Source organism: Gemmatimonas sp. (assembly GCF_027531815.1).
In the GTDB taxonomy this organism is placed as follows: domain Bacteria; phylum Gemmatimonadota; class Gemmatimonadetes; order Gemmatimonadales; family Gemmatimonadaceae; genus Gemmatimonas.
Window position 1 is genome coordinate 115,343 of sequence record NZ_JAPZSK010000014.1, and the last position, 57,671, is coordinate 173,013.

Annotated in this window: 50 protein-coding genes (2 of these 50 running past the window's edge); 21 read left to right on the forward strand and 29 right to left on the reverse strand. The window is 68.6% G+C overall.

Annotated features, from left to right (window positions below; genetic code table 11):
* The 11 genes from O9271_RS16010 to O9271_RS16060 form a co-directional block, all read right to left on the reverse strand.
* Nucleotides 1–1,258 carry the start of an efflux RND transporter permease subunit gene (locus O9271_RS16010; RefSeq protein WP_298271877.1) on the reverse strand. It extends 1,853 nt beyond the left edge of the window, so 1,258 of the gene's 3,111 nt are visible here — the first part of the coding sequence; the start codon lies at nt 1,256–1,258; its stop codon lies beyond the left edge, outside the window.
* Nucleotides 1,255–2,403, reverse strand: coding sequence for an efflux RND transporter periplasmic adaptor subunit (locus O9271_RS16015; protein ID WP_298271879.1), 1,149 nt, complete (start codon nt 2,401–2,403; stop codon nt 1,255–1,257). The genes O9271_RS16010 and O9271_RS16015 overlap by 4 nt, the downstream gene beginning before the upstream one ends.
* 49 nt (nt 2,404–2,452) lie before the next feature.
* Complete coding sequence (locus tag O9271_RS16020) at nt 2,453–3,805, reverse strand: TolC family protein (RefSeq protein WP_298271882.1); 1,353 nt, start codon at nt 3,803–3,805, stop codon at nt 2,453–2,455.
* Between the two features lie 132 nt (nt 3,806–3,937).
* Nucleotides 3,938–4,591: a TetR/AcrR family transcriptional regulator gene (locus tag O9271_RS16025; RefSeq protein WP_298271885.1), complete on the reverse strand. Its 654-nt coding sequence runs from the start codon at nt 4,589–4,591 to the stop codon at nt 3,938–3,940.
* A gap of 88 nt (nt 4,592–4,679) precedes the next feature.
* A complete protein-coding gene (locus O9271_RS16030; RefSeq protein ID WP_298271888.1) occupies nt 4,680–5,942 on the reverse strand; it encodes an MFS transporter in 1,263 nt (420 codons plus the stop codon).
* Nucleotides 5,943–6,992, reverse strand: a complete 1,050-nt coding sequence (locus O9271_RS16035) for an NAD-dependent epimerase/dehydratase family protein (RefSeq protein WP_298271890.1) — start codon at nt 6,990–6,992, stop codon at nt 5,943–5,945.
* A gap of 2 nt (nt 6,993–6,994) precedes the next feature.
* The gene (locus O9271_RS16040; RefSeq protein WP_298271892.1) at nt 6,995–8,167 is read right to left on the reverse strand and encodes a twin-arginine translocation signal domain-containing protein; all 1,173 of its coding nucleotides are present in this window, start codon (nt 8,165–8,167) and stop codon (nt 6,995–6,997) included.
* A 10-nt stretch (nt 8,168–8,177) separates the two neighbouring features.
* Nucleotides 8,178–9,557, reverse strand: a complete 1,380-nt coding sequence (locus tag O9271_RS16045; protein ID WP_298271895.1) for a dipeptidase — start codon at nt 9,555–9,557, stop codon at nt 8,178–8,180.
* Nucleotides 9,558–9,616: 59 nt separating this feature from the next.
* A complete protein-coding gene (locus tag O9271_RS16050; protein ID WP_298271897.1) occupies nt 9,617–10,381 on the reverse strand; it encodes an alpha/beta hydrolase-fold protein in 765 nt (254 codons plus the stop codon).
* An 84-nt stretch (nt 10,382–10,465) separates the two neighbouring features.
* The gene (locus O9271_RS16055; protein ID WP_298271899.1) at nt 10,466–11,002 is read right to left on the reverse strand and encodes a GNAT family N-acetyltransferase; all 537 of its coding nucleotides are present in this window, start codon (nt 11,000–11,002) and stop codon (nt 10,466–10,468) included.
* Nucleotides 11,003–11,010: 8 nt separating this feature from the next.
* Nucleotides 11,011–11,511, reverse strand: a complete 501-nt coding sequence (locus O9271_RS16060; protein WP_298271901.1) for a DUF411 domain-containing protein — start codon at nt 11,509–11,511, stop codon at nt 11,011–11,013.
* Nucleotides 11,512–11,751: 240 nt separating this feature from the next.
* Here O9271_RS16060 and ccoN point away from each other — a divergent pair, with 240 nt between their 5' ends.
* The 9 genes from ccoN (at nt 11,752) to O9271_RS16105 (ending at nt 20,412) form a co-directional block, all read left to right on the forward strand.
* Nucleotides 11,752–14,016 carry a cytochrome-c oxidase, cbb3-type subunit I gene (gene ccoN, locus O9271_RS16065; protein ID WP_298271904.1) on the forward strand — a complete coding sequence of 755 codons (2,265 nt, stop codon included), beginning with the start codon at nt 11,752–11,754 and terminating at the stop codon, nt 14,014–14,016.
* On the forward strand, nt 14,016–14,210 hold the full coding sequence (locus O9271_RS16070; protein WP_291263557.1) for a cbb3-type cytochrome c oxidase subunit 3: 195 nt from the start codon (nt 14,016–14,018) through the stop codon (nt 14,208–14,210). The genes ccoN and O9271_RS16070 overlap by 1 nt, the downstream gene beginning before the upstream one ends.
* A 3-nt stretch (nt 14,211–14,213) precedes the next feature.
* Nucleotides 14,214–14,789, forward strand: a complete 576-nt coding sequence (locus tag O9271_RS16075) for a cbb3-type cytochrome c oxidase N-terminal domain-containing protein (protein WP_298271906.1) — start codon at nt 14,214–14,216, stop codon at nt 14,787–14,789.
* Nucleotides 14,790–14,796: 7 nt separating this feature from the next.
* Nucleotides 14,797–16,236 (forward strand): cytochrome c oxidase accessory protein CcoG, encoded by a 1,440-nt coding sequence (gene ccoG, locus O9271_RS16080; RefSeq protein ID WP_298271908.1) that lies wholly within the window; start codon nt 14,797–14,799, stop codon nt 16,234–16,236.
* Nucleotides 16,233–16,742 (forward strand): FixH family protein, encoded by a 510-nt coding sequence (locus tag O9271_RS16085; protein ID WP_298271910.1) that lies wholly within the window; start codon nt 16,233–16,235, stop codon nt 16,740–16,742. Before ccoG ends, O9271_RS16085 begins: the two co-directional genes overlap by 4 nt.
* Entirely contained in the window at nt 16,739–17,470 is a 732-nt protein-coding gene (locus tag O9271_RS16090; protein WP_298271913.1) for a sulfite exporter TauE/SafE family protein, read from the forward strand. Before O9271_RS16085 ends, O9271_RS16090 begins: the two co-directional genes overlap by 4 nt.
* A complete protein-coding gene (locus O9271_RS16095; protein ID WP_298271916.1) occupies nt 17,460–19,955 on the forward strand; it encodes a heavy metal translocating P-type ATPase in 2,496 nt (831 codons plus the stop codon). The genes O9271_RS16090 and O9271_RS16095 overlap by 11 nt, the downstream gene beginning before the upstream one ends.
* On the forward strand, nt 19,952–20,095 hold the full coding sequence (gene ccoS / locus O9271_RS16100) for a cbb3-type cytochrome oxidase assembly protein CcoS (protein WP_298271918.1): 144 nt from the start codon (nt 19,952–19,954) through the stop codon (nt 20,093–20,095). The genes O9271_RS16095 and ccoS overlap by 4 nt, the downstream gene beginning before the upstream one ends.
* Before the next feature lie 83 nt (nt 20,096–20,178).
* The gene (locus O9271_RS16105) at nt 20,179–20,412 is read left to right on the forward strand and encodes a hypothetical protein (RefSeq protein WP_298271920.1); all 234 of its coding nucleotides are present in this window, start codon (nt 20,179–20,181) and stop codon (nt 20,410–20,412) included.
* 47 nt (nt 20,413–20,459) lie between these two features.
* Here O9271_RS16105 and O9271_RS16110 read toward each other — a convergent pair whose 3' ends face one another.
* On the reverse strand, nt 20,460–21,023 hold the full coding sequence (locus O9271_RS16110; RefSeq protein WP_298271923.1) for a Uma2 family endonuclease: 564 nt from the start codon (nt 21,021–21,023) through the stop codon (nt 20,460–20,462).
* 244 nt (nt 21,024–21,267) lie between these two features.
* Between O9271_RS16110 and O9271_RS16115 the strand changes: the two genes are divergently transcribed.
* On the forward strand, nt 21,268–22,419 hold the full coding sequence (locus O9271_RS16115; protein WP_298271925.1) for an alpha/beta hydrolase: 1,152 nt from the start codon (nt 21,268–21,270) through the stop codon (nt 22,417–22,419).
* The gene (locus O9271_RS16120) at nt 22,416–25,472 is read left to right on the forward strand and encodes a hypothetical protein (RefSeq protein ID WP_298271927.1); all 3,057 of its coding nucleotides are present in this window, start codon (nt 22,416–22,418) and stop codon (nt 25,470–25,472) included. Before O9271_RS16115 ends, O9271_RS16120 begins: the two co-directional genes overlap by 4 nt.
* A 28-nt stretch (nt 25,473–25,500) precedes the next feature.
* Here the strand turns inward: O9271_RS16120 and O9271_RS16125 are convergent, their stop codons facing one another.
* Nucleotides 25,501–26,817 carry an amidohydrolase gene (locus O9271_RS16125; protein ID WP_298271929.1) on the reverse strand — a complete coding sequence of 439 codons (1,317 nt, stop codon included), beginning with the start codon at nt 26,815–26,817 and terminating at the stop codon, nt 25,501–25,503.
* Nucleotides 26,818–26,978: 161 nt separating this feature from the next.
* Here O9271_RS16125 and O9271_RS16130 point away from each other — a divergent pair, with 161 nt between their 5' ends.
* On the forward strand, nt 26,979–27,305 hold the full coding sequence (locus O9271_RS16130; RefSeq protein WP_298271931.1) for a YegP family protein: 327 nt from the start codon (nt 26,979–26,981) through the stop codon (nt 27,303–27,305).
* Nucleotides 27,306–27,337: 32 nt separating this feature from the next.
* On the opposite strand, the gene O9271_RS16135 is transcribed toward O9271_RS16130, so the two are convergent.
* The gene (locus O9271_RS16135; RefSeq protein WP_298271932.1) at nt 27,338–27,907 is read right to left on the reverse strand and encodes a Uma2 family endonuclease; all 570 of its coding nucleotides are present in this window, start codon (nt 27,905–27,907) and stop codon (nt 27,338–27,340) included.
* Nucleotides 27,908–28,103: 196 nt separating this feature from the next.
* Between O9271_RS16135 and O9271_RS16140 the strand changes: the two genes are divergently transcribed.
* On the forward strand, nt 28,104–29,396 hold the full coding sequence (locus O9271_RS16140; RefSeq protein ID WP_298271934.1) for a hypothetical protein: 1,293 nt from the start codon (nt 28,104–28,106) through the stop codon (nt 29,394–29,396).
* Between the two features lie 10 nt (nt 29,397–29,406).
* Here the strand turns inward: O9271_RS16140 and O9271_RS16145 are convergent, their stop codons facing one another.
* Nucleotides 29,407–31,275, reverse strand: a complete 1,869-nt coding sequence (locus tag O9271_RS16145; protein ID WP_298271936.1) for a cytochrome c peroxidase — start codon at nt 31,273–31,275, stop codon at nt 29,407–29,409.
* A gap of 66 nt (nt 31,276–31,341) precedes the next feature.
* On the reverse strand, nt 31,342–32,808 hold the full coding sequence (locus O9271_RS16150) for an alkaline phosphatase PhoX (protein WP_298271939.1): 1,467 nt from the start codon (nt 32,806–32,808) through the stop codon (nt 31,342–31,344).
* Nucleotides 32,809–33,207: 399 nt separating this feature from the next.
* Here O9271_RS16150 and O9271_RS16155 point away from each other — a divergent pair, with 399 nt between their 5' ends.
* The 4 genes from O9271_RS16155 to O9271_RS16170 all read left to right on the forward strand — a co-directional run bounded on the left by O9271_RS16155 (nt 33,208) and on the right by O9271_RS16170 (nt 36,346).
* On the forward strand, nt 33,208–33,519 hold the full coding sequence (locus O9271_RS16155) for a Rieske (2Fe-2S) protein (protein WP_298271941.1): 312 nt from the start codon (nt 33,208–33,210) through the stop codon (nt 33,517–33,519).
* 149 nt (nt 33,520–33,668) lie between these two features.
* Nucleotides 33,669–33,905 (forward strand): hypothetical protein, encoded by a 237-nt coding sequence (locus O9271_RS16160; protein ID WP_298271943.1) that lies wholly within the window; start codon nt 33,669–33,671, stop codon nt 33,903–33,905.
* Between the two features lie 45 nt (nt 33,906–33,950).
* A complete protein-coding gene (locus tag O9271_RS16165) occupies nt 33,951–34,706 on the forward strand; it encodes a hypothetical protein (protein ID WP_298271946.1) in 756 nt (251 codons plus the stop codon).
* Between the two features lie 203 nt (nt 34,707–34,909).
* Nucleotides 34,910–36,346: a hypothetical protein gene (locus O9271_RS16170; RefSeq protein ID WP_298271948.1), complete on the forward strand. Its 1,437-nt coding sequence runs from the start codon at nt 34,910–34,912 to the stop codon at nt 36,344–36,346.
* Between the two features lie 21 nt (nt 36,347–36,367).
* Here the strand turns inward: O9271_RS16170 and O9271_RS16175 are convergent, their stop codons facing one another.
* The 10 genes from O9271_RS16175 to O9271_RS16220 form a co-directional block, all read right to left on the reverse strand.
* Complete coding sequence (locus O9271_RS16175; protein ID WP_298271950.1) at nt 36,368–37,177, reverse strand: VC0807 family protein; 810 nt, start codon at nt 37,175–37,177, stop codon at nt 36,368–36,370.
* A 75-nt stretch (nt 37,178–37,252) separates the two neighbouring features.
* Complete coding sequence (locus tag O9271_RS16180; RefSeq protein ID WP_298271953.1) at nt 37,253–37,975, reverse strand: DUF2461 domain-containing protein; 723 nt, start codon at nt 37,973–37,975, stop codon at nt 37,253–37,255.
* Between the two features lie 32 nt (nt 37,976–38,007).
* Nucleotides 38,008–38,835 carry an alpha/beta hydrolase-fold protein gene (locus O9271_RS16185; protein ID WP_298271955.1) on the reverse strand — a complete coding sequence of 276 codons (828 nt, stop codon included), beginning with the start codon at nt 38,833–38,835 and terminating at the stop codon, nt 38,008–38,010.
* A gap of 60 nt (nt 38,836–38,895) precedes the next feature.
* Nucleotides 38,896–39,882, reverse strand: a complete 987-nt coding sequence (locus O9271_RS16190) for a D-glycerate dehydrogenase (RefSeq protein ID WP_298271957.1) — start codon at nt 39,880–39,882, stop codon at nt 38,896–38,898.
* Nucleotides 39,879–41,045 (reverse strand): aminotransferase class V-fold PLP-dependent enzyme, encoded by a 1,167-nt coding sequence (locus O9271_RS16195; protein WP_298271960.1) that lies wholly within the window; start codon nt 41,043–41,045, stop codon nt 39,879–39,881. Before O9271_RS16195 ends, O9271_RS16190 begins: the two co-directional genes overlap by 4 nt.
* A gap of 30 nt (nt 41,046–41,075) precedes the next feature.
* The gene (locus O9271_RS16200; protein ID WP_298271963.1) at nt 41,076–41,696 is read right to left on the reverse strand and encodes a MarR family transcriptional regulator; all 621 of its coding nucleotides are present in this window, start codon (nt 41,694–41,696) and stop codon (nt 41,076–41,078) included.
* A 43-nt stretch (nt 41,697–41,739) separates the two neighbouring features.
* The gene (locus O9271_RS16205) at nt 41,740–43,797 is read right to left on the reverse strand and encodes a GMC family oxidoreductase (RefSeq protein ID WP_298271967.1); all 2,058 of its coding nucleotides are present in this window, start codon (nt 43,795–43,797) and stop codon (nt 41,740–41,742) included.
* Between the two features lie 41 nt (nt 43,798–43,838).
* Nucleotides 43,839–44,201 carry a hypothetical protein gene (locus O9271_RS16210; RefSeq protein ID WP_298271969.1) on the reverse strand — a complete coding sequence of 121 codons (363 nt, stop codon included), beginning with the start codon at nt 44,199–44,201 and terminating at the stop codon, nt 43,839–43,841.
* A 55-nt stretch (nt 44,202–44,256) separates the two neighbouring features.
* Nucleotides 44,257–45,162 carry a drug/metabolite exporter YedA gene (gene yedA, locus O9271_RS16215; RefSeq protein WP_298271971.1) on the reverse strand — a complete coding sequence of 302 codons (906 nt, stop codon included), beginning with the start codon at nt 45,160–45,162 and terminating at the stop codon, nt 44,257–44,259.
* Between the two features lie 87 nt (nt 45,163–45,249).
* Nucleotides 45,250–46,263 (reverse strand): lysylphosphatidylglycerol synthase domain-containing protein, encoded by a 1,014-nt coding sequence (locus O9271_RS16220; RefSeq protein ID WP_298271972.1) that lies wholly within the window; start codon nt 46,261–46,263, stop codon nt 45,250–45,252.
* Between the two features lie 125 nt (nt 46,264–46,388).
* Between O9271_RS16220 and O9271_RS16225 the strand changes: the two genes are divergently transcribed.
* A complete protein-coding gene (locus O9271_RS16225) occupies nt 46,389–47,591 on the forward strand; it encodes a histidinol-phosphate transaminase (protein WP_298271974.1) in 1,203 nt (400 codons plus the stop codon).
* Here O9271_RS16225 and hrpB read toward each other — a convergent pair whose 3' ends face one another.
* Nucleotides 47,592–50,132, reverse strand: a complete 2,541-nt coding sequence (gene hrpB, locus O9271_RS16230; RefSeq protein ID WP_298271977.1) for an ATP-dependent helicase HrpB — start codon at nt 50,130–50,132, stop codon at nt 47,592–47,594.
* A 37-nt stretch (nt 50,133–50,169) separates the two neighbouring features.
* Complete coding sequence (locus tag O9271_RS16235) at nt 50,170–52,608, reverse strand: S41 family peptidase (protein WP_298271981.1); 2,439 nt, start codon at nt 52,606–52,608, stop codon at nt 50,170–50,172.
* Nucleotides 52,609–52,678: 70 nt separating this feature from the next.
* Between O9271_RS16235 and O9271_RS16240 the strand changes: the two genes are divergently transcribed.
* The 3 genes from O9271_RS16240 to tkt all read left to right on the forward strand — a co-directional run bounded on the left by O9271_RS16240 (nt 52,679) and on the right by tkt (nt 56,610).
* Complete coding sequence (locus O9271_RS16240; RefSeq protein WP_298271983.1) at nt 52,679–53,881, forward strand: alanine--tRNA ligase-related protein; 1,203 nt, start codon at nt 52,679–52,681, stop codon at nt 53,879–53,881.
* A 25-nt stretch (nt 53,882–53,906) separates the two neighbouring features.
* Nucleotides 53,907–54,455, forward strand: a complete 549-nt coding sequence (locus O9271_RS16245) for a DinB family protein (RefSeq protein ID WP_298272203.1) — start codon at nt 53,907–53,909, stop codon at nt 54,453–54,455.
* A 127-nt stretch (nt 54,456–54,582) separates the two neighbouring features.
* Entirely contained in the window at nt 54,583–56,610 is a 2,028-nt protein-coding gene (gene tkt, locus O9271_RS16250) for a transketolase (protein ID WP_298271985.1), read from the forward strand.
* A gap of 168 nt (nt 56,611–56,778) precedes the next feature.
* Here tkt and O9271_RS16255 read toward each other — a convergent pair whose 3' ends face one another.
* On the reverse strand, nt 56,779–57,671 hold the 3' portion of the coding sequence (locus O9271_RS16255; RefSeq protein ID WP_298271987.1) for a hypothetical protein. 709 nt of this gene lie beyond the right edge of the window; 893 of the gene's 1,602 nt are visible here — the last part of the coding sequence; its start codon lies beyond the right edge, outside the window; its stop codon occupies nt 56,779–56,781.

A 57,671-nucleotide genomic window follows, 5' to 3' on the forward strand; every position in this document is an offset into this window, starting at 1 on the left:
GCGAATACCCCTCGCGCAGGAACCGCGCGATGTTCTCGACGACCACGATGGAATCGTCCACAAGCAGACCGAGGGCGATCACGAAGCCTACGATCGACAGCTGGTTGATGGAATAGCCAGTCGCGTAGAGCAGCATCACCCCGATGGCGAGTGACGTGGGAATGGAGATCATCACGATGAGGCTGGCGCGAGTCCCCAGCGGCAGGAGCGTGAGCAGCACCAGGCCGATCGCGAGGGCGAAGTCCCAGCCGAGCCGCGACAGGCGGGCATTGACGTTCTCGGATTGATCGAAGCCGCGGGCGAGCGACATGCCGGGCGGGAGCGTGGGTTCGAAGGCGTCGAGTACCTCCCACGCGCGGTCGCGCACCTCGGCGATGTTGCGCCCTTTCTGTACCGCGGCCGTCACGAACAGCGCCCGTTGGCCATTGTAGCGGCCCATGTGCACGGCGTCCCCGTCGTTCCACTGCACGGTGGCTACATCCTGCACCCGCACCACGGCACCATCACTGCCGCCCACAACGGTGCGCCCGACCTCATCGGTGGTGCGATAACGGCCGAGCGTGGACACGTTGTAGCGCCGGGTTCCCACATCCACCGAGCCACCGGGGATCTGTGTATTGTCGCTCCCCAGCGCCTGCAGCACCTGCGCGGGCGTGAGTCGCAGCTGCGCCAGCCGGCCGAGGTCGAGGGTCACCTGCATCTCGCGTGGGGGTGCCGCCCAGCGCGCCGCCTGCTTGACCCCCGGTACGCGCTCGAGCGCATCCTCGAGACGCTTGGCCACGTCGTCCATGCGCGCATACGGCACCGACGGGGCCACGAGCGCGAGCTGCAGCACGGCAAGATCGCTGTTTTCGTTGCGCTGCACCTCGAGTCGCTGCAACGCCGCCGGCAGCGCGGGGCGCAGCGCATTGACCTCGCGGATGACCTGATCGTACTTGCGGTCCGCATCGACTTCGGATTCGAACTCCACGCGAATCACCGTCAGGCCATCAGAGCTGGTACTCTGGAGGTTCTTGAGATCCTCCAGCGTGCGGAGCTGCCGTTCGAGTGGCTCGGTAACCAGCTGCTCCATGTCTTCCGGGCTTGCGCCAGGATAGACGGCCACCGCCGTGAAGATGGGAATGGGGAAATCGGGATCCTCGGCGCGGGCAATGTTCATCCAGCTCACGGCGCCCAGGGCGGCGAACATGAGGAAGATGAGCACCGTGAACTGCCACCGCCGAACGGAGAACTCGGTGAGGGCGCTGAGCAGGTTCACGGAGTGCGCCTCCCGGTGGCTGCGGCAAGCAAGGCGGCGCGGGCCGTCGTCGAGGCCGTCACGCTGTCGAGGAACGGCGTGGTGATGATGCGCACCGGTGCCCCGGCGGTGACATACGTGGCGCCGCGGGTGATGACGCGTGCTTCGGGGGCGAGACCGTTGATGTGGACCTGATCACCGGAGAGCGCACCCACCGCGACTCGCTGCGGCGCGGCAACGGGCGCACCGGCACTGTCGACGCGAATGGTGTACACGGTGGCGGAGTCGCGATCGGCCTCAAGCAAGGCATCCACGGGGATGCGCATGGCCACCGGCTTCCCCTTCACGGCAATGCGGAGCTGGCCCACGAGGCCGCTCGGCAGGGCATCGGTGCCGGTGAGTGACACCTCCACCGCGTAGGTGCCGGTGCGGGGGTCGGCGGAGCGTCCCACCAAGATCACCTTGCCCTCGAAGCGGGCCTTCGGCATGGCATCGAAGTGCACGGTGGCGGCGTCGCCGACGCGGATGCGCAGCGCATCGCGGTCGGGCACACCGGCCCGGAGCACGCGACCGCGGCGCGTGCCGCCCATGGTCAGCACCGTGGTTCCGGGGCCGACGGTGCTGCCGGGAGCGACCTGACGTCGCAACACGATACCGGCCTCGGGTGCGGTGATGACGGCGTAATCCCGGTTCACGCGGGCCGCCGCCAGATCGGCGCGCGCGGCGTCGAGTGCCGAGGTGGCATCCTGCAGCTGGGCCAGCGTGGCGACGCTGTCGGCCGCCAGACGCTGCACCCGTGCCTGATCGCGCTGGGCCTTGTCGGTGGCCACCTCCGCCTTGGCCACGGCGGCGTCGATCTCACGCAAGTCGAGGGCGGCGAGGATCTGGCCACGCTGCACAGTGGCGCCTTCGTCCACGAGCACGCGGGTAATGACCCCACCGATCTTGAAGGCCAGCGGAATCTCGTCGCGCGATTCGAAGGTGCCGGTGGCGGTCACGACCGCCATGGAGTCTCCCGGGTCGAGCGTGGCAACGGTCACCGGCACGGGGGCGGCGCGCAGCGTCGGGGCGTCAGCGGCCGCCGTGTCGGTGCTGGTGCCACAAGCGGCGAGCAGGGGGGCGACGAGCAGGAGCGGGGTCCGGGGGAAGCGGGCGGGCGACGCCATGGCGGGGGTCCGGGGGGTCGGGGTTGAAGGGCGCATGGTCGGTATTGGTTCAGTTGGGAAGCGCACGCAGGGCGGCGGCGCGTTCGAGTTCCACCACCCGGGAGGCGTAGGCGAAGCGGCTGATGACGCGATTGAGCGCGGCGGCGGTGGCACTGGAGCGCGCGCCGAAGAACTCCACCTGCGTGGCCAGCCCTTCCGCGAAGCGACGCTGCACAAGGGCGAAGGCGCGTTCCGCCGAGGCGGCACGGTCATCGGCCGAAGCCAGCATGGCGCGGGCGGCGTGTACCGCGTCCACGGCATTGCGCACTTGCACGCTCACCGCGCGGACCGCTTCGCGCTGCCGGTATTGCGCCTCCACGCGCGTGGCCTGGGCCTGCTCCCGCCGTGCCGCGTCCTGGGTGCCGTTGAAGAGGTTCCACGAGAGCACGAGCGAGGCGATGCCCACGTCGTTATCGCGGTCGAACCGGTAGCGGTTGCCCTGCACGCCATAACTGGCGGCGAGGCCGACATTCGGCAGAAACGCCGCCGCCGCGGCGCGTTCCTGCGCACGGGCGATGGTGATGCCACTCGCACTTTGCGCAAGTTCCTCGCGGCGTTGGAGCGCCGCCGCCACGAGCACGTCCCCATCGGTGAGGCGGGCGGCGAGCATGGTGCTGTCGTCAACGAGGGCGATGGGCGCCTCGTCGGGCGCATTGCGCAGCAGGTTGAAACCACGTCGGGCGGCGTCACGCTGCCGCCGGGTGTCTTCCAGCTGCTGCTGCAGTTCGCTGCGCTCGGCGCGGGCGCGCAGGAGCACGTCGGGCGTGGCCTGTCCGTTGGCGATCAGGCGCTCGCTCACCCGCAGGTTCTCGTCGAGCACCGGCACGGTGGCCTCGAGCGTTTCGACGGCGCGGACGGCGGTCGCGTACCCCAGCCACGCCTGCTGCACATCGGCGGCGAGTTGCCGCATGGCGGCGCGCCGCGCACTCCCCACCAGATCCCGCTGGGCCCGCGCCGCGGCGCGGGCGGCGAAGAGCGCGTCGTTGAAGACCGGCAATTGCAGCTCGAGCCTGGTCTCCTGCCGAAACGGCAACGTCGCGGCGACATCGGTGGGGAAACGCTGCTGACCCAGCAGCTGATTGAGGGCGCCGTAGGCCGGATTGATGAAGTCGCCGATGTTCACGACGCCGCTGAACTCCGAGTAGCGGGCGTTCACCCCCAGCGACGGCAGCAGGCGGCCGTTGGCTTCGCGCATCCCGGCGTCGGCGCGGCGGAGCGCTTCCCGCTGCTGCGCCAGCGAAAGGTTCTCGCGGAGCGCCTCATTGACGTAGCCGTCGAGCAGTTCACGCGCGGTGCCCGGCTGCTGGGCGGCCACCGGCGTGGCGGCGAGCGCGGCCAACAGGGCGGCGGCGAGCAGCGCCACGACGGTTGCGGTAACCCACGGACGACAAGGCGTCGGTTTGGTGTTGAACATCGCTATTTGGACTAACAGTGTTAAGTAAACGGGCCGAAAGAAGGGCGCCTGAGCGCCCGGTGAGCAGCGAGCGCGGGGCGGTCAGCGCGGGTGGCGAATGGCGCCTCGAATGAGCGTATCGCACATGGTGCGCACGGTGAGCCGCGGGTCGTTGAGCACGATGTGCGGCACCTGACAGTGCGTGTACCAGAGCGCGATCACACCGTGGATGCCGCCCCAGAACATCTGGGCGAGCTCGACGGGGTCGGTGAGCTCCGGCCGGTACAGGCCTTTGGCGATGCCTTCCTGAACCGTCGCGTACAGGAACTGGTAGGCGTCTTCGTCGGGCGTCTTGAAGCCGTTGCCGTGGGCATCGATGCGCTCATGATCTAATGGTGTCATAAACATGAATCGATACTGGCTGGGATTTGCCATGGCGAAATCCGTATAGGCCAAGCCCATGGCCCGGAGCCGGTCTACCGGATTCTCGATGCGCCCGATGCTGAACATCGCCTGGCCGAGCGCCGAAAAGTCGGCCATGCACAGCTCGACGATGAGCGCGTCCTTGTCGCGGAAATGATGGTAGATGGCCGTGGGGGTGTAGCCGATCTTCGCCGCGATGGCCCGCATGGTGGTGGCTTCGACCCCCTCAGTAACGAACAGCTCGCGCGCCGCGTCCAGGATGGCCTGGCGCGTTTCGGCCTTCTGCCGTTCCCGGCGGGCCAGCGATGCGGTGCGGATGACGGAGGTGGTCACAACGGAAGGGTACGTCGTTCACCTAACGCTGTCAAGTCAATTGGATGGACGGCGGACTGCCGAGTGGCGGATGCACGGAACTCGCCGTTCAGCCCTTTTCCATCCGGACGTTTCGCCGCCCCAGCCAGTACGCCACGCCCAGCCAGAGGAAACTCATGGGCGCCGCCATCAGGGAGATCGTCCCCGCCGCCAGTCCAGCCGCCGACAGCCCCGCATACGACCACGCCCCGATCTGATCGCCGCCGCGGTACACGAACGTATCGATGAAGTTCTTGGCCTTGTAGCGGTCTTCCGGCGGCACCACGGTAAACAGCACCTCCCGCGCCGGTCGGCCGAAGGCGTACTCCCCGGCCCGCCGCAGCACCTGGAAGAGCACGAACACCGTGAGCGTGCCCCACGTCCCCAGGGCGGTGAAGCCCACCAGGCTGAGTACGGGCATGATCGCCAGCGTCGCCCCCACCCCCACCCACTTGATCACGCGCCCCGTAACGAACAGCTGCGCCAGGATGGTGAGGCTCTGCACCACCGTATCGATGGTGGCGAGAAAGGCCGTGCGGGCCTCGCGATCGGCGTAGCGCGCGCCCACGATCTCCGCCTGCTGGAAGTACAGCACCGTGGAGCCGATGGTGAACAGCAGCATGTACGCGCAGATGCCCAACAGATACGGGCTCGTGAGGACGTGCGTGATCCCTGCCAACGACGAGCCACCCACCGACTTGTCGGCCGCATCGCGGGCACGCGTGTCGTCGCGGAAGCTGGGCGGGAAGCGCTTCGCCGCCTGCACGGCACACTCGAGCAGCACCACACTCATGACCATGAGCACCGGCGTACCGACCACCTGTGCCAGACGCGAGGTGAGAAACGCACCGGCGAGTGCGCCCAGAGTACCGCCCACGCTGATGAAGCCGAACAGCCGCTTCCCCTGATCGGGGCGGAAACTGTCGGCCATGAACCCCCAGAACACCGAGGGGATGAACAGCGAGTAGATGCTGGTGAGGATCCAGAACGCCGGGCCCAGGTAGGGCTCCCACGCCGGCGGGCCGTACTTGATGATGGCCGCGAACCCCAACAGCAGCGCAATGAAGATGCGATAGACGACGGGGATGAAGCGCCGCACCGGCAGCCGCGCCACGATGGCCGAATACACGGGATTCATGGCCAGCGTGGTGAGCAGCGTGCCGGTGAACAGCCACGGCAGCTTGTCGGTCCCCGCCGCCACGCCGGCCGCATCGCGCACTGCCCGCAGAATGAAATAGCTGGCGAGCGCGAAGAAGAAGTACGTGGCGGCGAGCAGGGTGGACCGCTCTTCGCCCGGCTCGACCGTGCCGAGCCGAGAGAGAAGGCGCTTCACTCAGCGACCAGCTCTGGCGCGCCACTCCGCCAGCACCTGCTGCTCCTTCTCCGGGGCAAGGCCGGCCTTGAGCTGCGCCTGTCGTTCGGGGGACTGCTGGTGGAAGTAGGTCAGTGTGTCGCGCGCCGTGACCGCGAGCGGGCGGAAGGTGAGCCCCGCCTTCACCGCCTTGCTGATGTCCATGCGGGCCCAGCCAGCGCTGTTGCCGCGCGGCGGCATCCACACGGGCAGGTCGGCGTAGGGGCGCAGCTTGCGCTCGAGCAGGAAGTCGGCGTCCACCCAGGTGAAGCGGGTATCGCTGGTCGTGACCGCCTTGCAGCCGTACAGCATCTCGCTCATGGTGAGGCCGTACTGCGGGCCCACCACGTTGTAGGTCCCGGTGGCATCGGCTTCGCACAGCCGGATGATGAACTCGGTGAGGTCGCGCTGATCAATGAAGGCCACCGGATCATCGGGAGTGCCGGGCGCCAGCATCTCACCACCCTGCTCCACGCGAATGGGCCAGTACGAGAAGCGATCCGTGAGATCGCCCGGGCCCACGATGAGCCCCGGGCGCACGATGAGCGCCTTGCGCTCGCCGAAGGTGGCCTTCGCGTCCATCTCGCCGCGCACCTTCCGCTCGCCGTAGCTGGCATCCTTCTCGGTGGCATCGGGGGCGGCCGGCGGGTTGAGCTGGTCGACATCGGCTTCACTGATGCCGATCTTCGCCCGGTTCTTGTACGTGCTGAGGGTGCTCACGAACACGTACTTGCCCACGTTCGGCGCCAGAACGGCGCCGGCCTCACGCACCCAGCGCGGCACCTGCACCGGGTTGTCGATCACCACGTCCCAGGTGCGACCTTCCAGCGCCTTGTAGCCACCCGGCGCATTGCGATCGCCGATGAGCTTCTCGACGGTTGGGAACAGCCCCGGATTGGTACGGCCGCGATTGAACAGGGTGACCGTGTGGCCGCGCGCGAGCGCGTACTCCACCTGATGCGGCCCGATGAATCCGGTGCCGCCGAGAATGAGAATGCGCAGCGGCTTGATTGGCGTGTTGTGGGTAGCCATGGTCAGTTTCCCGTCTTCGCGTGCCACGCGGCCAGTACCGCCTTTTCCTTCTCGGGTGCGATGCCGGCCCGCGCCTTCTCCTGCTCCACCGCCGGACGGGTCTTGTACCAGTCGAGCGTGCTCCGGGCCGTATCCGCGAGCGGGCGGAAGGTGAGTCCCGCGGCGTAGGCCTTCTGGCAATTCACCTGCATGAAGCCGAGGGTGGGGCCCATGGCGGGTTGCCACACCGGCATCTCGCTCCAGGCGCGCACCTTCTGCTCGGCGAGGAACTCCGCCGGCACCCACGTGAATCGGGCGTCGCTCGTGGTGACGCTCTTGATACCGAGCAGCATCTCGGCGATGGTCGTCGGCCCCTTGGGGCCCGTGGCATTGAACGTACCCAGCGTGTGGTTCTCACCGGTCCGCACGATCCACTCGCTCAGGTCGTGCACGTCCACATACTGTACGGGATCGTTCGGCGTGCCGGGCGCGAGAATTTCCCCACCCTTGTCGATACGCACCGGCCAGTAGCTGAAGCGGTCGCTCAAGTCTCCGGGGCCCACGATGAGCCCCGGGCGCACGATCGTCAGCTTGTTCTCGCCAAACTGCGCCTTCGCTTCGAGTTCGCAGCGCACCTTGTTGGGACCGTAGGCAGCGCCGTCGTTGCTGGCCCAGATGGCTTCCGCGCCAGGTGTGTGCAGTGGGCCGTTCTCGTCCATCCCCGGCTTCGAATAGTCGCTGAACACCGAGATCGTCGACACGAACACGTACTGCCCCACCCGCCCCTTGAGCGCCACGCCCGCATCGCGCACCCACGCTGGATTGCGCGTGGGGTTGTCGATCACGACGTCCCAGGTACCCTGCTTGAGACCATCATGACCGCCGGCCACGTTGCGATCGCCGATGATGCGCGGGACCGTGGGGAAGAGCCCCGCGTTGGTCTTGCCGCGATTGAACAGCGTGAGCTTGTGCTGGCGCGCGAGCGCGTACTCCACCTGCTGCGGCCCAATGAAGCCGGTGCCACCCAGAATGAGAATGCGCAGCGGCTTGGGCTGTGCGTCGCCTGTTTCGGGGCGATACGCGAGTGGGCGCACCCCGTCGGCGGTGAAGGCCTCGGCCACGGCGGGGAGGCCGAGCCCCACCGCGCCACCGAGCACGGCGGACGTCTTGAGAAACTGCCGACGGTCGAGCGTCATGGGACTCCCTTCAGGGCGTGATCTTCCGGTCGAGCTGCTGGATGGTCTTCGTGGACGCCGGGCGCTCCTTGCGGAGGCGCGCGGATACTGCTTCAGCCCGGGCGAGGGCGCGCAACACATTCTCCCCGGCGAGGCCGCGGAGTTCCGCTTCGGTCCAGCCGCGCTTCACGAGCTCGGCCAGCAGGTACGGATACTTCGACACGTCCTCGAGCCCCTGCACCGTTTCGGTGATGCCATCGTAGTCGCCACCCATGCCCACGTGCGCGGCACCGGCGACCTGCTTGATGTGATCGAGATGGTCGGCGACATCGCTGATGGTGGCGATGGGCGTGGGGTTGCGTTCGCGCCAGGCGGCGGCCGCCTTGAACTGCGCGTCGTTGTCCCCCGGATACCGCTTCGCGATGGAGTCGCGCACAGCCGTGAGCGCCGCCCCGTGATTGGCCACCGTCTGCGATACGAAACCGGGCACGAAGGTCACCATCACCACGCCGCCATTTTTCGGCAGGCGCGCCAGAATGCTGTCGGGCACGTTGCGCGGCACGTTGGTAATGGCGCGTGCACTCGAGTGGGAGAAGATCACTGGCGCTTCGGTGGTGGTAAGCGCATCGCTCATCACGCCGGGCGACACGTGCGAGAGGTCCACGAGCATCCCCAGCCGGTTCATCTCGCGCACCACTTCGCGCCCGAAGTTGGTGAGGCCACCGTGCCGCTGGCGGTCGTTGGCCGCGTCAGCCCAGTCGAGGGTGACGTTGTGCGTGAGCGTCATGTAGCGCACGCCCAGATCGTAGTACGCGCGCAGCGCTCCGAGTGAATTCTCGATGGCGTGCCCCCCTTCCATGCCCAACAGCGACCCGATCTTCCCCTGGGCGTACGCCTTGCGCACCTCGGTGGCCGTGAGCGCGGGCGTGAACACATCGGGATAGCGGGCAATGACGCGACGGGCGATGTCGATCTGTTCGAGCTGCACGCGCGCGTAGCCGCTGTCGCGGATGTCGCCGGGGATGTACACCGACCAGAACTGCCCGCCCACCTGCCCCTGCCGCAGCCGGGCAATGTCGGTCATGCCTCTCGTCGTGCGGCGCAGGTTGTACGCCTCCACGTCGAGCGGCTTCTCCTTCTCCTCGCGCATGGCCCACGGCAGGTCATTGTGCCCATCCACGAGCGGCGAGAGGCGCAGCAGCCGGCGCACGTACGCCAGACGCACCTCGAGCGAGGCATTGCGGAGGTCCTGCGTGGCCTTGCTGGTGGCGGCGGGCTTGCGGGCGGGGGCCTGTGCCGCGAGCGGGGCGGTGGCGATCGCGGCCGAGAGCGCCAGGGTGACGGCGGTGAGCAGCGCAGTCGTGAGTTTGGGGTTTGTGTCATGGGTTACGGGTTTGCGCCCACGACCCATGCACGCGAACTCACACCCCGAAACGGATCGGTCCAAAGCCGGCTCGTTCGTGATCTCCGTCAGCATCCCAGTCGCTCCAGATAATGCGGGAGCATCTTGCGCCACCACGGCCAGTCGTGGTTCACGTCGTGCCCCCACAGGTCGAAGATGTGGCCGATTCCCTTGCGGTCGAGCAGATCATGGAAGTCGCGGGAGTAATCGGGACGCTCATAGGCGCCCTGACCACTCACGATGGCGATACGCGAATGGTGCCGCAGCTGATCGAGCGCCCACCCTTCCACATTCGCCACGAACCACATGGGATTGTTGAAGTAGCAGTTGTCGTCGGAGTAGCCGTGGAAGTAGCTGGGCGACAGGTCGAAGAACCCGCTCATGCCAATGGTGCCGCCAAACAGGTCAGGACGACGGAAGAACGCATTGGCGGCGTGGAAGCAGCCGAAGCTGGCCCCGGTGGTGAGGGCGCGGGCGCCACTGTCGCCGCAGATGTGGCGAATGAACGGCGCCACTTCCTCTTCCACGTAGTGTGAATAGAGTGCCTGACGCCGTGCGCGTTCCGGCACGGGCAAGCCACGATCCATCCACGCGAGGCGGTTGATGCTATCGATCGAGAAGACGCGGATCCGCCCCTGCTGCAGCAGCGGCTCGACGGCCTTGATGAGCCAGAACCGCTCGTTCTCGAGAAAGTCGGCGGCGGCGGTTGGGAAGAGCAACACCGGCTGACCGCGCCAGCCGTAGCTCACAATGGGCATCTCGAGACCGAGTGCCGGACTGCGCCACCGGTCGATGCGCCGGGGCAGATGCGGATCCACGAACTGAGGAGACATCCCGGTAAGCTCACCCCCGGGTGCTCCCCCGGCCAGTACTGGCGCGCGCCGGTCTTCGGGGGCTCCGCCGGCGTCAGTTGCCGATCAGAGGGCCTTGGTGAAGCAGAACTTGCGACCGATCGACAGCTCGGAGCGCGAGATCGACCGATACCGGGCGATCTTCTCCGGGTAGATCTCGATGCTGGTGAGCGTGTAGCCCATGCGGAGGAACAGCGCTTCGGCGAGGGAGATGGCGAAGATCTCCCGGTGCCCCCGCTCGCGGGCCAGATGCTCGGCGGCCGTGATCAGGCATTGCCCCAACCCCTGCCCCTGCTGGTCCGGCGCCACGGCCAGCGACACGATTTCGGCCAGCGACGGCGCATATTCGTCGAGCGCCACCTGTCCGCGGATGCGCCCGTCGGCGCCGCGAACGACCTGGTAGTCCTGCAGATGCGCCGTGACGAACGTCTCGCTGCGCATCAGCGTGAGGCCGTCGGGCGCGTACAGGTTGTTGAGGGCCACGATGGCCGGAATGTCCGCTTCGTCGGCGTGATGCACCACGACGTCGCCCACCCGGAACTCGGGAAGCGGCCGAGCCGGCACCGCCGGCTCCCGCTCCACCACCCCTGCGTCCGGCGACATGCCCCCGGTCACCGCGACGCGTAGACGCGCGTCTTGCCGGCCTTGTCGAACAGCAGCACGTCGTAGCGATCCTTGCGGCCGCCCTGCTCCATGCCGGGGGACCCCACCGGCATCCCCGGCACGGCCAGCCCACGGCCAGCCGGCTTCTCGGCCACCAGCTTCGTGATCAGGTCGGCCGGCACATGCCCCTCAATGGTATAGGGGCCGATGCGGGCGGTATGGCAGGACCCCAGCGCCTCGGGGACCCCCAGCGACGCCTTCACGGTGGCCATATCGGCGGTGTCGCGGACGGTCACGGTGAACCCGGCCTTCCGCACGTGCGCCACCCACTCCTCGCAGCAGCCGCAGTTGGGATCCTTGTAGACGACCATCGTGCGTTCCGGTGGCTGCGCCATGGCGAGCGCGGGGCGGGCGATGATCAGGCCGCCAACGGTAAAGGCGGCAGCGCGAAAGAAGTCGCGGCGGGAGTGCGGCACCACCGCTCCGGACGGCGAGAGAGGAGAGAGCATACCGCACAGTATAGCGTCCGGCCCAAGCCCGGCTCCTCTCTGCGCCTCGTCGCGTGCTGCGCCTCCCCGACCCGCCCGAACCGTAAGTCGCGCAAGCACTTGTACTGGGCGGTCCAAGTCCGACCTCCCTATCGGGTTTTCCCCGACGCATTCCCATCACCCTCCTGACGGAGTGGCGCCTGGCGAAGGCCTAGACTCTCCATCGCACTGCTCAAATCCCACACTCCCAGAGGGAATTCGATGACCCCCGCAACCAGCGTGGCCGCCGCAGGCGCCGCCCCACGCGTCTCCGGCGTCGCGCTCGACCGCTTCTCGTATGACGACGCGATCGTCCGGAAATTCCTGTTTGCCACGCTCATTTGGGGCGTGGTCGGCATGGTGGCCGGCCTGCTGATCGCGCTGCAGCTGGCCAACCCGATCTTCAACCTCGGCCTCGAATGGACGTCCTTCGGGCGCCTGCGGCCGCTGCACACGAACGCGGTGATCTTCGCGTTTGCGGGGAACGCCTTCTTCACGGGGTGCTACTACAGCACCCAGCGTCTGCTCAAGGCCCGCATGTTCTCCGATGGCCTGAGCAATTTTCACTTCTGGGGGTGGCAGGCGATCATCGTCTCCGCCGCCCTCACGCTCCCCTTCGGCTTCACGCAGGCCAAGGAGTACGCGGAGCTCGAGTGGCCCATCGACATCGCGATTGCGGTGGTGTGGGTGGCCTTCGCGGTGAACTTCTTCGGTACGTTGGTCAAGCGCCGTGAGCGCCACATCTACGTGGCCCTCTGGTTCTACATCGCGTCCATCGTCACGGTCGCCATTCTGCACATCTTCAACAACCTGTCCGTCCCGGCCGGGTTCCTGAAGAGCTACAGCATTTATGCCGGCGTGCAGGACGCCTTCATGCAGTGGTGGTACGGCCACAACGCCGTCGCGTTCTTCCTCACGACGCCGTTCCTCGGGCTCATGTACTACTTCATGCCCAAGGCCGCCGAGGGGCCGGTGTTCAGCTACAAGCTGTCCATCCTGCACTTCTGGTCGCTGGTGTTCATGTACATCTGGGCCGGCCCGCACCACCTGCACTACACGGCGCTCCCCGAGTGGGCGAGCACGGTGGGCATGCTCTTCTCGGTCATGCTCTGGGCGCCCAGCTGGGGCGGCATGATCAACGGCCTGCTCACCCTGCGCGGTGCGTGGCACAAGGTGGCGCAGGATCCCATCCTCAAGTTCTTCGTCGTGGGCGTGACCGCCTACGGCATGTCCACCTTCGAAGGGCCGATGCTCTCCATCAAGAGCGTCAATGCCCTCGCGCACTACACCGACTGGATCATCGCGCACGTGCACACGGGCGCGCTGGGCTGGAACGGCTTCATGACCTTCGGCATCGTGTACTGGCTGCTGCCGCGCGTCTTCCAGGCGCCGGTGTTCAGCAAGAAGGCCATGGAGCTGCACTTCTGGATCGCATCGGTCGGCATCGTGCTGTACGTGGTGGCGATCTACAGCGCCGGCGTCACGCAGGGGCTCATGTGGCGCGCGTTCGACGAAACGGGACGCCTGGCGTACCCCGACTTCGTCGAGACGGTGCTCAAGCTGATGCCCATGTACTGGATGCGCGTGGCGGGCGGCACGCTGTACATCGTCGGCATGGTGCTCTTCGGCTGGAACATCTTCAAGACGTGGGCGAACCGGCCGGCCACGTACGAGGTGCCGGTCATCGAGGCGGCGCCATTGGCCAAGAAGTACGTGGAGGAGCACCCGGTCGTGCCGGCGAACGGCCTCTGGGCGCGCTTCAATCAGGTGCAGTGGCACCGCGCGTGGGAACGGGCACCGATGCTCTTCACGGTGCTCACCACGTTGGCCGTCATCGTGGCCTCCCTGTTCGAGATCCTCCCCACGTTCCTCATCAAGTCGAACGTGCCCACGATTGCGAGCGTCAAGCCGTACACGCCGCTCGAACTCGCCGGCCGCGATCTCTACATCGCCGAAGGGTGCTTCAACTGCCACTCCCAGATGGTGCGGCCGTTCCGCTACGAAACCGAGCGCTTCGGCGACTACAGCAAGCCGGGGGAGTCGGTCTATGAGCACCCGTTCCTCTGGGGCTCGCGCCGCATCGGTCCCGACCTTGCGCGTCAGGGCGGCAAGTACCCCGACCTGTGGCATGTGCGGCACTTCGAGAACCCGCGGGCCGTCACGGCCAAGTCGATCATGCCGGCGTACGCCCACTTCCTCCGCAAGCCGCTCGACTTCGACGGCATCCAGAGCCGCGTGGACGCGATGGCCATGGTGGGTGTGCCCTACGGCGATGCCGTGAACAAGGCCCCCGGCATGGCGCGCGAGCAGGCGAAGCAGATCGCCGCCGCCATCAGGGAGCAGGGCGGACCCGATGGGCTCGAGGACAAGCAGATCGTGGCCATGGTGGCCTACATGCAGCGGCTCGGCCGTGACATCAAAGTGACCGCCACGGCAAGTGCCGCGCCCGCCCAGGCGCCCGCACGCGTGAATGGAGGGACCAACTGATGAAGCTCTCCGACATCATGTCGCACGCGCAGCTCTCCTTCTACACCGAAGTTGCCCTGGTCCTTTTCCTCGGCGTGTTCATCGCCGTCACCATCCGCACCTTCATGCCGTCGCGCCACCGGGAGATGGAGGTCGCCTCCCGGTTGCCGCTCGAAGACGATGTGGTGCTCACTCCCCGCACCGCGGAGCGCTGACCCATGGCCGGACCCACGAACGACGACATCCAGGACAAGCTCCTGGACCACACCTACGACGGCATTCAGGAGTACGACAATCCGATGCCGCGGTGGTGGCTGCTGACCTTCGCCGCGACCATCGTCTTCTCCGTCATTTACCTGTTCAACATCGGGCCGGTGGGGAGCGGCAAGGGGCGCATTGCCGACTACGAGGCCGACATGGCCGCGTATGCCAAGGCGCACCCGGCGCCCACGGGTGGCGACATGAGCAGCGACCAGCTGCTGGCGCTCGTGAAGGACGAGGAAGCCATGGAGGAGGGGAAGGAGACGTACACCGCCTACTGCGCCTCCTGTCATGCGCCCGATGGCGGTGGCCTCATTGGCCCCAATCTCGCGGATGCGTACTGGCTGCACGGTGGCACTATGGCCGACATCTACAAGACCGTCACCATCGGCGTGCTGGAGAAGGGCATGCCGCCCTGGGGGAAGACGCTCAAGCCCGAGCAGCTCTCCGCGGTGGTGGCGTACGTGAGCACCCTGCAGGGAACGACACCGGCCAACCCGAAGGCGCCGCAGGGAAACGCGGTCACACCGTGAGCCAGCCGTGAGCACCACCGCCGTACCACCGGGGCTGGGGAGGCGCGTCCTCCCCACCCTCAACGAGGATGGGACGCGTCGCTGGATCCGCCCCAAGCCGTCGCACGGCGCGTGGTGGCGCCGCCGTCAGGTCGTCGCGTACCTCCTCATGGCGATCTTCTTCGCCGCGCCCCATCTGCGCCTTTTCGGCAAGCCGGTCTTCCTCATGGACCTGCCGCGCCGCGAGTTCACGCTCATGGGCTACACATTCCTGCCCACCGACACGCTGCTGTTCATGTTCGCTCTGGGCAGCCTCGTCATTGGCATCTTCCTGGTGACGGCGTTGTGGGGGCGCGCGTGGTGCGGCTGGGCCTGCCCGCAAACCGTCTACCTCGAGTATCTCTTCCGCCCCATCGGCCGCTGGTTCGATGGCGGCTACACGCAGTCGCGTGCCCTCGACAAGCAGGGAGCCTGGTTCACGCCGCGGCGGCTGGGCAAGTACATCACCTTCTTCCTGCTGGCGCTCTTCGTGTCGCACACGATGCTCGCCTTCTTCGTGGGTACGCCGCAGTTGTACGAATGGATGCTGAACTCGCCGGCCGAGCATCCGAGCGCATTCTTCTTCGTGGTGCTCTTCACGGGCATCGTGTGGTTCAACTTCACGTATTTCCGCGAGCAGACCTGCCTCATCGTCTGCCCGTACGGCCGCTGGCAGTCGGCGCTCATCGATCGGCAGTCCAAGATCGTGGCGTACGACTACGTGCGCGGTGAACCGCGGGCACTGGGCGCGAAGCAACGCGATGCCAACGCCGGCGATTGCATCGACTGCAAGGCCTGCGTGCAGACCTGCCCCACGGGCATCGACATCCGCAATGGTCTGCAGATGGAGTGCGTGCACTGCACACAGTGCATCGACGCCTGCGACGAAATCATGACGAAGATCGGCAAGCCCACAGGGCTCATCCGCTATTCGTCGCAGGACGAGATTGCCGGCAAGCCCAGGCACCTGCTGCGGGTGCGCACCATCCTGTATCCGCTGGTGCTGGCCATTCTGCTGGGCGGGCTGGGGGCGACCATGTACTACAAGCAGGCCGCCGACCTGACGGTGCTGCGCGGCCTCGACGGGCCGTTTGCCATGGAAGCCGACGGCCGCGTCTCCAACCAGATCCGCGTGAAGCTCACGAACCGCCGCAGCACGGACATGGCCTACAGCATCGTGCTCGACCTGCAGGGAGCGAGCGACCTCACGGCCAACGACATCACCGTGGTGGCGCCGGAGAACCCGCTGCGCGTGCAGGCCGGGGCAACCCGGGCCACCAGCGTCTTCGTGCTGCTGCCCACGCGCGCCTTCACGAACGGCGAGCGCTTCATCACCATCACCGTGTCCGACGAGCGCGGCTACCGGGAGTCGGTGCGGTACCGGCTGCTGGGTCCGGCCACCGGCACCTCCGGGAGTACCAGGCAATGAAGGCAGGCATGGGGTGGCCCATTGGCGTGGCCACGATTCTCGCGTGCACCGTGGTCGCGAACGTGGTGGTCATGCGCATCGCCAACGATGATCCATCGTTCTCGGTGGAGCCCGACTACTACCGCAAGGCGGTCAACTTCGACGCCACCATGGCGCAGGAGCGGCAGAACCTCAGCCTCGGCTGGGGGTTCGATGCCGTGATCGACTCCATCGGGACATCCGGACGGACGCGCCTGGCGGTACGGCTGCGTGATGCGTCGCAGTCGCCGCTCACCGGGGCGCGTGTGGCGGTCATGGCGCGCTTCAATGCCCGCGCCAACGATACGCTCACCGCGCTGCTCACGGAGGAAGGTCCCGGCGTGTATGCGGCCACACTTCCCATCACGCACAGCGGGGAGTGGGAAGTGCGCGTGGATGCCACGCACGGCAGCCAGCGATTCTCCACGAGTGCGCGGGTCACGGCCGTGCACGCGCTCGCCGCCGCCATGGAGCCGGCACGCCGGTGATCGCCACCGGGGTGGGAGTGCTGGTGGCCAGCCTGGTGGGCAGTGTCCACTGCGCCGGCATGTGCGGCGGCTTCGTCTGCTTCTACGCCGGATCGGCGAGCGGCAACGAACCCGCCGCGTTGCGGGCGCACGCCATGTATAACGTGGGGCGCCTGGCCTCCTACCTGCTCCTCGGCGCCATCGCGGGGCTGCTCGGCGCCGGTGTCTCGCGCGCCGGCGCGATGGTGGGCGTGAGCCGCGCCGCTACCCTCGTGGCCGGGACGCTCATGGTAGGATGGGCCATCAGCACCATCGCCGCGCAGCGCGGCCTCTCCCTGGCGGCCCCGCGCGCGCCGCAGGCGTGGCAGCGGGCGCTGGGACGCGTGCTGCACGCCGTACGCGAGCAGCCCATCGGCATGCGGGCCGGCCTCACGGGGCTCTTCACCACGCTGCTGCCCTGCGGGTGGCTCTATGTGTTCGTGGCCACCGCCGGTGGCACCGGCAGTGTGACGTCGGCCATGGCCACCATGGCGCTGTTCTGGGTGGGAACGGTACCGGCGCTCGTGGCGGTCGGCATGGGCGCGCAGACGCTGCTGGCGCCGTTTCGGCGCCGCCTGCCGGTGTTCAGCGCCGCCGTGGTGCTGATCATGGGATTGCTCTCCATGTCGGGGCGATTGCTGCCGCGCGCGGCGGCCTCACACGAGCGGCACATGGCCACCACGCCCACGGAGCATATCCATGGCCACTAACACCCTGCGACTGAGCGGTGCGACGACGGGCATTGGCGAGACCGTCCTGTGTGCGCATTGCGGCTTGCCCGTCCCCGAGGGACTTGTGGACGACGCAGCCGAACGGCAGTTCTGCTGCACCGGGTGCCACACGGCGTTCACCATCCTGCATGAACACGGCCTCGACTCGTACTACGGCTTTGCCGAGCGCCGCGAGGCCCCGGTGCGCGCCTCGGGGCGCAGCTACGAGGAGTTCGATCACCCGGCGTTCGCGCAGCTGTATGTCACGCGCACGGCCGAAGGGCTATCGCGCACAGAGCTGTATCTCGAGGGGGTGCATTGCGCCTCGTGCGTCTGGCTCGTGGAGCGCATGCCGCTGCTGCAGAACGGCGTGGTGCGCGCCGAGCTCGACGTGCGCCGCTCGCTGGCGGTGGTGGAGTGGGATGCCGAAGCCACGCCGCTGTCGGCGATTGCGCGCGCGCTCGACCTGCTGGGGTATCCGCCGCATCCGTACCGCGGTGTGGCGCGGGCCGACATGCGACGGCGCGAGGACCGCGCCATGCTGGTGCGCATCGGCATCGCGGGCGCCATCGCCATCAACGTGATGCTGCTCGCCCTCGCACTGTACTCCGGTGAACTGAACGGCATGGAGTCGCGCTTTACCACCTTCTTCCGGTGGATGAGCTTCGCGGTTACGGTGCCGGCCTTCATCTGGCCCGGGCGCGTGTTCTTTACCGGGGCGTGGGCGTCACTACGCACCAAGTCGCTGCACATGGATCTGCCCATCGCCATTGCCCTGGCGGCGGGATTCGTGCGGGGCGCCATCAACACGGTCACCGGCGAAGGCCCCATCTACTTCGACGGGCTGGCGCTGCTCATCTTCGCGTTGCTGGTGGGGCGGTTCCTGCAGCAGCGTGGGCAGCGCATGGCCGCCGACGCGGCCGAACTGCTGCACGCCCTTGCGCCCAGCACCGCGCGCATCGTCGATGCGGGGAGTGCGAGCGAGCAGGTGCGGGACATCCCCACCGCCGCGCTGCTGCCGGGCATGGTGCTCGACGTGCGCGCCGGCGAGACGTTCGCCGCGGACGGCGTGGTGGTGCGTGGCAGCTCCAGCGTGAACGCGGCGCTGCTCACGGGAGAATCACGCCCCACGTCGGTGAGCGAAGGGACCACCGTGTACGCCGGCACCCTCAACGTGGCGGCCCCACTGCGCGTGCGTGTGGTCGAGGCGGGAGAAACCAGTCGCATTGCCAAACTACTGCGGCAGGTGGAGGAAAGTGCACGCCGCCGCGCGCCCATCGTGCAGATGGCGAATCGCCTGGCGGGCATTTTTACCGCCGTCGTGCTGGTGGTGGCGGTGGCCACCTTCGCCATCAAGACGCAGCTCAATGCGGGCGCAGCGCTCGACGACGCCATCGCCCTGCTCATCGTGACGTGTCCGTGTGCGCTCGCGCTGGCCACCCCGCTGGCCATCACGGTGGCCGTGGGACGGGCAGCCGGCAACGGCATGCTCATCAAGGGAGGCGACGCGCTGGAGCTGCTGGCCACACCCGGTACCCTCGTGCTCGACAAGACCGGCACCATTACCGAGGGGCGCACGGCCCTGGCGTCGTGGTCGGGACCCGAGTGGGTGAAGCCACTGGTCCTCGCGCTGGAGGAGGGCTCCTCGCATCCCCTCGCCGACGGCTTCCGCCGAGCCTGGCCCGGCCTCGCGGTGCCGGTGGTGGAGCAGTCGCGTCACGTGGTGGGCGGCGGGCTGGAGGGGGTGATTGACGGGCGCGTGGTGCGCATCGGCTCGCCGCGCTTCGTGGCCGAGGGCACGACGCACATCGCGCCCACCATGACGGCGGCGCTCGACACCATGGATCGCACCCTGACACCCGTGCACATCGCGGTGGACGGGGAGTTTGTGGCGTTGGCCGGCATGGGCGATCGCGTACGCGATGACGCGTTGGCGGCGCTGCAGGCACTGCGGGCGCGCGGCTGGCGCACGGTAATGCTGAGCGGCGATGCGACCGATGTGGTGGCCGCCGTGGGACGGGCGCTCGACTTCGACGCGGCCGATGCCATCGGTGCCGCGTCGCCGGAGGACAAGCTGGCCTTCGTGGAGCACTGCAAGCAGCGGGGCACCGTGGTGATGGTGGGCGATGGCGTGAACGATGCCGCCGCGATTGCCGCAGCCCATGTGGGCATCGGCGTGCACGGCGGCGCCGAGGCGTGCCTGGCCAGCGCCGACATCTACCTCACGCGTCCCGGACTTTCCGCGCTGGTAGAGCTCACCGAAGGGGCGCGCCGCACCATGCGCGTCATCCGGCGCAACATCGGCTTTTCCATTGCGTACAACCTCATCGGGGCGGGGATGGCCGTGATCGGGATGCTCACCCCGCTCATTGCCGCCGTGCTCATGCCAGCCAGCTCGATTACCGTCGTACTGGGCAGCTGGTACGGCCACACCTTCGCCCGCCGCTTGCGCGGCGGGGCGACCACCACGGAGTTGACGGCATGAGCGTGATCTTCATAGTGCTACCCCTGGCCATCCTCATCGTGGGCGCGGCGGTGGGGGCGTTCGTCTGGAGCGCCCGGAACGGCCAGATGGATGATCTGGAAACTCCGGCCGTGCGGATGCTGCGCGACGAGGGGCGGTAGGGGGAACGGGGTCGGAGACGCGTGATGCCGGGAATCTTCTCCGTCATCTTGTCCCGTCCGGCCGGGGAGCGGACATTTCCTCCATGTCTACTCCTGATCACCTCGTCTCCTCCCCGACTGACGGCGGGGAGCGCCGGCGCAATCCCCGGCTGCGGGAGCTCGTCGACGAAATGCTGGCGTCCATCCGCGCCGCCACCAACGCCGATCTCTGGTCGCCCGAGGAGCGCGCGGCCTATGAGGCCGACATGGCGCGCATCATGGACAGCGTGCGCCAGCAGGCATTGGGCGGACCGGCGGCGCGGGCGCGGCTGGAGTAGCGCGCGGGGCGGCGCGCCGGACGGCGCGGGGGGGCTGACACCCACCGCTACGCTGGCCCGACCACCTCGGTGAAGAACGGATCCAACACGATCACGAAGGGCGCGATGGCGCCCGCCGGCTGCCACACCAGCTCCTCCGTGTGGATGCTTGGTCGTTCCTCGCCTGGCATCCAGCGCTCCACCAGACGCGAGTCGAGATCCACGATCCAGTACTCGATTCCCGCCCGCAGGTATCGCTCGCGTTTCACCACGCGATCGAACCGCGCGGTACCCGGTGAAAGGACTTCCACGAACAGGAGCGCCTGCGCGCGCTCCTCGTAGGTCCGTGGCCGCCGCCCCTCCACCAGGGGCACCACGTAGAGGTCCGGCTGAACCAGTGTTCGGACGTCGAGCACCCATTCCGATGGCGCGACGAACACCGTGCCCACCCCGGCCGGGCGCACCAGCCCTTCCAGCAAGACGTTCAGCGCGGATACCGCGCCCTGGTGTGCGAGTCGCGGCGTCGGGCTCACCAGCAGCACCCCATCCACGCACTCGTACCGGTGCGACGGGTCGTCGGGGAGCGCCTGAACCTCGGCAGCGGTCCAGAGGCGATCGGCAAGGACGGGCATGGCCATAGTGTGCAGACGCGACGAGAGGATTGGCAAGCGGGCATGACGGTACGCTGTCACCGGTACGGGCGCCGTGTGTCATCCAATCGACGCACGTCGTGCCAATCCGACGACTGGCAAGCGCCACTGGTCGCTGTTCATGCACCTGGCCCAGGCCGCGCCGTGCCGCGGCGATCGCGCCTGCTGAGCGTTCTCGTCAGGGATTCCCGCTCACGCCCCGGAGCGCGCGCCCTAGCTTGGGAGCATGAGGCTCGCATCCCTTCGTGCCGGGTGGCTGGTGGCCGTGGCGCTGCTGCTGCCGGCCTGCCGCTCGATGAGCCGCGCCACACCCCATGTGTCGGGGGTCGCGGATACGGTCTTCTACGTGTCGGCGCGCGCGCGCGCCGAGGGGCGGGATTCGCGCGAGCGCGCGCTGGCGCTCGAATACGGCATGGCCGTCATGCAGCGCCACCGGGGCACCCCCGAAGACCGTGGGGTGGGCCGCGACATCGTGGATAGCGTCCTGCTCGATTCCGCGCGGTTCGTCGAGCAGCTCCGGACGCGCGTGCAGGTGCAGCGCGCACCACTCGACCTGGCGATGCTGTATGTGCACGGCATGGGCACCTCGTTGCACGAGGCGTGGCAGTACACGGCCGCCGCGTCGGTGCAGAGTGGTACGCAGGTACCCTGGATCGTCTTCTGCTGGCCGGTCAGCGGTACAGGCGTGAGTCGACCGCAGCCCCATGCGTTCTTCACCGCCGGGTACCACCGGGACGCCGCCATGGCGGACAGCGCCGGGGCGGCGTTCGCTCTGGCATTCAGCGTCGTGCGGACGGCGGTGCCGAGTACGCAGCTGGTGGTGGTGTCGCACTCCCTGGGGGGCCAGCTGGTGGGGCGGGCACTGCACGAGGACAGCACGCTGCGCGCAGGGCTCGAGCAGGCGCCGCTGCGCGCCCTGGTGTTCGCCATCCCCGACGTGAACGCCCAGGCGTTCAACGACACGCTGGCCCCGGCGCTGCGCTACACGGCCGCCCGGCGCGTGGTGTACGTAACGCGCAACGATCGCGCGATGATGATCGCGCGCCGCATCAACGGGACGCCGCGTGCCGGCTTGCGGACAGATGACGACTGGCGTGCTCCCGATTCGGCGCTCGTGGAAACCGTGGACGTCACGAACGCGGCCACCACCGAGGGGTGGTTTCAATCGCGCTTCGGCAGCCACCACGCCATCAAGCGCAAGACCGGGCTGCTCGTGGACCTGGTCGTGATCGTCGGTGCCCTGCGCGACGCCACCTGCCGATCGCGCGGAGGCTTTGGCGAGGCCGACGCCGACGGGATCTGGCGACTGCAGCGCGTGGTGCCAACGACCAGCGACCTGCTCGCGTGCCCCACCATGTACAATGGAGCGCCACGATGAGGCGCGCCCTGCGCATCACGCTCGTGGCCGCCAGCCTCACCGTGCCGACGGCGGCGACGGGACAGCCACCGACGCGACTGCCGGCCGACGGCGGTACCACCTTTTCGCTGGGACAACCCGGGGTATGGCTGCCAACCGGCGGTCTCTCCACCGGGATCGAACGTCGCGAGGGGGAACGCGTCACGGTTACCGAAGTGCGCGGTGGCATGTACGTCGAACTACTCAGCCGTGTGCTCGGTCTCGGTGGCCTTCATGCCGAGGGGTACGGTGGGCTGCTCGACACCCGCTTCAACGGCGGTGTGCGCCTGCGCGCCGTCTCGCCGTTCCTGCGACTCGGCATCGGCGTGGACTACAGTGGACTGGACAAGCAGGTGCGGCCGCTCGTGTCGTTCACCCATCCGGTACGTCGTGGTGGCGTGCGTCACGATGGCAGCATGATGCGCATCGATTATCGCGGTGGCCCCGAACGCATGATCACCGTAGGGGTCGATGTGCCGTTCCTGCGGAAGATTCCCCTCGGGACCACGCGCCCGCGTGAGGATCGCGTGGTGCTCCGCGATCGCGCGAGTCCCGAGGCGCCGCTGCCCGCGGGGCGCGCGGCCATGGCGGCAGCACTGGACAGCGCTCGTCAGGCGGCGCTCCGCATTCAGGAACTCGTCGTGCCCTGGGCCGACCATACGGGCGGCGGCGGCGCCGCCAGCGACACCGCCGTGGTGCAGCGGCTGCGGCGCATCGGCGCGCTGGCGCGTGGCACCACGTTGGAGGTCGAGGTCCGGCGGTGGCACGCGGCGCTCGATGTGGCCTTCTCCGCGGCGCTGCACAACGGGTCCGACGATACGGCCCAGGTCACCCCCGCAGGGCGGCGGGCCGCCGAGGCGGCACGCGACGTGCTGCTCGACGAAGTGATCGTGCCCTACGACCGTCTGCTCGGTCAGGCGAAGGACCGCGACACCACGCGCGATTTCGCCCTGCTGGCCCGCGGCGCGTTCCTGCGCTGGCTGCACGTGCAGGGCGGCATGCCGCGCCAGGCCATGCCCGATGCCCTGGGCGTGTTCGGTGAGGTGCTCGACATCGTGGAGGAGGTGCGGCGCACCGCGCACGCGCAATGGAACGGCTCCCGTTTCGTGTGGCTCCCGTTGCAGCTCGCGCTGCTGCCGGAGCGACACGACACCCAGCAGGAGCTCGACGCGCTGGTGGCGCGCATGGCCGGCGAACCGGTAACGGAGGGGAATGACATCTCGTACGTGATCAACGAGCAGTTCCAGTACCAGCTGAGCCGCACGGTGCATGCGGCCCGCGAGTACCACGTGCTCTGGACCCACGACTTTCGGGGCAAGGACGCGCGCGGCGATCCCGACGAGATGAGCTTCCGCCATGTCCTGCGCTCCTACCTGGCGGCCATGACGGCGCGCGTGCGCGAGTACGACAGCACGGGGGTCTTTCCCACGTACCTGATCATTCTCGATGAGTGGTTCTATCGCGCCAACACCTCGCGCCTGTGGCTGGACCTGCTCGAGGACCCGCTGGCGCACCGCGTGCGATTGCGGGAGGGGTTCGGTGCCTGGGAGGATTCGCTCGCGGCGGCGCAGCAGGCGCTGCGCGACGCCGTGTCGCGCTCATCGTTGCTTTCGGCGCAGCGCCGGCACTACGGCGAAAGATGGTTGCGATCGCTGCTGAAGGTGCACGTGAACATCACCAATGTCTCCGACCCCTCGTTCACGAGTTGGCGCGTAGCGACGGCCTTTCCGGTGCCCGATACCTGGATGCGTGACCACCGCAAACTGGTGGTGTACGACGTGTCCGAGCGCGACCCCTATCGCGGCGAGTCCATCGTGACCGGTGCCGGGATCGGGGAGCATTACGCGAATCTCTCCTGGGAGGATCGCTCGCTGCTCGTACGCGGACCGGCCAATCTGTCCCTCAAGACGGCGGCCCGGGAGCTGCTCCTGAGTCAGGGGGTGTCCCCCGACCGCATCCCTGCGGTGCTGCGCCCGCTGCCGCTGGCGCCCGACTACGCCGCGCTCGTGGAGCGGAACCGCGGCACCGTGGGGCGCGACCTGCGTGCGTTGCTCCTGCAGAACCGCACCGGATACGCGGACAAGAGCCTCAACGTCACGAAGGCGCTGCTCTACACGCTCATGCCCGCGGGCTCCGTCATCAAGATTCCCGATTCGCTGTGGAACGGGACCTTCTGGGGCAGTGCGCTGCTGGGGGCCGCATTGCGTGGGGTGCGCGTGCTGGTGATTGCGCCCACGCTGGCCAACGCGCCAGCGCGCGCCTTCGGGTCGATGATTCGCAGTCGCGAGCTGCTCTGGCGCTTGGTCATGGCCGAGCAGCTGTTCGGCGACGTCATTCGCCGCGAGGGCGGCCTGCTCAAGGTGGGCTTGTACGCGTCGGAGATTCCCGTGAGCAATGTGCCGGGCAAGATCCTGTCCGTGCGTACCACGCTGGCCCGCGAGCCATGGCTGCGCGACCTGTTTGCCTTCCCGCCCAGTGTGTACGAGGGGCTCGACGAGCTCGCCGCCACGCTTGGGGCGCTGCCGACGCCGGTGCGCGACGGCAACGAGTTCGAGGCACGGGAACGGCCGCTGCTGCATCTCAAGGCCAACTTCATCGCCAGCCGCGAAGCCTGGTCGGTGATGGCCCGCCGCGATTGGGTGGAGCTGACCCGCGAGTTCGTGCCACGCCGCATGTCGCAACTGCAGGCACGTGGCGCCGCCGTGGCCTCGTTCGGCGACACCACCGGTGCCCGCATTGATGTGGGCGGCGACGTGGTGCGCCGCTGGTACGAGGCACTCCCCGCCGCACAACGCGACCGGGTGGTGTTCTATACCCTCATCGGGTCGGCCAACCAGAACGATCGCAGCATGGTCAGTGATGGCGAGGCCTCCCTGCTCATGGCCGGCTGGCCCTCGGTGACTGCCACCATCGATCTCATCTCGCTCATCGGCCAGTCACGCTGGATCGACGATCCCGCCGTGCTCGACCAGCTGCTTCCCCGACGCAGCGCCGTGGCGACACGCATCGCCCACTGGTTCAAGTTCGCGTTCTGATCGCGCTCTGACCGGGTCCTGTTCGCACCTACTTCTTCGCGCTCAGGGTGAGGTAGTCCGTGGCCAGGTTCGTCATGGCGCGGACACCCGTGATGAGCGCGCCTTCGTCGGCGAAGAAGAGCGGCGAGTGGTTCACGGGCACGGTGTTCGGGTCCTTGTCCTTGGGCGTGACCCCGAGGAAGAAGAAGATGCCCGGAATCTCCCGGGTGAACACCGGGAAATCTTCGCTTCCCATCACAGGGTTGATGAACGCCACGTCGCCCGACACCCGCCGCAGCGTGGGAAGCATGCGGTCGGTGAGCGAGGTGTCGTTCTTCGTCACCAGCCCGCCGCGATCCACTTGCACGATGGCCGTGGCGCCGGCGGAGCGCGCGATGTCCTCGGCCGTGCGCTCGATGCGCATGGCGATGTCGGCACGCATGGCATCGTCGAAGGTGCGCAGCGTGCCCACCATGACAACGCTGTCCGGGATGATGTTGCTGCGGTTGCCGCCGCTGATCTGCCCCACCGTGAGCACACTGGGGAGATACGCCACGTTCACCTGACGGCTGGCGATCGTCTGCAGCCCCAGCACGATCTGCGACGAGACCACGATGGGGTCCACCCCCGACCACGGCTGGGAGCCGTGCGTCTGCTTCCCCTTCACGATGATCTTGAAGTTACCGGCGGCCGCCATGATGGGCCCTGGCCGCACCCCGATCTGCCCCACGCGATTGGGCCACACATGCAGCCCGAACACCGCGCTTGGCACCGGTGCCTTGAGTGCGCCATCGTCCACCATGGCCTGCGCCCCGCCCAGCCCTTCCTCCGCAGGCTGAAAGAGGAACTTGATCGTGCCCGGGAGCTGCGCCTTCATGCCGGCGAGTACCTCGGCCGCGCCCATGAGAATGGCGACGTGATTGTCGTGGCCGCACGCATGCATGACACCGACTTCCTGTCCCTGCCACTGCGTACGCACCGTGCTCTTGAAGGGCAGATCCACCAGTTCCGTGACCGGCAGCGCGTCCATATCGGCGCGCAGTGCGACCACGGGGCCGGGCCTGCCGCCGCGCAGAATGCCGACCACGCCGGTGCGGCCCACCGGGGCCTGCACCTCGAGCCCGAGCTTGCGCAGATGATCGGCCACGAGCGACGCCGTGCGCTTCTCCTCGAAGCTGAGCTCCGGATGCTGGTGGATGTCTCGGCGCCAGGCGACCACCTTGGGCATCACGGCGGGCAGCCGGCTTTCGATGAGCTTGGCCAGCTCGGATGGCGCAGCGGACTGGGCCGCAGCGGGGGAGATGACGAGCGCGACGGCGGCCGCACTGGTGGCGGCCGCGCTGGCGGCAAGACGGAACAGGCGCATCAGTGACTCCGTGGTAGGGAAACGCCGCGCGGCGGCGGCGAGTGCTGACTGGCAAACTACGGATGTCGGGTTTTCGGCGATAGAGCGACGGCTGCCGGCGACTACCTTGACGGTACCTCCCCGATACGTTCCCACCACTTCATCCCCACGCAGGAGACGTCATGCCCGGCGGGTTTGATTTCACGACCCACGACAACGGTACGTTCGCCTTTTCGCTCAAGTCCGAGGAGGGCGCCTCGCTGCTGCGCAGCGAGACCTACGAGTCGAAGGCCGCGGCCGAGAACGGGATCGCGTCAGTCCAGAAGAACAGCCCGCTCGACGAACGGTACGAGCTCAAGGAATCGTCGGATGGCCGCTTCTTCTTCAACCTGAAGGCGGGCAACCATCAGGTGATCGGCACGAGCTCGCTGTACAAGACGGCCGAAGATCGTGCGGTGGCGATCGAACTCACCAAGGCGTGCGGCAGCACCGAAGTCGTGAAGGCCTGATCCTCCCCGGCAGGTGAGCGGCCCCGCCTGGTTCAGGCGGGGCCGAGGACCTCGGTGAAGAACGGCCCGAGGTCGATGACGAACGCCCGCTCCGCGCCGGTCGGCTGCCACTCGATCCGGTCGGCGTGGATGCTCGGGCGTTCGTCGTGCGGCAGCCACCGTTCCACCAGCCGCGAGTCGAGATCGACGATCCAGTACTCGATGCCGGCCCGTTGGTAGCGACCCCGCTTCACCACCCGATCGAACCGGGCCGTGCTCGGTGACAGGATCTCGACGAACAGCAGCGCCTCGGTGCGCTCCTCGTAGGTGCGCGGGCGGCGGCCGTCCGTGAGCGGCACCACGTAGAGATCCGACTGGACCAGTGTCCGGGGGTCGAGCATCCACTCCGACGGCGCCACGAACACCGTGCCCACCCCCGCCGGGCGGACGAGCGATTCGAGCAAGAAGCCGAGCGCCGACACGGCGCCCTGATGGGCGAGGCGTGGCGTGGGGCTCACCAGCAGTTCCCCGTCCACGCACTCGTAGCGGTGCGACGGATCGTCCGGCAGCGCCTGCACCTCGGCGGCGGTCCAGACACGGGGCATGAGCGCGGGCATGGCCATCGTGTGCCGAGCGACAGGGGAGGATGGCAAGGGGTCACGGCGTATCATGGCGTGGCCGCGCGGCCGGTGTGTCACCGACTCCTTGCTGATGGTGTCTTCGCAACGCGGGTCCCCGCGGGCGTCCTCGCGGAGTGGCGTTGGCGGCGGTACCGTACGCCGGTACGGATCGGCCACGCCACTTCCAAAGGGAGCGATCGTGAAACGCATCGCCGAAGGTGTGCTCGTCGCGCTGCTGGGCGCGCTCGCGTCCTGCACGCGTACCGAGCTGGAGGTCGGCGCCACCGACGGTGCCGTCGCCCCGGCGAAGTATCTCTACGTGTTCGCGGGCTACACGGGCGCGAAAGCGCCGGACTACCACGCGCACAATTCCGTGCGGGACTCCACGCTGCCCAGCGATTTCGTGGCAGTGATCGATGTGGACAGCGCAAGCCCGACCTACGCACAGGTGGTGCGCGTGCTGCCTACGGGCGCCAGCGCCAGCATGCCGCATCACACCGAAATGGTCATGCCCGACAGCGGCTGGCCGTTCGCCGCCAATGCGCATCTGCTCGACGCCACGTATCTCATCGACGTGCGCGACGCGGCGGCGCCGGTGATCACGGGCACTATCGATTCGGTGCCGGGGTTCCGGCGGCCGCACAGTTTCGCGCGGCTCCCCAACGGCGATCTTTTGGGCACCTACCAATACGGCAATGGCCGCGTGCCGGGCAATCCGGGGGCACTGGCGCGCTTCACACGCGCGGGGCGTCTGCTGCGCATCACCAGCGCCGCCGATCCGGCGTTCGCGGGGCAGGAGTTGCGCACCTATTCACTCGATGTGAGTCCGGCCACCGATCTCGTGCTCACCACCAGCGTGCCCATGGACCCGGCGGAGACCACGAGTGCCGACGTGGTGCAGTTGTGGCGACTGTCGGACCTCACGCTGCTGCGCACGTTGCCGCTTGCGCCGAGCGTGGGCGACTCCACGTCGCGCTACCCGTTCGAGGTGCGCTTCCTCGCCGATGGTCGCTCGGCGCTGCTCAACACGTACTACTGCGGCTTCTACGTGCTGTCGGAACTCGACGGCGCGTCACCGCGCGTGGAGCCGGTATTGGCCCTGTCGCACCCGACACACATCGGCTGTGCCGTCCCGCTGCTCCTCGGCCGGTGGTGGATCATGCCGGTGGCGAGCACGCGCGAGTTCATCGTGTACGATGTCTCGAATCCGCGACAGCTGCGCCGCGTGGGTTCGCTCGCCGCGGACAGTACGTTCGAACCACACTGGATCTCCCGCGACCTCGGCAGCGACCGGCTGGTGATGACCGCCGAAGGGCCCAGGCCGGCCGTGCGCCTGGCACGCTTCGACACCACGACCGGCCGCCTCACATGGGATGAGCGTTTCCGTGAACGGCCCGACGGCGCGCTCGGCGTGAGCTTCGACCGGAGCGCCTGGCCGGGCGCTCTGGCGGGGCGCGCGGCCCCGCACGGGGCGCTGTTCTCGCGTCGGTGACGCGAACGCATCACCGACGACCGGTGCCGGTGGTGTCGGTCAGGGCACGCATGAACGCCACCAGCGCGCGCTTCTCCCGGGCCGTGAGCTTGAGCGCGTCAGAAGGCAGCGTCTGGTTGTCGAGCGCGATGCCGATGCCGGCGCCGCCACCCCGGTCGTAGAAGTCCACGACCTCCTCGAGCGTCCGGTACACGCCGTTGTGCATGTACGGCGCAGTGAGCGCCACGTTGCGGATGGACGGCGTGCGGAACGCGTGTTTGTGCGGCTCCGCGCGTGTCAGGCGATGGCGCCCGATGTCCGGGTCCACCGTGGCGTTGGCGGTCACGGCGCGCGACGGCACCCCCAGCACTTCCACCTCGGCCTTCTGGTACATGGGCGGCACCGTACCGTTGGTGAGCGGCAGGAAGTGACAGGTGGCGCACTTGCCCTTGCCCACGAACACATTGAAGCCTAGCCGCTCGTCGGCGGAGAGGGCGCCCACCTCGCCACGCAGCGCGCGGTCCACCGGTGAGTCGAGGCGCGAGAGGCTGCGCTGGTAGGCGGCGAGCGCCGTGCGGATGCGCGCCGCCGTCACGAGGGTATCCCCGCGCGTCGGCTCTTCGGCGAAGGCTGCGCGGAACTGCGCCGCCAGCGAAGCATCTCGCGCCAGCGTCGCGGCCGTGGCATCGAGACTGCCATGCATCTCGTCCACGTTCTCCACCACGTCGGTCACCTGGTCCTCGAGGTACGTGGTGCGTAGGTCGGAAAAGACGCCCACCTGCAGCCCGGCGTTGATCACCGTGGGCGTGTTGCGGGACAGCGGGGCGCCACCGCGTGCCGCGTTCACCTTGAGACCATCGGTGAACGCCTTCTCCGGCAGGTGACACGAACTGCAGGCGCGCCGGCCGTCGCCCGAGAGCCGCGTGTCGTGGAAGAGCTGCCGGCCCAGCGTTACCTGCGCCTCGGTCATGGGCGGGGCATCGAGCGGGGCGAACGCCATCACATCGAAGGCGTTCGAGTCGAAGACCGTGGCCGCCTCCATGCGGAAGGCACGACGCTCGGTCGGCGTCTCGATGCCGAGCGCGGCCCGCGTGTCGCGAAGTGCCCGCGCCAGCGGGTTGGCATGGTCCACGATGAACGCGAAGTGGTCGAACGTTTCCCGCGAAGCACCGGCCGTCAGCACTCCGCGCGCGGCGCTCACGAGCGTGTCGAACCGCGTCCAGTTACCCGCCTCGCTCCGGTAGGGCGCGAGGGTGCGCACGAGCCCTTCGAGCGCCGCGTCGGCCTCGGCGAGTGAGTGCCCTGCCACCGGCGAATCGAACCCGGTGATGCCGAGCGTCACGATACGGGCGACCTCGAGCTTGGCGGCATCCCGGACGTGGTCGTCGGTGGACTGCTGCGCCGCCATCATGGTGGACGCGCGGGTCACGAGTTGCCGCAGGGTGGCCGTTTCCTGCGTCAACCGTTCGGCATCACCGACGGGGTCCTCGCCGTACAGGATCTCCTCGATGACCTGAAAGCCGGTGGGTGGAAACACCGCCTCCGGCCCCTCCGTCTCTTCGACTTCTGGGAGCGCGGGGCCGTTCATGTTGCGCGCCGTGGACGGCGTGTAGTACTCGAGGCCCAGCTCCACGAGCTTGAAGGCGCGCCGCGCAGCCACGAAGGCGTTTCGCGCGCGTTCGACGCCGTCGGGTTCGGCGAGGCGGGCCGCCGCGCTGTCGAGCTGCGCCGTGCGCAGGGCCAGCGTGTCGAGTCCGGAGCGCCAGATGCCGACGACCTGCATGGCGCGTGGTTCGGCCGCGCCGGTCGACGTGGTCGAGGGCGTGTCGGTGGCGGGAGCCACGCAGGCCGCGACCAGCACGCCGGCAAGCAACCGCGAGGAAATACGAAAGGTCTTCATGAGGTCGGGAACGACACCGGCCCGGGGCAGTGCCCCGGGCCGGCATGCAGGTTCAGTGCGACAGGATCAGCGCGGGAGCCCCTTCACGACCACCATCATGCTGGCCTGGTTCTCGTTCGGGCGGAGCGTCCCGCCGTCCACACCACGATACTTGTCGGCGCGCCACGAGTGCGGCTGCAGGGCGATGATGAACGTGTCGTTCTGCCCCAGCATCGGCGACACGTCGATCATGGCGCCGTACTCCCACCCCGCCTTGCCCGCCGGACGCGCACCGACGGCGTTGTACAGCGCCGCGTCGGGCTGCGTGCGACGGTGATCCATCTCGAGCACCGGCCGCATCTCGCGCGTGGCGATGTTGTACTGGTAGATGTAGGCGTCGTGCGTCTCGTCGCCGTAGCCGTTGTCGTCTTCCTGGATGTAGACGAAGTTCTGGCCCACGTACACGTTGTCGGGGTTCTGGAACAGGCGGGCCGGCCCCGTACGGTCGTCACCATCGGCGATCACTTCCAGCGTGCCGCGCAGCGGATCGGATTCGCTGAGGCGCAGGCGATAGGCGCGGCCATACTTGGTACGGCCGTAGTCGGAGTTCACGCCCGTGTTGTTCTGCCCCGTGGCCACGAAGTACAGCTCGCGGTTGTTCGTGGCCGACCCCTTGCGATAGTCCACGTCTTCCACGCGCGCGAAGCGGATGGCGTTGAGTGTGGCGCCTTCCTGATTGATCTGGCGTCCGGTGAGCGTGCGCTGGTTGCGAATCTGGCGGAACTCCACCGGATACGACTGTCCCACCGCCATGTCGCGCTCCCGCGTGTTGTTGTCGCTGCGGGCCAGTACGTACAGGTTGCCGTTGTCGAGATCGCCGACCGTGTTGGACAGGTACATGGCGATCTGCCCGCCTTCCACGCCCGAGTCATCGTCGCCGATGACAATGACGGTGCGGTTGGGGTAGGCTACCCTCGGCAGCGGGACGGCGTTTTCGGTATTGAAGCGCCCGAAGCCGGCGAGGTACTTGGGCGTGTTGGCCGGACCCTGCGGGTCCACGGCGAGAATCTCCGACTCCTCGTTGCTTTCGCCGGCGGTGATGAAGGCGCTGAACCCGTGCTCTTCCACCGTCGCGAGCGTGGCCGAGCAGAGGCGATAGCGGCCGGCGGTGGAGTTCACCACGTAGTCGCCCGAGAGCGGCTTGAGCTCACGATCGAAGCGGATGCGCGATACGGCGAAGTTGTCTTCGTGGTTCGTGAGCAGGGTAAACGAACCGTCGGCATTGCGAATGAAGCCGGCGCCGTCCGCAGAACCACCGAACACGAAGTTGGGCGATCCCGGCAGCCGGTCATCGCTGCTCACGAGGCTGTAGATCTCGACACCCGACACCAGCGACTTGAGGAGCGGCGGCGTGACCGACTGATTCTTGAGGGCAACGGCCTGAATGCTGCTGTTGGGCGTGGCGATGCCGGTGGTATCGTCGCCGCAGGCGACCAGGGCGGCGCTACAAGCGGTAGCGAGCGCGGTACGAATGGAGAGAGCGCGAATGGACATTTCGGGGGCACCAGGTGGAGGAACGGCACGCGCCGCTGAAGACGAACACCTCCACTAAGCGGGTGCCATGTCTCGGATCGTACGCTGCGATGTCACGCGCGGGTCACGCGAACGCCACGAATACCTCGATTGCTGTTGCGGTGCGCGCCTGACGACGAGCTTGCATGCGTCAACGCTTTCAGCCGCGCGCGCCATCGCGGTGCATGTTCCTTCCGCATCTCCTCCATCGCTGTGCCTCAACCTGCGTCGATCACGCGTTGTCTCACGCGACGTGATGCCGTGTGCGCTGCGCTCGCCGTTGTGAGCGGCCCGCTGCTCGCTTGCGCCACCGCAGACGGCCCGACGGATGTTCCGTTGGCGGCAACGCCCGACGACGCCGTACGGCGCACGGGTGACAGGTTGGAGATTGACATTGCACGGGTGCCGGCATGGGGCGCCGCGACGACGGAGCCCACCGCGGTGGTGTTTCTGCAGGCGCGCGTCATCGTAGTGCGCCGCGATACCGCCACCTTTACGGCCCTTTCGGCCGAGTGTCCGCATGCGGGGTGCGGTGTTTCCATCGTTGACCGTCGGCGGCTGCTCTGTCCGTGCCACGGGTCGGCGTTCGATTTCGGGGGAGCGCGTCTCGAGGGGCCGGCTCCCTCGGGGCTCCGGCAGTTTACCGCCACCGTGTCACCAACCTCAGGCCGCCTGCTGATTCAACTGGACTGATCCGCGTCCTTGCCGGTCATTCCCCCCACCGCCGTCAGGTTTTCTCCGTTTGCGGGGGGAGGGTACGGGATGCACCGTGGGACTACGCCTCGACGTGCGTGGCGTCGATGGCCGCGCAGTTGTGCCCCACGCGTCACCGTGCACTTCCCATGAGGGAAGAAGAGTACGACCGCTTGCGTGCGGCCGCCGCCGAGCGGCTCGGTCATGAGCTCGCGCACTTCCGCGGCCGTGTGGCGCACAAGGCCATGCTCGATATCTGGGAGGCACACCAACGGTTCGAGAGCCCCGTGGCGTTCAGTGCGTTCGTCGAGGAGGCCGTACGCCAGGAGGCGGACTTCCAGCGACGCAAGCATGCGGCGCTTCGCCACCGTGACGGTCAGGCGTAGCACCACGTCGACGTTCCCTCGGTCGACGACGCGGTCATGGCCCTGATGGCCGAACTACATGCGCCCGTCACCGATCACGCCCACACCCTCGAGGAAGTGCGCGCCCTGAAACGGGAGCACACCAAGGAGCACGTGGAGCGCGTGGTGGAGAAGCCCCGCTGGCTGCTGTACGGCGGCATGGCGCTCGTGGCAACCGTGGTCATCGTGGCGGCCCAGCGCGTCCTCGATCAGGCAGGCAGCGAAGTGCCCGTCGACCGCGCCCTCACGAGCGAGGCCGCACAACACCTTCCGTCGAACCGGGGGCAGCGCGGCTCATTCACCCTCCGTGACGGCACGGTCACGGTTACGGCCGCCGGCACGGGGTTCACCATGCGACACTACCCCGAGGAGGCCGACGTGGTGGTGCAGGTCGCGGAGGGGATGGTCTCGGTACGGGACAGGGACTCCGACGCCACGCAAACGGTGAAGGCGGGCGAGGCGGTACGCGTGACGAATGGTACCGTCACGCCACGCGACGGGGTCGCGCGTGATGCGGCGCTGGCATGGACCCGAGACGGCATCGTCTTTGTCCAGGCGCCGCTCACGACGGTGGTGCCGGAGCTGGTGCGCTGGTTCGGTATGAACGCCGCCCTCGTCGATACCACGGTCGGTGACCGTCCGGTTTCCATGCGTATTGCCAAAACCTCGGCGGGCGATGCCGCCACGGCCCTCACGGCGGCGGCCGATCTGGTGATCACCTTCGGCAAGAACGATCGGATCGAGTTCAAGGGGGCGCCGGCCGCGTCCCTACGCACGCCGTAGCCTGGCTTGGCAAGACCGCGCGCCAGCGCACAACCATTGACGCGCCCTGCCCCCGGAACCAAGGCGGCGCGGGTGGGGACCGCTGGCGCGAACCCTTTGCGAAGCTCGTGCGTATGGCGGATGCACGCTCCGCCGGGAGGTGCGCTTTCCATGCCGCAATTAGGACCGCCAGTCCGGTCCAGCTCCTCATATTCAGGACCCCCATGCGTTCCCCTTGGTGCGCCGCGCGCTCGGTTGCCGCGGCGTTTTCGTTCTGGCTCCTCGCCGCCTCGACGCTCGCGGCGCAACCGCGGGGTGAGCGCGGCGCCCGCAGCGGTGCCCCCGAGGCTGGCGCGTCGGCCACCGCCGGCGCTGGCGCCACGGTGCTCCCCGACAGCCTGCTGCAGAGCTCGCTACGGGTCTTTCTCGACTGCCAGGGGGGCGTACGCGGGTGCGATCGTCAGTTCTTCGTCCAGGAGATGGGGTTCGTGAACTGGGTGCGCGACCGCTTCGACAGCGACGTACATCTGCTGCTGACGTCGCTCAATGCCGGCAACGGAGGCCGACAGATCACGGTCAACTTCCTGGGCCAGAAGGGCTACGCGGGAAAGATCGACACCCTCGTCGTGTCGACCCTGCCCAACGATGCCGATGACGTGGTGCGACGTGAGCTGCTGCGCACGTTCCAGCTGGGGCTTGCCCCCTACGTGGCGCGCACCCCCATCGCGTCGCGCCTGCGCCTGTCGCTGGCGAATGGTGTCGTGGCGCCCACCCTCAACCCGCGGGCCGTGAAGGACCGCTGGAACCTCTGGCTCTACCGCGTGGACGGCAACATGAATGCCAGCGGTGAGCAGTTGGTGCGCACCACCAATCTGTCCTCGACGCTGTCGGCAGCGCGCACGACCGAGCAGTGGAAGATCAACGTGGGAGCTACGGGCAGCTACAACGAGCGCGACTTCAAGGTGTTCCAGACCAACCGTGCCAACCCCGCGCTGCGCGATACGGTCTCGGTGGTGGTGCTGCAGCGCGCGGCCAACGCCAACGCGCTGTTCGGTCGCACCATCAATGCACACTGGACGGCCGGTCTGAAGATCGCCGGCGGCTTCAGCGAGGTCCTCAACCAGAAGCTCAACGTACGCGTATCGCCGGCGATCGAGTACAACTACTTCCCGTGGAGTGAGGCCACGCGCCGCCAGCTCACCGCCCTGTACTATGTGGGTCCCAACTACTACCAGTACTACAGTCGGACGGTGTTCAACCAGGTGGAGGAGACCCGCTTCAACCACACGCTCCTCCTGGCACTCACGCAACGGCAGAAGTGGGGCAACACCAACCTCACGCTCGAAGGCTCCCAGTACCTGCACGATCCCAATCGCAATCACGTCACCCTGAGCGGCTTCGTGGACCTGCGACTCGGGCGCGGCTTCTCCCTCAACTTCCGCGGCTCGGCGTCGCGCGTGCGCGACCAGATCTACATTGCCGCCAACGCGCAATCGGAGCGCGACATTCTCACGCAGCGCCAGCAGTTGCAGACGAACTTCCGCTACAACATGAATGTGGGGGTGGGCTACACCTTCGGCTCCATCTACAACACCGTGGTCAACCAGCGCTTCGGCAACCTGGGCGAGTTGGGACGGCGCTTCGGTTCCTTCGGCGGCTGAGGCCGCGGAGGCCGACTCGGCTCAGCGCAGCCCAAACTCCTCGCGCGCCTGCCGCCGCGCGAGCGCCTCGGCCGCCGGATCGGCAATGGCGGCCGCATCGGTGCGCGTCAGCATCATGGCGTCTTCGCGGCGCTTGAGCAGGGTCCAGAATTCGGCCGCGTCGGCCTCCTGCTCGCTGCCGCCGGGCAGCAGGGCGTACATGGCCTTGTACATGAGACTGAACGCGAAGAACAGCGCGAGCATGTCCGGCAGCACCAGCACGATACGCGTGATGGCGTTGACATTGGCCACCTGGTCGTTGAAGGCGGGCGTGTTGAACGACGCCGTGACCATGCGCAGGTTGATGAGGTAGTTCGCGCCGCCCGCCGCCAGGTTGGTGGCGCCGATGAGCAGCGCCGCCTGGGTCATGGCCCGACGCACCGACGGCTCATCGAGCAGGCGGCGCATCTGCTGTTCCCGCTCTGGCGTGTCGGGATCGAGCCCCTGCAAGGCAATGCTGCGCGTGACCGGATTACCCATGAGCGCCGTCACCCCGAACACCACGAACGCCAGCAGGTAGCTCGCGCTGTCCTTGAAGGCGAAGAGCGCGCCATCCACGTACCAGAACGCCAACGCGCCGCGCATGACGGCCGACGCGCCGCCGTAGGTGGTGATGAAGTTGAAGCGGCGACTGATGACGAAGAGGTCGAGCAGGACCCACGCCACCGGCACCAGCGCCGCCGTGAGGTACGCCGGGAGGGTGCCCAGCGGCGCGGTGCCGTATTTGAGAATCAGCACCGGCGCGGCGGCGCCGATCAGGATATCCAGCGTGAGCTTGAGCGACTTCGACATGTCGAGGGAATCTCGCCGGGCCTCATGGCCGGCGGTACCCATGAGTATCGGCGGTAACCGGGCCGAGCCCGTCCCCTACAGTCGACTGTGGCGCGGAGCCAGCCCCAGCGCCGCGTTGAGCCAGCGCACGAAGGGGGTCATGGCGGCATAGTGCCGCGCCAGCAGCTGCGGCAGCCGCGGACTGGTGATCTCGTCGTCAGACAGTGGGGCGCCGGCGGTGAAGCTCTGGTAGCGCAACCACGCGGCGGCCGGATGATCGGCGGCATAGCCACGCGGGACGCGGGTCAGCATCCCCTCCTGGTCCAGCTCCCCGAAGCGGCGACGAAACGCCTTGTCGCCCACGATGTCGTTCCATCCCGCGAGGTCGTGCACGAGCGCGTCACGGATCTTGTTGAGCGCGGGACGGGGCGGCATCCAGATACCGCCCCCGCAGAAGCACTCGCCCGGGGACACATGAAGGTAGAAGCCGGCGCCGCCATGGACCGCCTCGCTCTGCATGCGGGTGCCGATGTCGCCATGATAGAACCAGCAGGCTACGTGCGTCTTGTACGGCGACTTGTCCTTGCTGAAGCGCACGTCGCGGTGAATGCGGAACGCCGACTTCCTGGGCGAGCCTACGATCTCGGGGGCGATGGTCGCCAGATGCACGTCCATCTCCTCGATGAGTGCCGCCAGCGGCGCCTTGAGCTCCTGCTCGTACTGGGTCCGATGCGCTTCGAACCACTCCTTGCGGTTGTTCTTCCTGAGTCCGCGCAGGAACGTGAGGGCCTTGGGGGAGAAGCTCGTGAAGCTGTCCATCGGTTGCTCCGAACAGGGGACGCGCAGTCCCGTCAGGGGTGCGCCGGAAAGAGAAAGCGCAGGAACAGCCCCGCCCGTTCCCCCCACGCGCGTTCATCATGCAGCGCACCCTCGGCTTCCATGTAGTGCAGGTCGGTGCCAATGCGCCATCCCTTGCGCAGCAGCATGCGGTACAGGAGCCGTGTGCCCTTCAGCATGCGTGCCTCACCGGTGCCCACGTCGAGCCAGATGCGCAGGTCGGGACGCCGCCCGCCGGCGGCGAGCTGCCGCACGATCCAGCGGTCATCCCACCACACGCTGGGGCTCAGCAACCCCACCTTGCCGAAGATGGCCGGATGGGTGAGCCCGAGATGCAGACTGAGCAGCCCGCCCAGTGAACTGCCCGCCACCGCCGTGTCCCGTGCGGTGCGCCGCGTGCGCCAGCTGTGGTCCACCCAGGGCTTGATCTCGTACACCAGCATCTGGCCATAGCGATCGGCCAGCCCCCCGGCATCGTGCATGTTGTCGCGCGTGGGGGTGAACTCGTCGATGCGATCACGCCCCGCATTGCCCACGGCGACGATGATGAGCGGTTCGATGACGCGCGCGTGCACGAGGGCGCGCGCCGTGGTGTCCACGCCCCATTGCACGCCGAAGGGGGACAGCGGCAGGTCGTCGAAGACATTCTGCCCGTCGTGCAGATACAGCACGGGGTACCGACGGTGCGGTTGCTCGTGGTAGCCCGGGGGCAGACAGACGATGACGTCGTGCGGCTGCTCCAGAAAGCGGGAGCGGATCTCCGGAAAATGCAGCAGCGACCCCGCCGTCGCGGGAACGGGCGGGGTCGGGTGCAGCGAGGGGTCAAGGCCGGCGATCAGCACAGCGGCAGTCTAACTGGACGTGGCGGGGGCTGCCCAGCATGGCGCGGCAGCCAGCGCCGTTCACCCCACGCGATCAGGGAGGCCAGTGCCGGCCACGAACGCGTCCACGTTGCGGAGCGCGCGCATGCCCATGTTCGTGCGAGTCTCGATGGTCGCGCTGCCAAGGTGCGGCAACAGCACCACGTTCTCGAGGTCGCGCAGTTCGGCCGTGACACTGGGTTCGAACTCGTACACATCGAGCCCGGCGCCGGCAATGCGCCGCTCCTTGAGCACGAAGGCCAGCGCGGCCTCGTCCACCACATCCCCCCGCGCGGTGTTCACGAGGTACGCATGCTCGGGCATGTGCGCCAGCGTCGCGGCATTGATGAGGTGGCGCGTTTCCGGCGTGGCCGGACAGTGCAGGCTCACCACGTCGCTGCGCTGCAGTAACTCGTCCAGGGTGTCCACGCGCTGCGCCCCTGCCGGACCCGCCGTCGCGGGGTCGTCCACACGCGGGTCGCGCGGCGCCTGCCAGAGGATGTGCATGCCGAAGGCGTCGTGGGCAATGCGGGCCACCGCGCGACCGATGCGGCCGTACCCCACGATGCCCAGTGTCTTGCCGCGCAACGTCCGTCCCAACATGAACGTGGGGCGCAGCCCGCCCCACGCCCCACTGCGCAGATGCCGCTCCCCCTCACCCAGTCGCCGCATGGTCATGAGAATGAGCGCGATGGCCACGTCGGCCGTGTCATCGGTGACCACGTCCGGCGTGTTGCTCACGGCAATGCCCGCGCGGCGTGCGGCCTCGAGGGCAATGTGGTTCACTCCCACCCCCACATTGGCCAGCAGCTTGGTGCGGATGCTCGTGGTGTCGAAGATCCCCGGGTGCCACTTGTCCGTCACCGTGGTGATCACCACGTCGGCCTGCTGCAGCACCTGCGCCATCTGCTCGGCCGTCAGCGCCACGTCGGTGCGATTGAAGAGCGCGTCGTAGCGCGACGCAATCTCGGCCTCCACGGCCGCCGGCATCTTGCGGGTGACCACCACCCGCACGTCGTGTGTGCTCACGCCGGCACCCGCCACTGCGCCAGGGCCGCGCCCACACCACTGCCCAGCGTGATGTCGAAGCCGGCATCGGCGAGTGCCATTTCCGTTCCCGCCAGCGCACCGGCCAGCGTGAGTGCGTTCATGTCACCAAGGTGCCCGATGCGGAACACCTTCCCCGCCACTTCACTCAGCCCGCTGCCAAGCGCGATGTCGTAGCGCCGGAAGGCCAGATCGATGACGGTGCGCGCATCCTTGTCTGCCGGGACGAGCACGGCGGTGAGCGAATCGGACGCGATTTGTGGGCGCTGCGCGCATTCGCGCAGCCCCCACGCCTTCACCGCGGCGCGCACGCCGGTGGCCAGGTAGCGGTGGCGCCGGGCGACGTTGTCCATCCCCTCCTCGAGCAGCATCGTGAGCGCCTCGTCAAGGCCGTACAGCAGGGAAAGCGCCGGGGTGCTGGGGAAATAGCCCTGGGCGTTGTTCGCGCGCATGGCGCGCAGGTCGAAGTAGGCGCGCGGTGTGGTGCACGCCTCCACGCGCGCCAGCGCCTTGGGGCTCGCGAACAGCATGCCCAGCCCCGCCGGCAGCATGAAGCCTTTCTGCGAGCCCGTAATGGCGCAGTCCACCCGCCAGTCATCGAAGCGGAAATCGAGACTGGCGATGGAACTCACGCCATCGACGAACAGCAGGGCGGGATGCCCGGCGCGGTCCATGGCCGCGCGCACCGCGGCCACGTCGCTGGTGACCCCGGTCGCGGTTTCGTTGTGCACGAGCAGCACACCCTGAATCTCGTGTGCCGTGTCCGCCGCGAGCGCCGCCTCGATGCGCTCGGGGCTGGCAGCCTCGCCCCAGGGTTCCTCGAGCACATCCACCTGATAGCCCAAGTGGCGCGCGGTCTGGATGAAGAGATGCGAAAACTGCCCGAAGCGCGGCGCAAGCAGACGCGCGCCGGGGTTGACCGTGTTGACCAGCGCCACCTCCCACATGGCCGAGCCGGTCGCCGGAAAAACGAACGCCTCACCGTGCGTCTGGTGCACCACCTGCGGCAGCCGCGAGAGAATGCTGCGCGTGAACGCCGGGAAGGCCGACGAGCGATGATCCTCCATCTGGCGGTGCATTGCCCGCTGAAGGCGGTCGGGTACGGGTGTCGGCCCGGGGATCTGCAGGAAATGACGTCCAGCCATGAGGGGATCGGTGGTAAACGTGGGGAGTGGTCAGGGGGACGGCGGCGCGTCGGCGGCGGAGGCGTCGGCGGTCGGTGGCTCGACGTTTACGTCTGCGCGGTCGGTGACGCTGGCGTCCCCGGCGGCCGTCGCCTCGTTGGCCTCGTCGGGTTCGTGGCGTTCGTCGCGTTCGTCGCTTTCGTCGGACTCGTCGGTCGGCGGCGGCTCCGACGGGTCGAGTACCCGGAGCAGGCGCCGACAGAGGCGCACCAGCCGGGTCTTCTGGTCACCACTGAGTTCGCGCATGAGCGCCACCACCGCATCGGTGCGCGCAGGCGCCGCCTCGGCCAGCAGCACCCGTCCCGCCTCGGTGAGATACACCGAGATGAAGCGCCGGTCCACGGCGTGCCGCTCCCGGCGCACGACGCCGCGCGCTTCGAGCGCGTCGATGATGGCCGTCATCTGTGCCTTGCTGCGTCCGAGGGCTTCCGCCAGCTCCTGTTGGTGCGTGGGCCCGCGCTCCAGGAGGGTGTCGAGCACGCCGTACTGGGACGCCGAAAGACCGAACGGATGGACGGCGTCGTCCACCCGCGTCGCCGCCAGCGCCGCTGCCCGCTGCAGCGCCCAGTAGGCGTCGAGTGCCCGGCGCCGCTTCTTCTCGCCCTTGCTCATGGGTATGCCGTGGGAACCGGTGAAGAGTCGTGAAGGAGACTGGTTACTGCGACACGCCGCGGTGACGCGCCGCGATACGCGACGCCAGCAGCTGCGCCACGGCCATGATGGTCTCCTGCGGGTTCACCCCGAGCGCAGTGGGGAGCAGCGAGCCGTCGGTAATGTACAGGCCGCGCACCCCATGGCGCTCACCGTCGGGCGTCGCGCCCGACGTCGCCATGTCCGTACCCATGCGGCAGGTCCCGTTCACATGGGCCGAGAAGAGCGCCAGCCGGTTGGGGGACAGCGCTCCGGTCGCCAGCGACTCCACGGCAGCCATGGAGCGCGCCACGATGGGGGTGGCGTGCACCGTCTCCACGGCGCTCGCGCCCATGGCGAGGTGCAGCCGCCCCATGGCTACGATCGATGCCCGCACGCGCTGTTCGTCGTCGGGGGTGAGGCGGTAGCGAATGGACGTCTCACCCCGCCGGTTCACGGTGACCCGACCGCTGGATACCCCCCGCGCCGCGCCGTCGCGCGTGAGGCCAATGAAGACCCCGAGCCGGTTGAAGCGCGCCATGGAGGCGGCGTGCGCCGCACCGAAGCCGGGAAGCACGGTGGCGGTGTGCGCGGGGTGCATGGGCGGCGTTTCGATCCAGAAGCCGTAGTCGGTGCCACGCCAGCGGATGAACTCGTCGCACATCGTGGTGAGGGGAATGCCTGTGCTGGGCACGATGTCCCGGTCATACACCCCGTTCACCATGGTCGTGGGGTGCAGGCGCAACCAGTGCCCCACCCCGCCGCCACCCAGCCCCGAGCGTTGCAGCAGGACCGGCGTGCCCACGGCGCCGGCGGCCACCACCACCAGTGGTGCGTCCACGGTGACGTGCGTGCCCTGTGGCGTGGAGGCATGCACGCGCTTGCGGGGAGGGGTCCCGCGGCCGGTATCGCGTTCGATGACCTCGACCTGCGTCACCGAGAGGTCGGTGTACAGGGTGGCACCGGCGGCACCGGCGCGCGGCAGATAGGTGCGCAGCACCGACTGCTTGGCGTCGTGTCGGCAGCCGAAGCTGCAGAAGCCGCAGCGTACACACTGCCGGGCGTTGATCATGCCGCTGTGCACACGCCATCCCAACGCCCGCGCCCCGTTCCACAGCAGCTGATTGTTGGCCGAATGGGCGTCGTGCGGCACCAGCCCCGCGTGCACATCGCGTTCGACCTGCGCAAACACGGGGGCCATGTCGGCGGGCGTCATGCCGTCGGTACCGGCCTCGCGTGCCCACTGCTCCAGCACGTAGTCGGGAGTGCGCAGCATCATCATCCAGTTGACCGTGCTGCCCCCGCCCACGGCGCCCCCCTGCAGCAGGGCAATGGCGCCATCGTCGGTCGCGCGCAGTCCACCGTCGGCGAAGAGGCGCTCCGTGAGGGCCGCGTCCTGTTCCGTGAAGTCGGCGCGTGTCACCCACGGACCGCTTTCGATGACCACCACGTCGTAGCCCGCTTCGGCCAGCGTGGCAGCGGCCACGGCGCCGCCGGCCCCGGTGCCGATGACCACCACGTCAGCGCGACGGGACAGATCGGTGGTGAGGGACGCGCCTCGGTGTACCCCGGCTGGCAGCGGCTCGGGGGGAAGCGCGCCGGGCAGGATCACGGGCCCTCTGGCTACCGGCTCAGCGGGCGTAATGCGGGGGCCGTCGGGGAGCGGCCCCTCGAAGGGCCGGAACTGCTGCCGTGCTTGGAACGGCCCGTCGTAGCCAACGGCGCCCGCCACCTCCGGCTGCGCGTAGTGCACGGTGAGCACCAGCCGGCGTATCGCCTGCCAGGCGGAGCGGATCGGCGGCAGCGCGCTCTCCGTCCAGGCCAGGCAGCAGCGACGCTGCTGGGTGGCCGTGAGTTGCGCGAAGGGGCGTGGTGGGCACCCGGCCAGGAGGGTGGCCGTCCCGGAGCCCAGCAGGTCGAGGGCGGTGCCCATGAGGGCACGCCGGTGCAGCGGCAGCGTGTGCAGCCGTGCGCTGCACCGGGCGAGGAACTCCGCCCGGGATTCGTGCCCTGCCGGCGCCCCCTCCAGAATGCAGTCGGCGAGCGCGCCAAGGGTCTCCTGCTGGAAGGGGGTATGGGGCATGCCTGAGGCTACGCGACTCCCCCCTCACCGGCAACCAACGATCAGCCGTGGAGCGTGAACTCGCGTACGGTGTCGTCGTGCGTCAGCACCCAGATGGAGTAGGCGCCAAAGGCGGTCCCCCACGGCCATTTGAAGAGACGGAAGGCCGACACGACCAGGATGACATAGCGCGCCCAGTTCTGGTGGTTGAGCAGCGCAAAGCCGGCGATGAGGCCGAAGAGGCTGACGAGGCCGATCATACTGGCGGCGATCACGCCCCCCACCGTCCCCACGATCATGACGATGGGATTGAGCGTGGCCATGGAGCCGAAGATGCTGCCGAAGAGCGTGCCCAACGCGGCCAACATGCCCAGCGCGCTGTAGAGCAGGTTGACCAGCGCGACGACCTTGATGTGTGTGCGCACCAACGACTCCGTAGGATGAGGACCGTGGACACTACGGCGGCGTGGCGAGCGCGTTTCAGCGGCGCCGGCGCCGCGCGTCCACGAGACTCACGAGGGCGACCCCTCCCACGATGATCGACATGGCCACGAACGCGGTGGCGGGGAGTCGTTCGCCACCCAGGGCCACACCCAGCAGCACGGCGACCAGCGGATTCACGTACGCATACGTGCCCACGGCCGTGGGGCTGGCCACCTTGAGGAGCCACATATACGTGGAAAACCCAATGAGTGAGCCGAAGATGATCAGATAAAGTAGCGATGCTGCCGAGAGTAACGTGACATTGGAGGGATGCAGCCTCGCCCAGTCTCCCGTCAACGCCGCCAGCACACTGAGTAGCACGCCGCCCGTGAGCATCTGCATGGCGATGGCGAGGGCCGCCGGCTTCGCCTGCTGCGACGCGCGTGAATACAGCGAGCCAACGGTCCAGCTGAGCGACCCGAGCGTAAGCACGACCGCGCCCACCGGGTCCACCACGGGGCTCCGTCCCCCGGCGCCGGCGCGGGCCGACGGCAGCACCAGCAGCGCCACCCCCACCAGCCCCACCACGACGCCCACCAGCTGCATGACCCGGGGACGCTTTCCCTGGTACGCCTCGCACAGCACCAGCCAAAGCGGCACGGTGGCCACCAGCACGGAGGCGATACCGGAGCTCACCCGCTGACTCGCCCAGCTGACGGCGCCGTTCCCCACGAAGAGCAGCAATGCGCCCACGATGGCCGAGTCGCGCCATTCGGCGCGGGACGGCGCCGCGGCACCGCGCCAGCGCATGAACCCATACAGAGCCCCGCCGGCGAGCAGAAAACGCATTGCCCCGAGGGCAAAGGGAGGGATCGTCTGCACGCCCCACTTGATGGCCAGGTAGGTCGACCCCCACACCACATAGATGATGAAGAAGCCACAAACGAGCTTCCATCGCGGCACTACAAGATCAGTAGAATGATCCGAGGCCACCGGTTGCGCCGGCACCGGTGGCGGCGTGGCAGAGGAACGCGACTCAGGCACGCGGCGTCATGACGAGGGGGACGCCGGAGCCGGGCGCAGGGCGCGCAGCGCGGCATCACCGGCAGCCAGCCCGCCGATGAGGATGTAGAGATAGAAGGTGTAGAAGCGCCACCAGAGCAGGGCGGCGGCGAAGATCCCGGCCGGAATGGCGGTGGAGAGCGTGGCGGCAAAGGCTCCCTCGATGAAGCCGCCGCCACCCGGCGCCGGCACGACCACGCCACCGTAGAAGAGCGCCAGCGGCCAGAGCACGAGGGGCGCCAGGGTGTCCATGGTGCGCGGGAAGGTGGGATCGCCCAGGAACACCAGGATGGGGAGCGTGGCCACCTTGCACAGCACGTGCAGCACCGACCCCCCGAAGGCGAGCAGCATGAGCCCCATCTTGGCGCTGCGCAGCGACGCCACCGCCTCGCGCAGGGAGCGCAGCGTGCGCTGCACCGCTCGCCAGCGCGGTGCCTTCAGCCCCAGCGAACGCGCCCACGCTGGCGGCGGCCCGTTGGCGTTGCGGCGGGAGAGCAGCCACCCCGTCGTACCGGAGCCCAGCACCACGGTGCTGTAGCCACCCACCAGGGCCAGCAGCCCGCCGGTGCTGGCGCCGCGTCCGGCAAAGAGCACCGCCAGGACACTACAGACCAGCACCAATGACCACATTTCGAGGAAGAGCTCGAGAAAGAGCACCAGCACCCGCTGCGCGGCGCCTGTGCCGCTCTCCGCCAGCACCAGAAAGCGGGCCGGTTCTGCCCCCGAGCGGGCCGGCGTAATGGCCGCGGCAAAGTCGCCCGCCAGACAAACCCGCAACGCCGTGCCGAACGCAAGGGGAATGCGGCAGGCGCGGGCCGACGCCTGAATCTTGAAGGCGCGGGTGGCGATCTCGGCGGTCACGGTGGCCAGCGCCGCCACGTGCACCGGCCAGGCCAGCCACGGCATGCCGCCGGCGGGCCAATGCGGCGCCACGACCCATGCGGAGATCCCCAGCATGAGCCCGAACGACAGCAGGGTGACCAGCCAACGTTTCCACGACATGGCGCGCAAGATAGTGGAAACCCGTGTTCCTCTGGCGAGGTCCCTGTTTCGGCTGTCGATTCCCACGTCGGCCTGCTGCCGCGGGGCACCCGCCCCCCATACTCCCACCCGTGTCGAGGTGCTGCGTGAGCTCCGAGTCTCCTTCCGGCCCGTTTTCCCGCGCCCTGTCGCGGCGCCAGTGGCTCCGCACCACCGGTCTTGGCGTTGGCGCCAGCGTCGCCCTGCCCGGTCTGCTCCCCGCCGCGGAGATGTCGCGGGTGCTGGGGGGCGGGCTGCCCTACTCGGCGCTGCTCACGCAAATGGAACGTGACGTGACCACGGCGCGCCGGGCCGCCGGGCCCATTCGCCTCAACTTCAACGAGAACCCGTTCGGCATGTCGCCGAAGGCCAAGGATGCCCTCATGGGCAACTGGGGGCAGCACACCTGGTACATGCCGCCCGTACGCGACGAACTCACGGCCACGTTTGCGAAGCATGTGGGCGTGCCGGTCGATCACGTGCTCGTAACGCAGGGCTCGAGCGAGGTGCTGTCCATTCTTGCACTCGCCTACAACATGCACGGCGGCGAGATCGTGGCGCCGTGGCCCACCTTCGAAGACCTGCCGCGCTGGGGCGACACGCTGGGCGCCACGGTGCACAAGGTACCGCTCGATCATCGCCTCGATCACGACCTGTACCAGATGGACGCGAAGATCAACGGCAACACGAAGCTCGTGTTCGTGTGCAACCCGAATAATCCCACGTCCAACCTCGGCGATGATCAGGCGCTGCGCGACTTCGTGTCGAACGCCGCGAAGCGTTCCACGGTCATCGTGGATGAAGCCTACTACGACTTCGTCACGCAGCCGGGGTACAAGAGCATGACCGATCTCGTGCTCAAGGGCGAACCCATCATCGTGTCACGCACCGCAAGCAAGATTCACGGACTGGCGGGGCTTCGCATCGGCTTTGCCATCGCACGACCGGACATCATCAAGAAGCTCTCCCAGTACGTGAGCGGCGATCCGAACGTGTTCGGCCTTACCGCCGCCAACGCGTCGATCATGGACACCGAGTATCAGGCGTTCGTGAAGGCGAAGAACGCCGAAGGGCGCACGATGCTGATCGACGCCGTCACGAAGCTGGGCAAGAAGGTCGCGCCGTCGCAGACCAATTTCGTGTTCTTCCAGACGGGCAAGCCGGTGGAGCAGTCGCAGCAGTACTTCGCCGCGAAGGGCTTCACCATCGGCCGGGCCTTCCCGCCGTACACCGACTGGTGTCGTGTCTCCATCGGGACGCCGGCGGAGATGCAGCAGTTCGTCGCGGTGTTGCCGGGGGCGTTCGCCTGATCACGTCCCCCGGGGCTTGGCCCGACGCGTCGCCTCGGCGGTGAGCGGGTCGTCGGGCCAGGGGTGTCGCGGATAGCGCCCGCGCATCTCCTTGCGCACCTCGAAGTAGCTGGACGTCCAGAAGCCGGCGAGATCACGCGTCACCTGTACCGGGCGCTGTGCCGGCGAGAGCAGGTGCAGCGTGACCGGCACCCGTCCGTCGAAGAGCATGGGCGTGGTGGTCCAGCCGAACACCTCCTGCAGCTTCACCGCCAGCACGGGTGCCATGGGATCGCTGTAGTCGAGCGCAATGCGCGAGCCGCTCGGCACGTCGAGATGGGTGGGCGCGAGGCGATCGAGTGCCGCGCGCTGGTGCCATGGCACCAGCCCCGCGAGCGCCTCGTGCCAGTCGATCTGCTCGAGATGTGCCCAGGTGCGCGCACCGTCGAGGAAGGGACCCAGCCACTCGCCACGTGAGGACACCAGTGCGGCGTCGCTCACATCGGGCCACGCGGCATCGTGCGCATGCGCGAAGGCCAGCCGCTCGCGCAGCCGCTGTGCGCGCTCGCGCCACGGCCACGCACTCACCCCCACGCGGGCGAGCTGCTCCAGCAGTGTACTGCGCACCGCTTCGGCGTCCGGCTCGCGCTGCGGCTTCTCCTCGAGGGTGATGGCGCCCAACATGCTGCGCTCCACGGCCTTCACACTGCGCGAACGCTCGTCCCACACCACCACGGATTCCCGCGCGATCTGTTCGCCGAAATCGTCACGGATCTCGTCGAGCGTGAGCGGCGCGGCGCGCGCAATCCGATATTCCGGCGGCTGTCCCTCCAGCTCGGCCACGGCGAGGTACGGCGCATCGTGCAGGCTGTCGCCCTTGCGCAGCACGGCCCCACTGCCATTGCGCAGCAGATACCGCGGTTCGGCACCCGCACGGCGCTGCGCCACACGATCGGGAAACGCCAGTGCCAGCAGCGCCCCCGTTTCGGCATCGTCCCATGGTTGCAGCCGTGCGCCGCCGTCGATGCGTCGCACCAGGTCGTCAGCGCCCTCCTTCACGCGCCGCACCGCGTCGCGATCGGCGCGGGCGCCGTACATGGACAGCGCGCCACCATCACCACCGCGCTGCAACAGCTCGGTGCGGAGCCGCAGGTCGGCCGGTGCGCCGCCAACACCCTCGCCGCGCACCACGTCCCGCTCCTCCAGCAGCGCGGCGATCGCGGCGCCCAGCGGCAGCTGCCCGCGCGTCTGCGCGTGCAGCACCAGATGCGCGAGTCGTGGCTGCAGCGGCAGCGCCGCCATGCGCTTGCCGTGCGGAGTGATGCGCCCCTGCGCATCGAGTGCCCCAAGCTGTGCAAGGAGCTGCCGCGCCTGCAGGAAGGGGCCAGGGCGGGGCACGTCGAGCCAGCGCAGCTGCGCCGGATCGGCAATGCCGGCATCGGCGAGCTCCAGCGCCAGGCTCGACAGATCGGCATCGATGATCTCCGGGCGCGATGCGGCGAGAAAGCCGTGTTCTTCGTGCACATCCCACAGCCGGTAGCACACGCCCGGTGCCGTACGCCCGGCGCGCCCGCGCCGCTGGTCGGCCGAGGCACGGCTCACGCGCACGGTGTGCAACCGCGTCAGCCCAGCCACCGCATCGTAGCGGGGAATGCGCGACCAGCCGGCGTCGACCACCACGCGCACCCCTTCCACAGTGAGGCTCGTTTCGGCCACGCTCGTGCTGAGCACCACTTTGCGCCGTCCAGCCGGCGCCGGCGCGAGCGCCGCCTCCTGCTCATCCAACGGCATGCTGCCGTGCAACACGTAGACATCCACCGTGGGCGGTACGCTCCCCGTGAGCCGCTCCGCCGTACGGCGCTGCTCACCCATGCCGGGCAGAAACACCAGCACGTCGCCCTCGCACTCGGCGAGGGCATCACGCACGACGCGACTCGTTGCGGCTTCCATGCGCTCGTCGCTGCGTGGGGCGCGATGATGCGTGGTAATCGGAAACATGCGACCGCTGCTGCGTACGACCGGTGCCGGTCCCCGTGCGTCGGCAATGAGCTGCGCCACGGCCTCGCCGTCGAGAGTGGCCGACATCACCAGCACCCGCAGATCGTCGCGCACCTGTTGCGTCTCCAGCACCAGCGCGAGGCCAAGGTCGGCGTGCAGCGAACGTTCGTGGAACTCGTCGAAGAGCACGGCGGCGTAGCCGTCGAGCGTGGCGTCGGCCGACAGCATTCGCGCCAGCACCCCTTCGGTGACGACCTCGATGCGCGTGTGTTTCGAGACCCGTGTGTCACCGCGCACGCGGTACCCGACGGTCCCTCCAACGGACTCGCCGAGCTGCCGCGCCAGGTAGTGCGCGGCGGCGCGTGCGGCAAGGCGACGCGGTTCGAGCATCACCAGGCGCCGACCGGCCATCCACGGTTCGGGAAGCAAGGCCAACGGCACGCGCGTGGTCTTGCCAGCCCCCGGAGGGGCTTCGAGCACGGCTACGCCGCGAGACTGTAGCGCGGCGGAGAGTGCGTCGAGCACGTCCTCGATGGGCAGCCGTGTGGGCAACGGCGGAGGCAAGCGAAAAGACCTCAGGTGGAAGAACGCCGGGACATGATCAGCGGCGTCGTCCCGCGCGCCCATCGAGCTGCGGTGCCAACCACTCCTGCGCGCGCTGCAGCACCTCGTCGGTCCCGGTGCGGAAGCTGCGCAGCGTGAGCCGAGCATCCACCATCGGGGCAATGCCCACGCGCTGCCACTGCGAGCCATCGGTGCGGCGCAGTTCGGCCGCGGGCACTCCCAACACGAGACCGCCAGGGAGCGGCACGTCCACGGCCTCGGCGGGGGATCCGCCCGTCGCACTCCCCACGAACGTGATCTCCGTCGTGGCCTCCAGGGCGAGCGCCAGGCGCTCCATGGCCCCGGCCGTCCGTTCGTCCACGAGCGCGACGAGCCGGCCACGGTACTGTCCGGTCGAATCGCCACGCGACACGCGCGAGCGCACCTCCCGCTCGTCCGGGCACTGGGCCGCCTGATCGCGCAGCGACTCGGCCAGGCAGGGAACCGACTGATACCGGTGCAGTTCACGCGCCACCACCGCGACCGGACGCGTGCGGACCGCGCGCAGCACGACGGCGGCCACCATACTGCTGTCGGCGAGCGTCCCGCGCAGGTCCAGCACCCAGGCGCGCGCACGGCGGTGCCGGTCGAGTTCCCCCTGCACCGTCTGATCGGTGAGGCGATTCACATCGAGATAGGCAACACCGCCGCTCAGCGCAATCGAAGCCGGCTGCCACGGCCGCTCCACCTGCGGGAGCAGCGCCATCGTTTCGACCCGGCGCGGCACCGCCAGCTGCCGCTCCCGCCCCGTGACGTCGCGCAACCGCACCAGCGATGCGCCCACGGCGCCGCGCGGCAGCAGCGTCATGAGGAGATGCTGGCGTGACCAGTCGTTGGGGGCGCTTACCGCCCGCCGACGCTCCTGGAGCCAGGCGGGAAGGGGAAAGCCGTCCACCGCCGTGAGTTCCTGCCCCACGCGAATGTCGAGCGCCCGCGCGTCGTCGGTGCTGACCACGTCGGTCACGACGGCCCGTCCATCCGCCCAGCGTACGCGAAAGGGCAAGGTGGCCACGCCGCGCACGCTGTCCACGGTCGCCCCGCGCAGCGTGACCTGCGCATCATCGAAGGCACTCACGAACGAGAGCAGCGCCGCGGCGTACTCGGTCGCGTAGCGCGCCGACTCGAGCCGCGGCAGGGCGCGCTCGAACACCGCATCGATATCGTCGTCGTACAGGTCACGATGCGCATGCCGTGCGCGCATGGCACTCCACACCCGCGCGCCGGCCAGCACGCGCGACCCCATGAACGGGTAGGGGTCGCTGTCGTAATAGCCGGGCAACACCGCACGCGGCCGCACGCGTGCCAACCGGGAGGCACGCACGAAGCGCCCGCTGCGCAGCATGCCGAGGGCCACGCGCAGTGCAGGAGCGCTGTCGGCAGGCGCGGCGGCGCGCGACACCACGGTATCGGCCACCAGACCACCACTGCCGTCGGCGTGGAGCAACTCGCCGGTGCGGAGGCGCACCATCAGACCGGCGCCTATGGGCACGCGCACGCTGGGGGCCAGCGCGTCGTCGCGCACTCCCTGCTCCGCCACGAGCGTTGCCCGCCCCGTGGCGAGCAGTCCCAGCACGGCGCGCGGCATGACCGTGTGCTCGTTGGCGAGCACCACGACGCGGCGCGGCGCCGCATCGACCGGGCTGATCAGCGCCCCATCACGCCCGAGCCACGAATCGTCAAAGGACCATCGACCGGCGTCTTCGCGAGCGCCACCCACCCGGCGCACCCGCAGGCCGCTCATCGTGAACGGCACCGATGCCAGACGCTCGGCGAGCTGCGTGCGCGCCACGAACGCCTCCACGCTGTCGGCGTCTGCGCCCGGCGCGCTCGCCCGCAAGTCGAGCACCACGCGCGATGGCACGCTGGCCAGCGCCTGCCGCACCCCCACCGCCGCACTTTCCTCGTAGCGCCACGCCGAGGGCAGCTGCAGCACGAGGATGCTGTCGCGCGTGCGCTCGGCGTTCGCCACGGTGACCACCGGGCCGGGGGCGGTGGGCACGTCGGCACTGTCACGTTCCACGCGCGTCAGCGGATCGCCAAGCGCCGCCAGAAAGCGGGTATAGGCCAGCGCCAGCTGGTCGGCATCGGTGGCGCGGCCCACGAGTGTGACGGCGCGGATGAACGCCGAGTCGAGCGGCGCCCCACGCACCGCCACCGCCGGGTGATGCAGCGACGCCAGGTGCCACACGAAGGCCAGACGCAGCAGCCGCGCCCCTCCTGCCGAATCAGAAGCGGCAGCGACCGGCTCGGGATCGTCGGGGGCCGGCGGCAGCGCGGCGCCGGCGGCCAGGGGATCGACGTCGCGCAGGGTGGTGCCTGCCGGGACCGGAGCAGGTTGCACCGGAACGCAGGCGAGCAGGCCCCCTGCGGTGGTCGCCGCCAGAACCGCAGCGGCAACGGCGCGACGGGTACCCGAAAGGAGCGGGGAACGCGTCATATTTCGCGGCATGGTGACGGCATATCCGGAAGATAGCCGTCGAAATCCCCCGTTCCGAGTGCGCCTGCGCATGACTGCACCCACGGCCGACCATCACGACGTCACCACACGCCTGTACTACGACGATGCGCGGCTTGCGCGATTCAGCGCGACCGTCACCGCCGTGGCTGCGGAGGGAACGGTGGTGTACCTCGACCGCACGGCCTTCTACCCGACCTCCGGGGGACAACCGCACGACGTGGGGACGCTGGCCGACGTGGCCGTCGTGGATGTCATCGACGAGGAGACGCGCGTGGCGCACCGCCTGGCGCAGCCGTTGGGACTCCCGCTGGGGGCCATGGTGGTGGGCCACGTCGATACGGCGCGGCGGCTGGATCACATGCAGCAGCACACCGCCCAACATTTGTTGTCGGCGCTGCTCGCCGACGAATACGGATGGGCGACGGTGAGTGTGCACTTCGGCGATCAGGCCTCGACGGTGGATGTGGCGTGCGCCGAGGGCATCGGCGCTACCCAGCTGGCCCGCATCGAACAGCGGGTCAATGCGCTGCTGCGCGCGCGGCACGCCGTACAGGTGAGCTACGAGGAGGCGGCCACGGCCAGCGGGTTGCGCAAGGCGAGCGACCGGGACGGCACGTTGCGCATCATCACCATCGAGGGGCTCGACCGCAGCGCCTGCGGCGGGACGCATCTCGCGAACACCGCCGAAATTGGCGCCCTCCTGCTGCGCGGTGCCGAACGGACACGTGGGCACACGCGCATCGAGTTTCTGGCGGGCGATCGCGTATTGCGGCGGGCCCATGGCGATGCGGAGCTGCTGACCCGTGCCGCGCGACCGCTGTCGGCGGCGGCGAGCGATCTTCCGGCGCTCGTCGAGCAGCAGGTGGCTCGCCTGGCCGAGCTCGAGCGCGACCGGAAACGGCTGCTGGCAGAGCTGGCGGGGCACGAAGCAGTAGCGCTGTGGCAGGACAGCAACGTCGATGCGCGTGGCGTGCGGCGCGTGCGTCATCGCGTGTCTGGTGCGGTGAAGGATGCCGAGCCGCTGGTCCAGCAGTTGCTGACGCGGGGTCCCTGCGTGGTGCTCGTCACCAACGACGCCACCGGTGCCGTGCTGCTCGCGGCCTCACCGGACGCGTCGCTCGACGCGGGGCAGACGCTGCGCGCCGCGCTGCAACACGCGGGTGGGCGCGGCGGCGGGTCACCACGACTCGCCCAGGGCGCGCTCCCCAACGCCACCGCCCTTCCCGCCCTCGCCACGGCGCTCGGGTTCTGAGTTCCCCCTTCACCTCGTGACGACCATGCCGACCGATATCCTCCGCCCCGGCGACGACGAATTCGCGCCCTACTATGCCGGGTACATCGACCAGGCCGCCCGTACCATGTCGGCGCGTGGCCTGAGCCACGTGGCGCAGCTGCTCGAGGCGCAGCGCACCGAATGTGAGACGCTCCTGCGCACGGTGCCGGAGGAGCGGGCGGCGTATCGCTACGCCCCCGGCAAGTGGACGCTCGCCGAGTCGCTCATCCACGTGACCGACACCGAGCGCGTCTTCGCCTATCGTCTGCTGCGCATCGCGCGCGGCGACGTCACGCCGCTTCCCGGTTTCGAACAGGACGACTGGGTCCCGGCCAGCCGCGCCGGCCAGCGGACACTCGCCAGTATCACGCGTGAGCTGTTGGCGGTCCGCACGGCAACGCTGGAGCTGGTGGACTCTCTGGACGCGGAGGCGTTGGCGCAGCGCGGGGTGGCCAGCAGCAAGGCCGTATCGGCGCGGGCGCTCGTCTGGATGATGGCCGGACACCTGGCGCACCACCTCACGCTGACCCGGGAGCAGTACCTCGCGTCGTAACGGATGCGCGCGCCGGCGGCGCGCGCGGTTGGCCCAGGAGGGCGCAGGGGGGCCCGAAATCGGCTAGATTTGAGGGCTGTGGTGCACCACCCGCACCACCCCCTCGCCGAATTTTCCGGAGCGATCCGTGTCCGCTGTGTCACCCCTTCTTGCTTCCGCGTCACCCGAGACGGTGCGTCTCGCGATCGACACCGTGCGCACCCTCGCCATGGACGCGGTGCAGGCCGCGGAGTCGGGTCACCCCGGCACGCCCATGGCGCTCGCGCCGCTCGCGTACGCGCTGTACGCCACCCACCTGCGGCACGATCCGGCCGCACCGGCCTGGGCCGACCGCGACCGGTTCGTGCTGTCGGTGGGACACGCCTCGATGCTGCTGTACGGCACACTGCATCTCGCCGGCTATGACCTCCCGCTCGAGGAGATCCGCAACTTCCGCCAGTGGGAGAGTCTCACGCCCGGGCACCCCGAAGTGCACCACACCAAGGGCGTGGAAACGACCACCGGCCCGCTCGGTCAGGGCATTGCCAATGCGGTGGGCTTTGCGGTCGCCGAGGCGAGCCTGGCGGCCACGTTCAATCGCCCCGGCCACCAGATCGTCGACCACTACACGTACTTCATTGCCGGCGACGGCTGCCTCATGGAGGGCATCTCGCACGAAGCGGCAAGCTTCGCGGGACACATGAAGCTCGGCAAGCTCATCGGCTTCTTCGACGACAACGGCATCACGATTGACGGCAGCACGGCCCTCACCTGCAGTGACGACGCGGCCCAGCGCTTCGCGGCCTACGGGTGGCAGGTCCTGCATGTGGACGATGTGAACGACCTCGCCGCCATCGATGCGGCCATTGCGCAGGCCAAGGCGGATACCGAGCGCCCCACGCTCATCATCACGAAGACGCATATCGGCTTCGGTTCGCCCAACCGGCAGGATTCGGCCAAGGCGCACGGCGAGCCGCTGGGCAAGGAAGAGATTGCGCTCACCAAGGCCGCCTACGGATGGCCGTCGACGGAGCCGTTCTTCGTGCCGGCCGACGCGCTGGCGCACTGGCGAGAGGCCGCGGCGCAGCGCGCCGCTACCCACGCCGAATGGCAGCGCACGTGGCAGGCGTATGAAACCGCGTACCCGGAGCTGGCCAAGGAATTCGAACGCCGCATGAAGGGGGAGCTGCCGCCGCAACTCGAGCAGGCGTTCCCGGTGTTCGATGCCAAGAGCGGTGCCGTGGCCAGTCGCGCCGCGAGCGGCGCGGTGATCAACGCCATCGCCAATGTGGTTCCCGAACTGCTGGGCGGCAGTGCCGACCTCACCGGCTCCAACCTCACCAACGTGAAGGGGGCGCACCCGTTCAGCGCCGCGCAGCGCGACGGACGCAACTTCCATTTCGGCATTCGCGAACACGCCATGGGGGCGATCATGAATGGCATGGGGCTGCACGGCGGGGTGATTCCGTACGGCGGCACCTTCCTCGTGTTCAGCGACTACATGCGCCCCGCCATTCGGCTCGCCGCGCTCATGGGCGTGCAGGCGATCTACGTCTTCACGCACGACTCCATCGGGCTGGGTGAAGACGGTCCCACGCACCAGCCCATCGAGCACCTGGCGGCACTGCGGTGCATTCCCAACCTCCTGGTCCTGCGCCCCGCCGATGCCGACGAAGTGAGCGAAGCGTGGCGCACGGCGCTGCATCATCGGTCGGGACCGTCGGCCATCGTGCTCACCCGACAGAAGCTCGCGTATTTCGGGGAACCGGCGCGCGCCCGTGACGGGGTGAAGCAGGGTGCCTATGTCGTGGCTGACGCGGCGGGACACGTCCCGCACGTGGTGCTGCTGGCCAGTGGCTCGGAGGTAGAAGTGGCGCTCAAGGCCCGCGAGCAGCTGTCGGGTCATGGCGTGCACGCGCGGGTGGTGAGCTGCACCAGTCTCGAGCGCTTCGCGCAGCAGCCCGTGGAGTATCGCCACCATGTGCTCCCCACCGGCGTGCCGCGCGTGGCGGTGGAGGCCGCACACCCCATGAGCTGGTACCGATGGGTGGGTGACCACGGTGCCATTGTCGGCATCGAGTCGTTCGGCGCCAGCGCGCCAGCGCCGGTACTCTTCGAGAAGTTCGGCATCAGCGCCGACCGCGTGGTGCAGGCGGCCCGCTCCGTGCTCGCCTGACTCCTCGCACGCCAGACGGCAGGACTACGCGCTCGCCCGTGCGGTGAGCGCGTTTTCCATGCCGACCAGCAGGGTGGTGATGGTCGGCGTGGCTTCAGCACGCCACTGCGACAAAAGGCCACGACGCTTCACGTCGTGGCCTTTCGCGTAGCTCAGCAGGGCGGTGAATCAGCTGGGGCAGCGCGCGAGCCCTGCCACCGGGCACCGCTCCGGATCGCGGGCCGGGGCACTCCCCTGTCCGCCGGGACCGCCGAAGGTGTACAGCGGCAGCTGGAGGGTCTGGAGCTCACGGCCCGGAATGGGCAGATGCACGGGCGTGTTCTCGGGAAGCGTCTGCCACCCGCGCGCGTCGAGGAAGGCAATGACCCCGTTCATGCCGAGCCCCTCGATGCCCTTTTCGTAGCGGAGCGCATCCCACAGGCTGCCGCAGGCGCCGCTCTCCTTGCGCGGCACGCACCCGGGCTCGTTGGGCGGTCCCTCCACGGTCACCGGCGGCAACTCGCCGTTGGCGATACGCGTCCTGTTGATGAGGGGCACTGCCTCCGCCGCACGCCCGAGGCGAATGAGCGCTTCCGCCTTGAGCAGGTCCATCTCGGCCACGCTCATGGCGAGCTGCGGGCCGGTCTGCCAGGTGAGGTCCACGCCGCTGCGACGGAAGAAGTAGTGCGACCAGCGGAAGGTGCCACGGTCGGCCGCGAAGATGTTGTTGAGGTTGTACCCCACGTACTTGCCGGGCGACGCCGGCCCCGTGGTGCCCTGAATGCGACGGTCACGCGTGCGCATCTGGAACGGCTGGCGGTTGTCGTTGGGGGTAGCCACCCAGTTCACCCAGCCGTTGGTGGAATCGGCCGGACCAATGAGCCAGTAGCTGGGCCGTCCGAAGTCAGACGGACGTCCCGCCGTGCGCAAACGCGCCACCAGACGCTTCCAGTCGTCGAAGAACACATCGGGCTGGGCGAGCGGGGCGTAGTCAGTCTGGATGCCGGCGTCCACGCGACGGATGACCTCCGCCCAGTTCACGGCGGCCCGCTCCGCGCGGGAGCGCGGCGTGTAGACCAGAA

Coding starts and splice junctions, on each gene's coding strand:
- O9271_RS16035 (WP_298271890.1), bottom strand. CDS start 6,992: ATGGCTACCCACAACACGCCAATCAAGCCGCTGCGCATTCTCATTCTC.
- O9271_RS16220 (WP_298271972.1), bottom strand. CDS start 46,263: ATGTCGTGGAAACGTTGGCTGGTCACCCTGCTGTCGTTCGGGCTCATG.
- ccoS (WP_298271918.1), top strand. CDS start 19,952: ATGAGCGTGATCTTCATAGTGCTACCCCTGGCCATCCTCATCGTGGGC.
- O9271_RS16125 (WP_298271929.1), bottom strand. CDS start 26,817: ATGCGCCTGTTCCGTCTTGCCGCCAGCGCGGCCGCCACCAGTGCGGCC.
- O9271_RS16070 (WP_291263557.1), top strand. CDS start 14,016: ATGAAGCTCTCCGACATCATGTCGCACGCGCAGCTCTCCTTCTACACC.
- O9271_RS16165 (WP_298271946.1), top strand. CDS start 33,951: ATGGCCGAACTACATGCGCCCGTCACCGATCACGCCCACACCCTCGAG.
- O9271_RS16130 (WP_298271931.1), top strand. CDS start 26,979: ATGCCCGGCGGGTTTGATTTCACGACCCACGACAACGGTACGTTCGCC.
- O9271_RS16075 (WP_298271906.1), top strand. CDS start 14,214: ATGGCCGGACCCACGAACGACGACATCCAGGACAAGCTCCTGGACCAC.
- O9271_RS16170 (WP_298271948.1), top strand. CDS start 34,910: ATGCGTTCCCCTTGGTGCGCCGCGCGCTCGGTTGCCGCGGCGTTTTCG.
- O9271_RS16160 (WP_298271943.1), top strand. CDS start 33,669: ATGAGGGAAGAAGAGTACGACCGCTTGCGTGCGGCCGCCGCCGAGCGG.
- O9271_RS16055 (WP_298271899.1), bottom strand. CDS start 11,002: ATGTCGCCGGACGCAGGGGTGGTGGAGCGGGAGCCGGCGGTGCCGGCT.
- ccoN (WP_298271904.1), top strand. CDS start 11,752: ATGACCCCCGCAACCAGCGTGGCCGCCGCAGGCGCCGCCCCACGCGTC.
- O9271_RS16245 (WP_298272203.1), top strand. CDS start 53,907: ATGCCGACCGATATCCTCCGCCCCGGCGACGACGAATTCGCGCCCTAC.
- O9271_RS16235 (WP_298271981.1), bottom strand. CDS start 52,608: ATGACGCGTTCCCCGCTCCTTTCGGGTACCCGTCGCGCCGTTGCCGCT.
- O9271_RS16060 (WP_298271901.1), bottom strand. CDS start 11,511: ATGCTCTCTCCTCTCTCGCCGTCCGGAGCGGTGGTGCCGCACTCCCGC.
- O9271_RS16120 (WP_298271927.1), top strand. CDS start 22,416: ATGAGGCGCGCCCTGCGCATCACGCTCGTGGCCGCCAGCCTCACCGTG.
- O9271_RS16050 (WP_298271897.1), bottom strand. CDS start 10,381: ATGTCTCCTCAGTTCGTGGATCCGCATCTGCCCCGGCGCATCGACCGG.
- O9271_RS16180 (WP_298271953.1), bottom strand. CDS start 37,975: ATGGACAGCTTCACGAGCTTCTCCCCCAAGGCCCTCACGTTCCTGCGC.
- O9271_RS16135 (WP_298271932.1), bottom strand. CDS start 27,907: ATGGCCATGCCCGCGCTCATGCCCCGTGTCTGGACCGCCGCCGAGGTG.
- O9271_RS16200 (WP_298271963.1), bottom strand. CDS start 41,696: ATGAGCAAGGGCGAGAAGAAGCGGCGCCGGGCACTCGACGCCTACTGG.
- O9271_RS16145 (WP_298271936.1), bottom strand. CDS start 31,275: ATGAAGACCTTTCGTATTTCCTCGCGGTTGCTTGCCGGCGTGCTGGTC.
- O9271_RS16085 (WP_298271910.1), top strand. CDS start 16,233: ATGAAGGCAGGCATGGGGTGGCCCATTGGCGTGGCCACGATTCTCGCG.
- O9271_RS16240 (WP_298271983.1), top strand. CDS start 52,679: ATGACTGCACCCACGGCCGACCATCACGACGTCACCACACGCCTGTAC.
- O9271_RS16095 (WP_298271916.1), top strand. CDS start 17,460: ATGGCCACTAACACCCTGCGACTGAGCGGTGCGACGACGGGCATTGGC.
- O9271_RS16040 (WP_298271892.1), bottom strand. CDS start 8,167: ATGACGCTCGACCGTCGGCAGTTTCTCAAGACGTCCGCCGTGCTCGGT.
- O9271_RS16195 (WP_298271960.1), bottom strand. CDS start 41,045: ATGGCTGGACGTCATTTCCTGCAGATCCCCGGGCCGACACCCGTACCC.
- O9271_RS16115 (WP_298271925.1), top strand. CDS start 21,268: ATGAGGCTCGCATCCCTTCGTGCCGGGTGGCTGGTGGCCGTGGCGCTG.
- O9271_RS16150 (WP_298271939.1), bottom strand. CDS start 32,808: ATGTCCATTCGCGCTCTCTCCATTCGTACCGCGCTCGCTACCGCTTGT.
- O9271_RS16205 (WP_298271967.1), bottom strand. CDS start 43,797: ATGCCCCATACCCCCTTCCAGCAGGAGACCCTTGGCGCGCTCGCCGAC.
- O9271_RS16015 (WP_298271879.1), bottom strand. CDS start 2,403: ATGGCGTCGCCCGCCCGCTTCCCCCGGACCCCGCTCCTGCTCGTCGCC.
- O9271_RS16105 (WP_298271920.1), top strand. CDS start 20,179: ATGTCTACTCCTGATCACCTCGTCTCCTCCCCGACTGACGGCGGGGAG.
- O9271_RS16175 (WP_298271950.1), bottom strand. CDS start 37,177: ATGTCGAAGTCGCTCAAGCTCACGCTGGATATCCTGATCGGCGCCGCC.
- O9271_RS16110 (WP_298271923.1), bottom strand. CDS start 21,023: ATGCCCGTCCTTGCCGATCGCCTCTGGACCGCTGCCGAGGTTCAGGCG.
- O9271_RS16045 (WP_298271895.1), bottom strand. CDS start 9,557: ATGGGTCGTGGGCGCAAACCCGTAACCCATGACACAAACCCCAAACTC.